This is a genomic window from Actinomadura rugatobispora, from assembly GCF_042656285.1.
In the GTDB taxonomy this organism is placed as follows: Bacteria; Actinomycetota; Actinomycetes; order Streptosporangiales; family Streptosporangiaceae; genus Spirillospora; species Spirillospora rugatobispora.
The window spans coordinates 1-57,671 of sequence record NZ_JBHSON010000066.1 but is presented as its reverse complement, the minus strand read 5'-3'; the positions used below and the strand labels follow the sequence as shown (position 1 = coordinate 57,671).

Annotated in this window: 40 protein-coding genes and 1 pseudogene; 22 read left to right on the top strand and 19 right to left on the bottom strand. The window is 71.6% G+C overall.

Going from position 1 to position 57,671, the window contains the following annotated elements; translation table 11 throughout:
• Positions 1–63: 63 nt before the first annotated feature.
• The 4 genes from ACFPZN_RS37115 (at position 64) to ACFPZN_RS37100 (ending at position 4,553) form a co-directional block, all read left to right on the top strand.
• The gene (locus ACFPZN_RS37115; protein ID WP_378287166.1) at positions 64–1,089 is read left to right on the top strand and encodes a branched-chain amino acid ABC transporter permease; all 1,026 of its coding nucleotides are present in this window, start codon (positions 64–66) and stop codon (positions 1,087–1,089) included.
• A gap of 9 nt (positions 1,090–1,098) precedes the next feature.
• Complete coding sequence (locus ACFPZN_RS37110; RefSeq protein ID WP_378287165.1) at positions 1,099–2,397, top strand: ABC transporter substrate-binding protein; 1,299 nt, start codon at positions 1,099–1,101, stop codon at positions 2,395–2,397.
• Positions 2,398–2,660: 263 nt separating this feature from the next.
• Entirely contained in the window at positions 2,661–2,975 is a 315-nt protein-coding gene (locus ACFPZN_RS37105) for a hypothetical protein (protein WP_378287164.1), read from the top strand.
• A gap of 552 nt (positions 2,976–3,527) precedes the next feature.
• Positions 3,528–4,553, top strand: coding sequence for a formylglycine-generating enzyme family protein (locus tag ACFPZN_RS37100; RefSeq protein ID WP_378287163.1), 1,026 nt, complete (start codon positions 3,528–3,530; stop codon positions 4,551–4,553).
• 83 nt (positions 4,554–4,636) lie between these two features.
• Here the strand turns inward: ACFPZN_RS37100 and ACFPZN_RS37095 are convergent, their stop codons facing one another.
• From ACFPZN_RS37095 to ACFPZN_RS37080, 4 genes are read right to left on the bottom strand one after another with little or no spacing between them, the layout of a single operon-like run.
• Positions 4,637–5,086, bottom strand: a complete 450-nt coding sequence (locus ACFPZN_RS37095) for a pyridoxamine 5'-phosphate oxidase family protein (protein WP_378287162.1) — start codon at positions 5,084–5,086, stop codon at positions 4,637–4,639.
• Positions 5,087–5,116: 30 nt separating this feature from the next.
• The gene (locus tag ACFPZN_RS37090) at positions 5,117–6,496 is read right to left on the bottom strand and encodes a lipase family alpha/beta hydrolase (RefSeq protein WP_378287161.1); all 1,380 of its coding nucleotides are present in this window, start codon (positions 6,494–6,496) and stop codon (positions 5,117–5,119) included.
• A gap of 29 nt (positions 6,497–6,525) precedes the next feature.
• Positions 6,526–8,730 (bottom strand): WD40 repeat domain-containing protein, encoded by a 2,205-nt coding sequence (locus tag ACFPZN_RS37085; protein WP_378287160.1) that lies wholly within the window; start codon positions 8,728–8,730, stop codon positions 6,526–6,528.
• Positions 8,693–10,573 carry a hypothetical protein gene (locus tag ACFPZN_RS37080; protein ID WP_378287159.1) on the bottom strand — a complete coding sequence of 627 codons (1,881 nt, stop codon included), beginning with the start codon at positions 10,571–10,573 and terminating at the stop codon, positions 8,693–8,695. The genes ACFPZN_RS37085 and ACFPZN_RS37080 overlap by 38 nt, the downstream gene beginning before the upstream one ends.
• A gap of 209 nt (positions 10,574–10,782) precedes the next feature.
• On the opposite strand from ACFPZN_RS37080, the gene ACFPZN_RS37075 reads away from it, so the two are divergent.
• Positions 10,783–11,031: an acyl carrier protein gene (locus ACFPZN_RS37075; protein ID WP_378287158.1), complete on the top strand. Its 249-nt coding sequence runs from the start codon at positions 10,783–10,785 to the stop codon at positions 11,029–11,031.
• 4 nt (positions 11,032–11,035) lie between these two features.
• On the opposite strand, the gene ACFPZN_RS37070 is transcribed toward ACFPZN_RS37075, so the two are convergent.
• Positions 11,036–11,956: an L-histidine N(alpha)-methyltransferase gene (locus tag ACFPZN_RS37070; RefSeq protein ID WP_378287157.1), complete on the bottom strand. Its 921-nt coding sequence runs from the start codon at positions 11,954–11,956 to the stop codon at positions 11,036–11,038.
• A 105-nt stretch (positions 11,957–12,061) separates the two neighbouring features.
• A complete protein-coding gene (locus tag ACFPZN_RS37065; RefSeq protein WP_378287156.1) occupies positions 12,062–13,198 on the bottom strand; it encodes an FAD-dependent oxidoreductase in 1,137 nt (378 codons plus the stop codon).
• A 191-nt stretch (positions 13,199–13,389) separates the two neighbouring features.
• Between ACFPZN_RS37065 and ACFPZN_RS37060 the strand changes: the two genes are divergently transcribed.
• Entirely contained in the window at positions 13,390–14,976 is a 1,587-nt protein-coding gene (locus ACFPZN_RS37060; protein WP_378287155.1) for a carboxylesterase/lipase family protein, read from the top strand.
• 7 nt (positions 14,977–14,983) lie between these two features.
• On the opposite strand, the gene ACFPZN_RS37055 is transcribed toward ACFPZN_RS37060, so the two are convergent.
• Genes ACFPZN_RS37055 through ACFPZN_RS37045 form a run of 3 tightly spaced genes read right to left on the bottom strand, consistent with a single transcriptional unit; the run spans position 14,984 to position 17,791 of the window.
• Entirely contained in the window at positions 14,984–15,631 is a 648-nt protein-coding gene (locus ACFPZN_RS37055) for a response regulator (RefSeq protein WP_378287154.1), read from the bottom strand.
• Positions 15,616–16,725 (bottom strand): hypothetical protein, encoded by a 1,110-nt coding sequence (locus tag ACFPZN_RS37050; protein WP_378287153.1) that lies wholly within the window; start codon positions 16,723–16,725, stop codon positions 15,616–15,618. The genes ACFPZN_RS37055 and ACFPZN_RS37050 overlap by 16 nt, the downstream gene beginning before the upstream one ends.
• Positions 16,718–17,791, bottom strand: coding sequence for a sensor histidine kinase (locus tag ACFPZN_RS37045; RefSeq protein ID WP_378287152.1), 1,074 nt, complete (start codon positions 17,789–17,791; stop codon positions 16,718–16,720). The genes ACFPZN_RS37050 and ACFPZN_RS37045 overlap by 8 nt, the downstream gene beginning before the upstream one ends.
• Positions 17,792–18,594: 803 nt before the next feature.
• On the opposite strand from ACFPZN_RS37045, the gene ACFPZN_RS37040 reads away from it, so the two are divergent.
• On the top strand, positions 18,595–19,536 hold the full coding sequence (locus ACFPZN_RS37040; RefSeq protein WP_378287151.1) for a ParB/RepB/Spo0J family partition protein: 942 nt from the start codon (positions 18,595–18,597) through the stop codon (positions 19,534–19,536).
• Positions 19,537–19,668: 132 nt separating this feature from the next.
• Here the strand turns inward: ACFPZN_RS37040 and ACFPZN_RS37035 are convergent, their stop codons facing one another.
• Positions 19,669–20,244: a hypothetical protein gene (locus ACFPZN_RS37035; protein WP_378287150.1), complete on the bottom strand. Its 576-nt coding sequence runs from the start codon at positions 20,242–20,244 to the stop codon at positions 19,669–19,671.
• 392 nt (positions 20,245–20,636) lie between these two features.
• Between ACFPZN_RS37035 and ACFPZN_RS37030 the strand changes: the two genes are divergently transcribed.
• The 6 genes from ACFPZN_RS37030 (at position 20,637) to ACFPZN_RS37005 (ending at position 26,764) form a co-directional block, all read left to right on the top strand.
• A complete protein-coding gene (locus tag ACFPZN_RS37030) occupies positions 20,637–21,908 on the top strand; it encodes a Glu/Leu/Phe/Val dehydrogenase dimerization domain-containing protein (protein WP_378287149.1) in 1,272 nt (423 codons plus the stop codon).
• 411 nt (positions 21,909–22,319) lie between these two features.
• Positions 22,320–23,327 carry a hypothetical protein gene (locus tag ACFPZN_RS37025; protein WP_378287148.1) on the top strand — a complete coding sequence of 336 codons (1,008 nt, stop codon included), beginning with the start codon at positions 22,320–22,322 and terminating at the stop codon, positions 23,325–23,327.
• 92 nt (positions 23,328–23,419) lie between these two features.
• Complete coding sequence (locus tag ACFPZN_RS37020; protein WP_378287147.1) at positions 23,420–23,566, top strand: hypothetical protein; 147 nt, start codon at positions 23,420–23,422, stop codon at positions 23,564–23,566.
• A gap of 77 nt (positions 23,567–23,643) precedes the next feature.
• Positions 23,644–24,960 (top strand): amidohydrolase family protein, encoded by a 1,317-nt coding sequence (locus ACFPZN_RS37015; protein ID WP_378287146.1) that lies wholly within the window; start codon positions 23,644–23,646, stop codon positions 24,958–24,960.
• On the top strand, positions 24,957–25,949 hold the full coding sequence (locus ACFPZN_RS37010; RefSeq protein WP_378287145.1) for an ATP-binding cassette domain-containing protein: 993 nt from the start codon (positions 24,957–24,959) through the stop codon (positions 25,947–25,949). The genes ACFPZN_RS37015 and ACFPZN_RS37010 overlap by 4 nt, the downstream gene beginning before the upstream one ends.
• Positions 25,946–26,764, top strand: a complete 819-nt coding sequence (locus tag ACFPZN_RS37005) for an ABC transporter permease (RefSeq protein ID WP_378287144.1) — start codon at positions 25,946–25,948, stop codon at positions 26,762–26,764. The genes ACFPZN_RS37010 and ACFPZN_RS37005 overlap by 4 nt, the downstream gene beginning before the upstream one ends.
• Before the next feature lie 74 nt (positions 26,765–26,838).
• On the opposite strand, the gene ACFPZN_RS37000 is transcribed toward ACFPZN_RS37005, so the two are convergent.
• Positions 26,839–27,492, bottom strand: coding sequence for a response regulator (locus tag ACFPZN_RS37000; protein ID WP_378287143.1), 654 nt, complete (start codon positions 27,490–27,492; stop codon positions 26,839–26,841).
• Positions 27,489–28,712, bottom strand: a complete 1,224-nt coding sequence (locus ACFPZN_RS36995) for a sensor histidine kinase (protein ID WP_378287142.1) — start codon at positions 28,710–28,712, stop codon at positions 27,489–27,491. Before ACFPZN_RS36995 ends, ACFPZN_RS37000 begins: the two co-directional genes overlap by 4 nt.
• 816 nt (positions 28,713–29,528) lie before the next feature.
• Here ACFPZN_RS36995 and ACFPZN_RS36990 point away from each other — a divergent pair.
• Positions 29,529–31,427 (top strand): AfsR/SARP family transcriptional regulator, encoded by a 1,899-nt coding sequence (locus ACFPZN_RS36990; RefSeq protein ID WP_378287140.1) that lies wholly within the window; start codon positions 29,529–29,531, stop codon positions 31,425–31,427.
• A 23-nt stretch (positions 31,428–31,450) separates the two neighbouring features.
• Here ACFPZN_RS36990 and ACFPZN_RS36985 read toward each other — a convergent pair whose 3' ends face one another.
• The 3 genes from ACFPZN_RS36985 to ccrA form a co-directional block, all read right to left on the bottom strand.
• Entirely contained in the window at positions 31,451–33,220 is a 1,770-nt protein-coding gene (locus ACFPZN_RS36985) for an AMP-binding protein (RefSeq protein WP_378287139.1), read from the bottom strand.
• Positions 33,221–33,612: 392 nt separating this feature from the next.
• Positions 33,613–34,341 (bottom strand): response regulator, encoded by a 729-nt coding sequence (locus ACFPZN_RS36980; protein WP_378287138.1) that lies wholly within the window; start codon positions 34,339–34,341, stop codon positions 33,613–33,615.
• Positions 34,342–34,554: 213 nt separating this feature from the next.
• Positions 34,555–35,901: a crotonyl-CoA carboxylase/reductase gene (ccrA, locus tag ACFPZN_RS36975; protein WP_378287137.1), complete on the bottom strand. Its 1,347-nt coding sequence runs from the start codon at positions 35,899–35,901 to the stop codon at positions 34,555–34,557.
• Positions 35,902–36,155: 254 nt separating this feature from the next.
• Between ccrA and ACFPZN_RS36970 the strand changes: the two genes are divergently transcribed.
• The 3 genes from ACFPZN_RS36970 to ACFPZN_RS36960 are packed head-to-tail and all read left to right on the top strand — an operon-like array spanning position 36,156 to position 39,645.
• Positions 36,156–37,907 (top strand): fatty acyl-AMP ligase, encoded by a 1,752-nt coding sequence (locus tag ACFPZN_RS36970; protein WP_378287136.1) that lies wholly within the window; start codon positions 36,156–36,158, stop codon positions 37,905–37,907.
• Complete coding sequence (gene fabG / locus ACFPZN_RS36965; RefSeq protein ID WP_378287135.1) at positions 37,904–38,722, top strand: 3-oxoacyl-ACP reductase FabG; 819 nt, start codon at positions 37,904–37,906, stop codon at positions 38,720–38,722. The genes ACFPZN_RS36970 and fabG overlap by 4 nt, the downstream gene beginning before the upstream one ends.
• 20 nt (positions 38,723–38,742) lie before the next feature.
• A complete protein-coding gene (locus ACFPZN_RS36960; protein ID WP_378287133.1) occupies positions 38,743–39,645 on the top strand; it encodes a phytanoyl-CoA dioxygenase family protein in 903 nt (300 codons plus the stop codon).
• Here ACFPZN_RS36960 and fabI read toward each other — a convergent pair.
• The gene (gene fabI / locus ACFPZN_RS36955; RefSeq protein ID WP_378287132.1) at positions 39,642–40,406 is read right to left on the bottom strand and encodes an enoyl-ACP reductase FabI; all 765 of its coding nucleotides are present in this window, start codon (positions 40,404–40,406) and stop codon (positions 39,642–39,644) included. The two genes, ACFPZN_RS36960 and fabI, sit on opposite strands and share 4 nt — an antisense overlap.
• Positions 40,407–40,540: 134 nt before the next feature.
• Here fabI and ACFPZN_RS36950 point away from each other — a divergent pair, with 134 nt between their 5' ends.
• The 3 genes from ACFPZN_RS36950 (at position 40,541) to ACFPZN_RS36940 (ending at position 52,035) form a co-directional block, all read left to right on the top strand.
• The gene (locus ACFPZN_RS36950; RefSeq protein WP_378287131.1) at positions 40,541–46,204 is read left to right on the top strand and encodes a type I polyketide synthase; all 5,664 of its coding nucleotides are present in this window, start codon (positions 40,541–40,543) and stop codon (positions 46,202–46,204) included.
• Between the two features lie 3 nt (positions 46,205–46,207).
• Complete coding sequence (locus tag ACFPZN_RS36945; protein ID WP_378287130.1) at positions 46,208–51,475, top strand: type I polyketide synthase; 5,268 nt, start codon at positions 46,208–46,210, stop codon at positions 51,473–51,475.
• Positions 51,476–51,543: 68 nt separating this feature from the next.
• Positions 51,544–52,035, top strand: coding sequence for an SET domain-containing protein (locus ACFPZN_RS36940; protein WP_378287129.1), 492 nt, complete (start codon positions 51,544–51,546; stop codon positions 52,033–52,035).
• 152 nt (positions 52,036–52,187) lie between these two features.
• Here the strand turns inward: ACFPZN_RS36940 and ACFPZN_RS36935 are convergent, their stop codons facing one another.
• The 3 genes from ACFPZN_RS36935 to ACFPZN_RS36925 are packed head-to-tail and all read right to left on the bottom strand — an operon-like array spanning position 52,188 to position 55,605.
• On the bottom strand, positions 52,188–52,817 hold the full coding sequence (locus ACFPZN_RS36935) for a GNAT family N-acetyltransferase (protein ID WP_378287128.1): 630 nt from the start codon (positions 52,815–52,817) through the stop codon (positions 52,188–52,190).
• Complete coding sequence (gene fabF / locus ACFPZN_RS36930; protein ID WP_378287127.1) at positions 52,807–54,123, bottom strand: beta-ketoacyl-ACP synthase II; 1,317 nt, start codon at positions 54,121–54,123, stop codon at positions 52,807–52,809. The genes ACFPZN_RS36935 and fabF overlap by 11 nt, the downstream gene beginning before the upstream one ends.
• A gap of 45 nt (positions 54,124–54,168) precedes the next feature.
• Positions 54,169–55,605, bottom strand: coding sequence for a class I adenylate-forming enzyme family protein (locus ACFPZN_RS36925; protein WP_378287176.1), 1,437 nt, complete (start codon positions 55,603–55,605; stop codon positions 54,169–54,171).
• 253 nt (positions 55,606–55,858) lie between these two features.
• Here ACFPZN_RS36925 and ACFPZN_RS36920 point away from each other — a divergent pair, with 253 nt between their 5' ends.
• Both ACFPZN_RS36920 and ACFPZN_RS36915 read left to right on the top strand, forming a co-directional pair.
• A complete protein-coding gene (locus ACFPZN_RS36920) occupies positions 55,859–56,119 on the top strand; it encodes an acyl carrier protein (RefSeq protein WP_378287126.1) in 261 nt (86 codons plus the stop codon).
• Between the two features lie 13 nt (positions 56,120–56,132).
• A pseudogene (locus tag ACFPZN_RS36915) lies at positions 56,133–57,671 on the top strand (serine/threonine-protein kinase); the annotation flags it as partial.

Below are 57,671 nucleotides of genomic sequence, written 5' to 3'. Positions count from 1 at the left end.
CTGCTTCGCAGGGGTCCGATTCCGCCCCGGCCTCAAGGCCGGGGTTTCCTCGGAGGTCCTCTGATGAACAGCAAAGCCGTGCGGGCGGCCTGGGGGCTGCTGGGCGCCGTCCTGGTCTTCGCGCCCTTCTTCGTCGGCGTGTCCCAGGTGACGGGACTCCAGCGGGTGCTCTACCTGGCCGTCGCGGTCATGAGCCTGAACGTCCTGACCGGCTTCAACGGGCAGGCGTCCATCGGGCACAGCGCCTTCATGGGCATGGCCGCCTACGTGACCGCCCTGGCCGTCCAGAACTCCGGCTGGTCGTACTGGGCGGCGCTCCCGGTGTCGGTGCTGGTGGCCGCCGCGGTCGGCGCGCTGGCCGGCATCCCGGCACTGCGGATCAAGGGCATGAACCTCGCACTGGTCACCCTGGGCCTGGCGATGGTGTTCCCGCAGATCCCCATCCGGTTCACCGAGCAGACCGGTGGGACGCAGGGCCTGACGGTCGACGCCGGCCTGGCGGCGCCCGCGGCGCTGGGGATCTCCGACGTGGCCTGGCGGTACTGGGTGCTGCTCGCCCTCGCCGCGGGCGCCTTCTGGCTGGTGCGCAACGTCCGCGCCAGCCGCCTCGGCCGCGCGGTCGTCGCGATCCGCGACCAGCCGCTGGCCGCGCACACCGCGGGCGTCAACGTGCCGTTCACCAAGATCGCGGTGTTCGCGGCGAGCGCGGGCATGGCCGGCCTGGCCGGCTGGATGTTCACCGTCAGCAACCAGTTCGTCAGCCCCGGCGACTTCTCCGTGCTGGTGTCGATCAACCTGCTGCTCGGCATGGCCGTCGGCGGCTCGGGGACGCTCGCCGGCCCGATCCTGGGCGCCGCGTTCCTGTACTACGTCCCCGACCTGACCGCCGGGACGGGCCTCGACCCGCTGCTCACCCCCGCGGTGTACGGCCTCGTCCTCATCCTCGTCACCTACTTCCTGCCCGGGGGCGCCGCGGGGGCGCTCTCCTCCCTGACGTCCCGGCTGACCCGCCCGCCGGAGCCGCCGCCCGCCCCACCCACCGCCGGCGACGGGGGCACTCCCCTGGTCTCCTCCACCCGCACGCCTTAGGAGCACCCCATGACCGTCCACCCCAGAGCCCTGCTCGTCCTCGGGCTCGCCGGCCTGCTGTCGACCGCGTGCGGGGGAGCGGTGAGCGACACCGCCGACGCCGGGTCCGGCGGCAGCGCGCTCGCGAAGAACTGCCCGGACAACGCCACGACCGGCGTCACCGACACGACCCTCAAACTGGGCGTCAGCCAGCCGCTGTCCGGGCCGCTCGTCGCGGTCGGCGCGCAGCTGTACGGCATGCAGGCCTACTTCCGCTACGCCAACGCCCAGGGCGGGATCAAGGGCCCCGACGGCAAGGCCCGCAAGGTCGAGCTGATCGCCAAGGACGACGCGTACACCGCCACCAAGGCCAAGGCCAACGTCGAGCAGCTGATCGGCGACGACAAGGTCTTCGCCCTGATCGGCCAGTTCGGCACCGCGGGCAACCTGGCGGCGCGGCCGGTCATCGCCAAGGAGTGCGTGCCGTCGCTGTTCGCCACGACCGGCGCGCCCGAACTGGCCAACCCCCGCTACCCGTGGCAGGTCGCCGGCTCGATCAGCTACTCCGTCGAGGCCCGCATCCTGGGCCAGTACCTCAAGCAGACGAAACCGGACGCCACCGTCGCGGTCCTGGAGCAGGACGACGACCTCGGCCGCGCCTACCTGCAGGGCTTCGAGCAGGGCATCAAGGGCTCCAACATCAAGATCGTCAAGAAGGTGACGTTCGAGTCCACCGACCCCGACGTCAACAACCAGATCACCACGCTCGCCGCGACCAAGGCCGACGTCTTCTTCAACGTCGCCATCGGCCTCAGCGCCCTGCAGTCGATCAACCACGTCGCCTCCTCGGGCTGGAAGCCCCAGATCATCCAGGCCGCCCAGGTCGGCAGCGCGCTGCTGGCCAAGCTCCAGCCGGGCGCCGGGGACGGCCTGATCATCGGCAGCCCCAGCCTCGACCTCGCCAACCCCGCCAATCAGAAGGGCGAGGAGTACCAGCTCTTCCTCAAGTGGTTCCGCTCGACCCCGGCCACCGCGAAGATCGACCCCACCACGGCCTCGCAGGGCTGGTGGCAGGGCCGCATGTTCGAGTGGGTCGTCCGCCACGCGGCCAAGATGGACCGGCCGTCGGTCATGGAGGCGACCCGCAACCTCACCTACACCGGCCCTTCGTTCACCCTCCCCGGCGTCAAGATGACCATCACCCCGCAGGACACCAACCTCATCGAGGGCATGCGGCTGCAGCGCTTCAACCGCGCCAAGGGCCTCCTGGAGCCCTTCGGCGACGTCATCGACATCGACGGCACCGTCCCCTACGAGCCCGTCCGCTGACCCGACCCGCACTCACCAACGGGCCGCCCCGAAAGGGGCGGCCCGTTGCGGGCGTCCCGGTAGGACTCCCCGGTCCCGCGAAGGGCGTCTCGCCCACGTTCCGGAGCGGGCTGATCAATCATCAACGTGTCACTCGACACATATACGAGTCGCCCCGGTTGATAGAAGGTGGAAACCCGGGCCCCGACATCCGGAATCACCTCATCCGGGTTCGGACGGCCGGATCACCTGGCCCGAAGTGGACAATGGTGGCGGAGGTAGCCATGCGGGATTTCTATGGGACCATGGCCCAGGTGCTTCCTGTGGTGCTGCTGGCCCTCGTATGGGAGTCGAAGTATTTCGACGAGCTGGCGAGCCGCCCGCGCGCCGCCCGGTTCTGGACGTTGCAGAGGGTGCGGGTGTACGCCCTGATGGTCGTGACCGCCATCCTCGCCGATCTCTCTGTGTGCGCCCTGGTGCTCGCCGGAGCGATTCCGGACTCGGTCGGCCTGCGCGCCGGCGTGGTCGCCGGTCTTCTCCTCGGCATAGCCAGCCTTCTCTTCCGGATCTTTGTCCACGTCATCAACGCCACCCGCTGACACGCCCCCGGTATTCCACCGCATGGCGCCGCAGACGTGAATTGTTGACGTCATGCTTGCCCGAAACATATGATGCGAGTTGATTCCACGGTCAAGGTCCAGGTGGAGAGCGAGGCCCCGGTGCCAGAGTACTCACGTACCGAAGAAGCCGAGACTCAGACGTTCACTCCCGACTCCCGCGACGCGGTCGAGGTAACCGAGATGATGAGGCTACTGGAGAACCGCGAGCGGGAACCGTCCATCAGCAAATGGTGACCACCCGGAATCGTGAACATCCGGAAGCCATTCGACCATTCTTCTGACGCTGCCTTCTGGGCCGACGTCGACGCATGCGTGCGATCACTCGCCGACGCGGACCTCGAAGTCCTGGTGCAGGTCGTCAGAGAGCATCCGGAATGGCCGGTTCGCGCCGCCGGGGCACGGCTGCTCGCGGAGCGTCACCTGCCCGCCCCCGGCGCCGCGAGCGCGATCGTCGCAGCCGTCCACGACCCGGTCGACCAGGTCGCGTTCACCGGGATCACGCTGGTGGAGCGGTACGCCATCAGATCCGCCGTGCCGGACCTCATCCGGATCTCGGGATGGCCGAGCGTCTTCACCAGGCACGACTTCGCCGGCAAGCCGGTCGGCTGCGGTGCCGCCTTCACCAGGAGAGCACTTCTCTCCATATTCGGATCACGCGACCCCGAGGCGCTCCGAAAGGTCGAGGACGCGTACTTCTCTCCCCTGCGCGATGCTCACAAGACACGGCCGATACGCGCTGACGACGTCGTCCTGGTTCCCGAGGGACCATTCACCATGGGAGTGGCCGAACCCCTGCCAAACTCCTTCGGCCTCGATGGGGACGACGGGCCGGCCCGCGTGGTCGAACTCCCCGCCTTTCGCATGGACCGGTGCGTGGTGAGCAACGAGCGATACCGGCTTTTCCTGGAAGACATCGGGGACGACAGATCATTCGATCATCCGGACCAGTCACCGGAGCGAGACCACCGCCCCTCCCATTGGCACGACCCGCGTTTCAACCGTCCGGAACTTCCCGTGGTCGGCATCGACTGGTATGACGCCTGGGCGTTCGCCAACTGGTCCGGAGGCTTCCTGCCGACCGAAGAGCAGTGGGAGAAGGCCGCTCGCGGCACGGACGGCCGCAGATATCCCTGGGGCGGCATTTTCGACCCCGAGCGGGTGAACGACGCGGAGCGCTCGTTCGGCCGTCCCATTCGGGACATCGACGAACTCGAACGGCTTCTCACCAGTGTGACCGGCACCCATCCCGGCGAGCCGGTCCTGCCCGTCGACGCGCTGCCGGCGGGCGCGAGTCCCTTCGGCGCCATACAGATGTCCGGAAACGTCTGGGAGATGACCCGGACGAATTTCTTCACCCGAAAGGAGATGGACCCCTTCTTCAAGGGCCGGAAACCGGTCGAGTTCATGAACCGCAAGGACGCCTTCCACGTCCTGCGCGGTGGCACGTGGACCTCGCCGCCGGACTGCCTGGCCACGTCGTTCCGTGGAAAGGACCTGCTGACCGACCGGCACAACGAGGTCGGTTTCCGGTGCGCCTACCCGGCCGCGGCCCCGTGACCCCCGAGGACTGCGGCACCGTCGTGCTCGCTGAGCGTGCTTCACGACGCGTGGCGCACCACCGGCGCCCCACCGAGGGCGGGTTAGACGAGCCACCTTCCCTCGAGCATGAGGTCGCGGTCGGCGTGCTCGTTCAGTTCGCGCCAGGACTGGATGCGCACCGGCACCAGTTCGAAGAAGCGGTACCCCTTCGACGTGCGCGGATCCCAGCCGCATTTGGCCGCGTAGGCGTCGCCCGCCTCGGCCGGGAGCTCGTCCGGGTCGAGCGGCCTCGCCTCCGCCTCGATGAGCACCACGTCCCTGGTGTGGCCGAGGCCGACCGTCGCCCGGCCCGAGGCCACGATGTTGCGTGCGGTGGGGTTGCTCTCGACCGTGGCGACGAAAAGGCGCGCACCTTCCCAGTAGAACGACAGTGGCACCAGAGTGGGAATGCCGGAAATATCGCCGGACGATATCCAGAGATCCTTGTCATCCGTCAGATGACGAAGAGCGTCGGACTTGCGGACATCCAGCGGGCGCGGATCTTCAGCCATGCGCTACTCCACTCGAGTCGGTAAAACCTGTCAAAGGATAGCAGTATCCGCGGCGGCGCAGAGGAGAACATCGGACACCGGTTCGACCGGTGATGCTCCGGTCAATTCGGCATGGACGTTCCAGTAATACACGCCCGGCCTTTCGATCGGCACGCGGGCGGAGTATGCGCCGCCGCCGCGTGACACCAGCGGCGTCACGGTCGTTCCGGAATCCGGGCCCGCCGGTCCCGTGATCCGCACGGCCAGAACGAGATTCTCGGCTCCTTCGACCGAGCGGCACCGAAGCTCCCACAAAGCCCCCGGTTCGACGAACATCTCCGCGTCCATGGCCAGTTCATCGCCCGCGGCCTGCGGAATCCGGGGGTGGGCGCTGAGGATGCCGCGGATCTGCCGCAGGGTCCCGTCCTCCTGCTGCAGCCCGCTGTGCCGCCCCGCAACGAAGATCGCGCCGGAGTCGTCCGGCCATTCGGGAGGCGCGGCGGAGCACCGCGGCACCGTCCCGTCTCCGCCGTTGTGGAATCCCTCGGAGCGGCGGAGCGAGAGTTCGCCCCCGTCATCAGGGTAGGCCCACAGATCGGTGCGGTTCCGGCCGCTCAGCACCGCGTGGTAGCGGGGCCGGCCGGCGCCGTTCTCGCTGATCGCGTCGTTGATCCGCTGATGGAAGTCCCTGCTCCGCCGCAACGCACTGTCCGGTATCCCGGGCAGTGCACCGAACCGGCGCAGCTCGTCCGCGGAAGGCCCGACGCAGGGATAGGTGGGCAGCAGTTCCGCCACGGACGGGAACGATCGGGCCAGCTCGCCGAGACGCAGCTTCGCCGGCCCAACGCGGACGAATCCGTTGGCCAGGAGTCCCAGCGCCTTGACCGAGCCCTGGTAAGGGGTACCGATCGTCACCACTCTGCGCACGAGTCTCTCGTCGTCGAGGCATTCAGCGTAGTAGCGGGCGACCAAGCCGCCCATCGAATGGGCCACCAGGACCGCCTTCGCCCCGGGTGCGCGAGAGCGGCGCTCACGGAGCGTCGACTCCACGAAGGATCGCAGCCGGCGTGCGGTGTATTCGTTGGACCGCCGCCAGTCGTAAGGAAATTCATGCACCGCACCCGGATCGGCGGCGAACCATCTGCGCAGACCGGCCACCAGCGCGTCATAACCCTGGATGGCGAAAAAGCCGGGGATGATGCCGAGAGTGCGCATGACCCCGACCGGCTCGATTCCGTCGTCATCAGCCGTCTCGATCTGCTCGAAAAGGTCTCCGCCGGGGGCGAGGTCCGCCGAGATCCGATCCGCCAGCCGATGCACGTTCGTGAAGATCTGCCGATACCCCCAGGCGGTTCTGTTCCCCCGCCGCAGAACGGAGCCGAGTATGCCAGGTATCACGACGACGACGTCACCGCCCGCGATCCCGTCCAATGCCGTTCGACCTCCCGCCGTCCCCCGGATCACTTCAGGTCGATGACGCTGACACCCAAATGCGTGCCCGCGACCACGGTCGAATCACGGAGGGCGAGTCCATAGCATCCGGCGAGCGGGATACTCCATTGCTCGCCGTTCTCCAGGTTCCAGACCCTGACGGTTCCGTCGTCGCCCGCCGTCACGGCGGTGGGCCGCCCTCCGAGCATTCCGCCGGCCGCCGCGTACACGGCCGCGGTGTGGCCGGTGAACACACCCGCGGGCTCCTTGGTCACCAGATTCCAGATCCGGACCGTCATGTCGTCGCTCACCGACAGGGCGAGATCGCACTCGGGGATGACGACCGTCTCCCTGACCCACCCGGTGTGGCCGTAGAGCGTCGCGGTCTCGGTTCCGGTCCCGAGGTCCCATACCCTGACGGTCGCGTCCGAGCCTCCCGAGACCGCGACCGGTCCATCGGCCACCTCCCCGGCCGCGACCGCCCGGACACCCCCCTCGTGCCCCGCCATCACATGACGCCCGGCTCCGTCGTCGAGCCCGGAGACCCGCACCGTGCCGTCGTTCCCGGCCGTCACCGCGACCGGACGCCCGTCGACCACCGCCGCGGCACAGGCCAGGACCGATGACAGATGCCCGGGGATCCTGCGGATCTCCGTCCCGCGCCGCAGGTCCCAGACCCGGACCTCGCCGTGGGCCCCCGTGGTGACCACGCCCGCCCGACCCCCCACGACCGTGGGGACGATCCTGCCGATCCAGCCCGTGTGCCCCCTCATCTCCCGGACGAGGGTGCCGTCGGCGAGGTCCCACACCCTGACGACACGGTCGGTGCCGGCGGTCAACGCGTACAGGCGATCGCCGTCCGCCGCCATGGCGGCCCCCAGGACCCAGTCGGCACCGTGGTCGTCCCGTGCGGCCAGCGAAGCACTGAGGTCCCAGACGCGGACGGAGCGGTCGTCCGCCACGCTGACCGCGACGGGACGCTCGTTCACCTCGGCGACGGCGACGGACCGGACGCCCGTGGAATGACCGGACATGGTCTGCGTCTCCGCTCCCGTGCAAAGGTCCCAGACGCGGACGGAACGGTCCGCGCCTCCGGTCACCGCAACGGGACCGTCCGGCTGGACCGCGACGGAACGCACCCAGTGGCCGTGCCCCTCGAACGTTCGCAGAACCGTTCCGCGTTCGAGGTCCCACACCCTGAGGACCCTGTCGTCACCGGCGCTCAAGCCCACGGGCGTCCCGTCGAGCCGCGCGAGGGCCACCCCCAGGACCCATCCGGTGCGGTGGCTCATCACCAGCAGCGGCCGGCCGTCGACCAGATCCCACGTCCGCACCGTCCGATCGGCCCCGCCGGTCACCGCGACCAACCGGTCGTGCACCACCCCGGCCGCGGCGGCACGCACTCCCCGCGTGTGCCCTTCCATCTCATGCACCACGGACCCGGTCTCGAGGTCCCACGTCCGCACCGTCCGGTCAGCGCCGCCCGTCACCGCGACAGGGCCGTCGCCGACGGTCGTGACCGCCACCGCCCGGACCGGTCCGGAATGCCCTTCGAGGACGCCGACCGCCCCACCGGACCGCAGATCCCACACACGCAGGGTCGCGTCGTCGCCGGCGGACACGGCGAACGGCCGGTCGTCACGGGTGAAGACGGCCACGGCCTGGACACCGCCGTCATGCCCTTCGAGGAGGCGGATCGCCGCTCCGGTCTCCAGATCCCAGATCCGGACGGTGCCGTCCTCCGCACCGGTGACAGCGACCGTGCGACCGTCCAGGGACGTGCACGCCACGGCGCGCACCTCCCCAAGGTGCCCCTCCAGAACACGGTGATAGGGAGTCGGCGTGTAACGCGTCCATCGCGGCCACCACCGGACGTGATCCGGCTCGTCGACGCCGAGCCCGCTCAGCCCCTGCTGCTGCGCGGTCAGTTCGAAGAGCGCCTTCCGTTCGGGCACGTCGAGCCGGCGCATGAGATGGGCGCAGCGCAGGTACAACCGCGCCGAATCGGGCATCCCTCGCTCGAGTCCCGTGCCGAGCGCGGCTGAGAGGACCTCCGGCTCGGCCACGGCCAGGTAGCCGAAGTCGGACGCCAGCTCCGCGAGCCTTCCCGCGGCGCTGGCATGAGACGCCAGGTAGCGCGTGATGTACGGGCTGGTGTTCTCCCAGCCTTCGGACCGCGCGAGCGCCAGCAGGCGCTCAACGATCACCGCCTCCGTCTCCGGCTCGCCGTCCACGTCTCATCTCCTCCCGGAAGTAGTCGGCGATGGCCTGGTGGTACAGGCGGAACACGGCCTCACCGTCTTCGGTCCCCTCGGTCAGGTACCAGCCCGCCTCCCTGATCGTCCTGGAAATATCGGTCGCCGAGTAGGCGCGCCCCACGCTGCTCAACGCGCTGGCCAGCTCAGGCCAGACGCGCCGCCGCGGCAGCCCTTTCCCCCGCGCGAACGCCAGCGGGGCGAGCACTTCCTTGATCAGGACCGGGTCGGGGAAGCGGCGCAGGTCCTCCGCGAAGACACCGTTCATTCCCTCGTCGCCGACCGCCGCGGACAGGCGGTCGCGCCACCGCGGATCCTCGACGACGCGCTCGCCGAAGCCCTGGAGAACCCGAACCGCGAAGCGGGCGTAGAGGAAGACGCCCTGGGCCTGGCGGGCGACCTCGACCGCGGCGGCCCTGCGCCTCTCGGGGCGCCCCCAGCGCGCCGCGGACGAGGGATCGGCGAGACGCTCGTCGACGTAACGGGCGATGTCGGCGTTGGTGCCGGCCTCATCGTCGAGGTCCAGGATCTCGAAGGGGACGCTGCGCGGGCGCAAGGTCTCCAGGAGCGGACCGGCGTCGTCCGCCGGGACCGCATGGCGGCCGTCGGTGTCGCGCCGCGTGCCCACCACGACCCTGCAGCCGGGCAGCGTCCCCAGCGAGCGCAGGACGTCCCGCGCGACGAAGACCTCCTCGCCGTGCTCCGACTCGTCCAGCGCGTCCGCCAGGACGGTGACCCGCCGTCCCGAGTCGCTCACATCGGCGACGAGATCGCGCGCCGGGCTCGACGAGTCGGTCAGGTCGATCCCGAGCTGCAGAGCGATATCCCGCGCCACGTCGTCGGAGCGCCGGTTCTTGATGTGCACGAAGGCGTCGAACGTGCCGACCGGAGGCCCCGGAGGGGCTCCCGCGTCGAGGAGGCCCAGCGCACGGCAGGCGGCCTGCGACCCGGGATCGGTGATCACGGCCATGCGTCCGAGGAAGGCCGACTTGCCGCACCCGGGAGCGCCCGTGACCGCGAAGACACCGCCATCGTTTCGCTCGAGCCAGTCGGTGAGCGTGCGGGCGGCGTCCTTCCGGCCGGTGTAGAACCAGCCGACGTCGCCGGCGTCGGTGCTCGACGCCTTCCGCAGGAAGTGTTCACGCTCCGTGGCCGGGAGATTCCGCAGCAGGACTCCCAACTCCACCGCACGATCAGCCGCGTCCACGCGATAGCGCGGATTTGGAATGATCTTAAGACCGTCCCTGCCGGCCACATATGCGCACTGGTCATCGGCCAACCGGAGCCTCAATTCCTCGCGCATCTCAAACAATGTAACATATCTATCACCGTCCTTCCAATGACCTCCCCGCGACCCGCTTTTGAGCGAATCGAGCACACATTCAACAAACAACCCTCCATATGACCGCTGATGGTGCAAAGAGGGCACCAGGACGGCGAGATCCATCCCTGGCACCCCCTGGACCGCGGCGGCCCTGTCCAGCGCCTGCTGTATCTCCTGGGCGGCGAACCCGGAGTAGCAGGTGTCGAGCAGGATGAGTCCCGCGGCGGCCCCGCTGTTGAGGATCGACTGCACGATCTCTTCCACGCCGATCGCCTTGCTGCCGAAATACGGCGGCCGCGGCGGGCTGCTCACGGAGAGGAGGTAGTGGCGTCCATTGTGCAACCGGCCGTGCGCCGCGAGATAGAGGATCACGCCGGCCCCGGGCCCGCGTTCGCGGATGCCGTCCGACCACGCCTCGATCCGATCCGTGATCTCTCGCGCCGACGCCTGGGCCAGATTCAGGCACTCGGCCGAGAGCGCGAACCCGCTCTCGGCCATGAACGCGCCCAGGTCCGCCGCGTCCCGGACGGCATACGGAAGATGGTCGTGGGCACTATCGTGATAATCGATTCCGACCGAGAATATCGACCTGTGATCCTTGGGCCCCACGAACATGGATCGTACCCAGCACCACGGGTCCGACGAGTCCGGACAAACACTCTTCAATGCGCTAAATACCATTTTCATCCTGACCGGAAGGGGCATCCGTGGCTCTGAGCGAGCAGGAGATCCTGGACGGCATCGCCGACATCCTCCATGAGGAGATCGGGGTGCCCCTGCGCGAGGTCGGTCTCGGCAAAAGGCTCGGGGAGGACCTCGGCCTCGCCGGCAGCGACCTGCTCGAGATCTTCGCGACGGTGCGGGAGCGCTTCGCGGTCGAGCTTCCGGAGGACGAGATCACGACGTTCGCCACCATCGGCGACGTCGTGGCCCATCTTCAGGGCACCGTCGGCTGAGCGCTCACGCCCGGCCCGAGCCGACCGCCCGGGCGAGCGACACCAGGTGATCGATCGCGCCTTCGCGCGTCCATCGCTCCAGTTCCCACCCGGACCGCCGCAGGAGGTCCGCCACGAGCCCGGCATCGAACCGCCGCGAAGTGAAGCAATGGATCTCCTCGCCCGCCTCGAATCGGATTCCTTTGACGACGATGGACTCCCGCAGACGGATCCGAGCATGGATCGCACCTGGTTCATGGACCACGGACAAGTCAAAGAGTTCATCCGTCACCCCCACCCATGTCAGGGGCTCTTTGATCATCTGGCGCACCGCGGGATGCGTGTACGTCCGCATCGCATCGCCGGCCGATTCCGCGACCGGCGTGGCATAGACCCCCAGCAGCAGACGGTCTCCCTCCCGGACGCTCGAACGCAGATTCCGCAGCACCCCGACCGGGTCATCGACATTCCCCAGAGTGTTTCCAAGAAAGCAGATGAGCACGACATCGTCGGTGCGCCACGACTCGATACGTTCGGAGGGCAGCAGTTCGGCATCCCACTGCCCGAAGGCGTGCTCGGCCGGGAGAACGTATTCGAGACGCCGCCGAGCCACCCGGAGCAACGGTTCACTGAAATCAAGTCCGAGATAGCGGGTGACCTGACCGCCCATCTCACCATAGCGCCGTAAGAACTGCAGAGTGTGCGCCCCGTTGCTCGGCCCGATATCGCAGATCTGCCGAGGCGGTCCGGCAGCACCCTGTGCCGCCAGCAGGGTCGCGATCTCGTGATCGACCCGCCCGTCGACATACTCCTCCGAATACTCGATCGCGAACCTGGCGTGCAAGGCGGCCGCGCTGCCGGCGTACAGATATTTCGCCGGAATACGGCGCTCCCGCAGATGCGCGATGAACCGGCGGAACTCGGCGTCGTTCACATCGACCTGCATACCCTGCATGGCCCCGACGGATGTCCTCCCAGGCCTCTAGCGGACACTGCGCCACCGACGCCCCCGGATGATGCCGGAGAGCAGTCCGCCACGATGTTGGAGAGGTCAGGCGCCCACGCGGAACCGCCGCGGGGCCGCACGCTCGCCCGATGCCGACTCGGCGATGATCCGGCCGAGGAGTGGCGCGAATTTGGCGCCGTGCCCCGAGCAGGGCGAGGCGACGGTGATCCCGTCAACGCCGTCGATCACGAAGTCCTCTGTGGGGGTGTTGGTGAACAGGCAGGTCGTCTCGGCGTACGGCTCGGGGACGAGACCGGGAAGGGTCCGCCGGACGTACGCGGTGATCCGCTCACGGTTGGCCGGGTCGATCTCACCGTTCTGCGCGGCCGCGCTCCGGATCGGTCTGCCGCCGTTGAACTCGGCCACCTTCTGCCCGGCCCCGCCGTCTGGAAGGGCGGCGTCGCGCCCGCCGGGCAGGCCGTAGACCAGCATGGCCGGGGTCTTGTGGATGAACGCCGGCCACGGCCCTTCCGGGACATCGCGGTACGGGAAGTGGTAGGCGTTCTCCTGCATTACCTGGAGCCGCGGAAACCCTGCCGAGAACGCCTTCGGCAGGGGGAGGTCACCGAGCAGCTCGGGCAGCCAGCCGCCGGCGGTGACGATGACCTTCTCGGCTTCCTCGGTGCGCCCGTCCAAGCCCACCACGCGGTGGCCGGCGCCCACCCGCTCGACCGAGGCCACCGGCCGGCCGGTCTCGACCCGGGCGCCGTCGGCCCGTGCCAGTCGCAGCATGGCCGACACCGCGGTCTCGGCGTCGATCACGCCCGCGGCCGGATGCCACAGGACGCCGGCGCCGTCGTCGAAACCGAACCGCGGCCAGCGTGCGCCCGCCTCGGCGCCGGTGAGCAGCTCGTGCTCGACACCGAGCTTCCCGAGAACAGCGGCCAGCGCCGCCGGGTCCCGCCCGGCCCCGAAGTCGAGCGAGCCCGTCGGGCTGATGAGCCGCTCGCCGGCCGAACGCTCCAGCTCATCCCACTCGACCCGCGCGTCGACGACCAGCCGGGTATAGAACGGGTCGAGGTAGGCGTACCGGAAGATCCGTGCGGATCCGTGCGAGCTGCCCTCGCCGTTGGCCGGCACCGAGCGCTCCAGGACGGTCACCTCGTGGCCCCTCCGGGCCAGTTGCCAGGCGGTCGCGGCACCGGCGAGACCGGCCCCGACGACGACATACGTGCCCATCATCCCTCGCTCTCCGGATCCCGGTCGCGGTCCGCCCGGAAACTCGCGGCCACGCCAGGAGAATTTACCCGCCTGCCCGAAATCCACGAGGTGCGGCCGCTCCGCGCCCGTGGGGACCAATGGGCGGCGCCAATCGACAGGCATATACCAATTGATATATTGATCTGGCTTTTCCGTCGGGATAGGCCGGGGACATGCCATTGAACGTGTGCATTCGCCCCCTCCCGCGCGCCGTCCTGACCGTCCTGACCGCGCTCGCTCTGACGGCGACCGCGCTGACCCCGTCCGCCGCCGCGGCACCGCGTCCTGGCCGCACCGTCGTCCACACCGACAAGGGTGCCGTGCGCGGTGTCGACCACGGCGAGGTGATCGAGTACTCGGGCATTCCGTACGCGGCTCCGCCGGTCGGAGACCTGCGCTGGCGACCGCCGCGGCCCGCCGACCGCTGGCGGGGCGTCCGGGACGCCGGTACGGCCGGACCGGACTGCGCCCAGTCAACGGTCTACTTCCGGCCGGGCAAGCCCGCCTCCGAGGCCGAGGACTGCCTCTACCTGAATGTCTGGCGGCCGGCGGGCGTCCGTCGCCCGCTGCCCGTCATGGTCTGGATCCACGGCGGCTCGTACGCCTTCGGCGCCGGCGCCGACTTCGCTCCACGCGACATGGCCGTCCAGGGCGGCGCCGCCATCGTGACCATCAACTACCGGCTCGGCGCGCTGGGGTTCCTGGCCCACGAAGCGCTCGACTCCGGCGGCTCCTCGGGCGCGTACGGGATCCAGGACCAGCAGGCGGCGCTGCGCTGGGTGCGGCGGAACGCGAGGGCCTTCGGCGGCGACCCCGGGAACGTCACCATCGCGGGCTGGTCGGCCGGCGGGGCGTCGGTCTGCACGCACATGATCTCGCCCCCCGCGCGTGGGCTGTTCCACCGTGCGATCTCGCAGAGCGGCGTATACGGCGCCGGTGCCTGCGAGACCCGTCCAGCCGACGCCGCGGCCGGCCAGGGCCGGGCATTCGCGCAGGCACTGGGCTGCGCGGACACCACCGACGCCGCCGCCTGCCTGCGCGCCAAGCCGGTCGCCGCCCTGGCACGGGCACAGGCGAGCCAGACCTGGAGTCCGGCGCTGGGCGGGCGCACGCTCCCGCTCGACCCGGCCACCGCTTTCCGCAGCGGAAGGTTCGCCCGCGTGCCGGTGCTGACCGGGACCACCGCCAACGAATCGGCGATCTACGTGTACGAGGCCACCGACGCGATCGGGCAGCGGCTCACCGCGGAGGACTACGAGGCCGGAGTGCGCGGCGCCTTCGGCGCCCCCGCCGACGCGGTGCTCGGACGCTACCCCTCCGGCGCCCGTCCGCATCCGGCCTCGACGTTGTCGGCCCTGCTGACCGACCAGGGCTTCGCGTGCGGTCAGCGGCGCTGGAACCGGGCGATCGCACCACGGGTGCCCACCTATGTCTACGAGTTCGCCGACCCCGGGGTGCCCGTCGAACTGATCGTCCGGCCGTCGTTCCCGCTCGGCGCCTTCCACCAGACCGACCTGTTCTATCTCTGGGGGGTCTTCAACCCCGCGGGCCGGCGAACCCCGGCGCAGGACAGGCTGGCGGCGCGAATGATCGGCTACTGGTCGGCGTTCGCCCGCACCGGCTCCCCCGGCGCCCAAGGCGGTCCGCGGTTCCCCCGCTACAAGGCCGGCGACCCCGTCCTCCGGCTGCATCCGAACGGCGACACCGTCGACACCGCCTTCGGCACCGCCCACCAATGCGACTTCTGGGACACCCTCTGACGGGCTCTCAGCTGTCCACGATGCCGTCGCGCAGGGCCTCGCGGTAAAGGTCGATCCTGGTCGACGCCTCCCGGCCCGCCTTGGCGTACTTGTCCCGAGCGCGTTCGAGGTACTGCTTGACGGTGTGCTCGCTGATCCCCATCTGGCGCGCGACCCCGGCATGGGTGAGACCGCCCAGCCACAGCCGCATACTGCGCAGCTCCTGTTCGGAGAACCTGGGGCGATGCCGGCCGGTGGCGGCGAGCATCGCGCCCGCCTGCGACGGGGTGGTGTAGGTCTCGCCGGCCGCCACCGCCAGGATGGCCTCGATGAGGTGGCGCCGCCCCTCGTTGCTCTCCTTGGTGATGTAGGCGCGGGCCCCGGCCGTCACGGCGCGGTGGACGACGTGGTGCTCGGTGTGCTGGGAGAACACGACGATGCGGCGGCCCTGCCGGGCCAGCTCGGCGATCCGGTCGAAGACCAGCTCGCCGTTGATGCGGAGGTCGATGACCAGCACGTCGGCCGTCGCCGCGGGTCCGCCCAGCAGGTCGTCGGGATCCGTGCCGACGTGCACGATCTCGACCCGGCGGCCGGGGTCCTCGGCGATCCAGGTCCGGACGCCGGACAGCACGACGTCCTGGTCGTCGATGACGGCGACGGTCACGGCGCGTCCCATCGGGCCTCCACCCAGAGCATGTCCCTGTCGCGGTCGGTGGTGACGGTGATCCCCCGCGCCGCGGCGGTCTCGGGGACCGCGACGTCACCGTCGATGAGCACGGAGACGCTGACGTGCCCGGTCTCGGCGGACACCACGGTGACGCGGGCGTGCCCGCGGGCACCGGTCAGCACGGCCAGGGGGACCTCGGCCAGCGCCGCGGCGGCCTCTTCGCCGATCGGTGGCGCCTCGCCCACCTGGGCGAAATCGATGACGGCGCCGCGGCGCATGGCCTCGTCGATGCCCGTCCTCAGCAGACGCAGCAGCGGGTCGGGGACGTCGTCCTGCTCGGCCAGCAACTGCCGCAGCATGGCCTCGGCCGTGGCGCACCGGTGCCGGACGTCCGGGTCGTCGGTGTCCACGGTGCCGTCGGCCAGGCCGCGCAGGACATCGGCGATCAGCCTTCGCGCCTCCCGGTAGCGCTCCTGCCGGGCCGCCGCGACCTCGGCGATGACGGTCTCACGCGTCGCCATCTCCCAGCGCTCGGCCGCGGCCGCCGCCGCCATGCCGCCACTGAACCGGAACACCCTGGCGCCGGCCATAAGGGCCAGCTGGATGCTGGCCGAGGCGTAGAGCAGAGTGACGACCCCGGCGAAGGCGTGCCGGTCCATGCCGCCCTCCGCCGTCAACGTCACGACGACGATCCCCGCGTTCGCCGCCAGCAGGCCGACCACTTCGCGCACGGGCCGATGCAGCAGGAGCAGGACGCCGATCAGGCCGACCGAGGTCCACGCCCAGTTGGTCTGCAGCTGCAGCGGTGCGGGGCAGTTGGCGGCCATCGCCGCGCCGGTGGCGAGGTTCACCGCGACCAGGGTCCAGGTCGTCGCGGCGGCCGCCCTCCTGCGCAGCAGCGACCCCGCGCCGCACGCGATGATCAGGAGCTGGGCGCCCCACACCGCCACCGCCAGGCCCGGGGACCGGTACAGGTCGTGGTAGTCGAGGAGGGCCGCGCCGACGGCGACGACCTGCCACAGGGCGACCGCGATGACCGTGGCCACGTCGAACGCCCGGTGGAAACGCACGGCGAACGGGTCGGCCGACGAGGTCTCAGCCACAGGTCCACCGCAGCGTGACCACGGTTCCCTTGCGCGGGCGCGACTGGACGGTGGCGGTTCCGCCGGCCATGGCCATGCGTTCCACGATCGAGTGCCTGATGCCGTGCCGCGCGGCCGGGACGCGGGCCGGGTCGAACCCGCGGCCGTGGTCGACGACGTGCAGCCTGACGCTGTCACCGGACCGCTCCAGGCGCACCGATGCCCGGCGCGTCCCGGCGTGGGCCGCGACGTTGCGCAGCGCCTCGCGGGTCGCGTCGACGATCGCGCGGGCGACCGGCTCGGGAACCTCGAGGGCGGGCCGGTCGGATCCGCGCCACCCGGCGACCGCGAGATCGACCGACATCGCCGGGCGCATCCGGGCGACCAGCAGTTCCAGCCGCTCCACCACGTCGATCAGCGGCCCGTCGGCGAGGGGCGGGGGCGAGGCGTAGGTCTCCAGGATCTCCAGCGCCTGCCGGGCGACCTCGCGCAGGCCGGGCGAACCGGCGCGCACGGCCCCGGACGCGACCATCGTCAACGTGGCCAGCACCGAGTCGTGCATCTGCACCCGGTACTGCCGCTCGTCGGCCCTGCGGGCCGCCTCCGCCATGGCCCGATGCCGCTCGCGGTCCCGCTCCGCGACGATGGCGTCGGCGCGCCGCCCGCCGCGGCGCAGCAGCCACATCATCGCGCTGACCACCGCGGCCTGGACGAACAGGATGCGGATCTGGCTGGTCTCCGCCGGGACGCCGATCATGTAGGCGGCGATGACCAGGGCGGCGAGCGGCAGCCCCGCGACCGGGCGCAGGGCGAGTTGCGAGACGTAGATGGCGGTGCTGGCCAGCATGATGGCCCAGGTGGTCTCGTCGACCACCGTCGAGACCGAGACGAGCCGCGGCTGCAGCAGCATGACCGACGTCACCAGGGCGGCGTCGCAGACGATCAGCGGCGGCCCGATGCCGCGGCGGACGGCGACCGCGGTGAAGAACGCCGCCCAGGCCACCATCACGCCGAGCGCCGCGGCCTGCCATCCGCGGGAGACTCCGGTGGCGTCGTCCAGAAGGGCGGCGAGGCACGCCGCCGCCACTCCGCCGCAGCGCAGCGCGATCGCGAACCGGAGAACGGTGCGCGCCAGAGCGTAGTCGGAGGGGCCCAGCGCAGGCCGCGGTCCGTCCGTTGGGACTCGCCGGAGGCCTGGTACAGGCATTCATCACATCCGGAAGATCTTTCGCGCATGTGCGGATGACCGGTCGGAGCCGTACCGGAGCATGCCTGACCGGTTCCGGATGACCGACGCGTCTTCCAGAAACGGAGACCGTTGTCAAGACCCCCGTTCGGCTGACATCCGAATGGAGGTCATGACAGCCCGATATGACCTTGCAAAAATTAGACCGGCGCACTGCTTCCGATCAAGGTCGCACATCCGGGCGGAGCCCGTTCCGGTCAGGTCAAACAAAGAGTGGAAACTTTGCAATCCGTGGCTATATATGATAATGCCCTGACGGTGGTCGGCAGTTCGACGGTTCAGTGCAGGTCGGCGCCACGGGCCGACCGCACGAGGACGATTCATCGAACGCGAGGGGCCGCGGAAGCCGCCGGTTCCTCGACGCTTGCCGATGTCCCGAGACCTCCCCGCCGAGCCGGACGGCCAGAACCGCTCCCGACCCGAAGCCCCTGCTCCCGATTCGCCCTGATCCGCCGCTGAAGTGCGATCACGCGTCAGGCGCCGGCCGCCTTCACGCGCGATCGTCCTCGGAGGATGGGGCCGGCATGACGATGGCCCGCTGGCCTTAAGCGGTCACGACGAAGCGGGACCGGCACAGGGCATGCCCGCCGCGGCGATGGTGCGTTTGACGCCTTCATCCGGTACGGACCGACGTCGAGGACGAAATGACCACAGAAGCCGTTTCCCTCACACAACCTCTGACCGAGCTCATCCCCATCGACACACTGAGGCCCGGGGACTCCCCGCGGCTCGAGGGACTGGACGAAGAACACGTCAGGACGCTCGCCCAGATCGAGGGGCCGCTGCCGCCGATCCTGGTGCACCGGCCGACGATGACGGTGATCGACGGGCTGCATCGGCTGGAGGCGTGCCGGCTGCGCGGCGACCGGCGCATCGAAGCGCGGTTCCTTGACGGGAGGCCGGAGGCCGTGTTCGTGGCCGCGGTGAAGGCCAACATCGCGCACGGCATGCCCCTCACGCTGATCGAGCGCAAGGCCGCGGCCGAGCGCATCCTGCGAACGCACGCGCACTGGGCGGACCGTTTGATAGCGGCCTCCACCGGGCTCTCGACCGCCACGGTGGGCGCTCTGCGCGAGCGCGTGCCGGAACGGCAGCCGGCCACGCGGATCGGCCGGGACGGCAAGGCGCGACCGCTCGACCCGGCCGAAAGGCGTCGCCACGCCGGCGAGGTGATCCGGGCCCGCCCAGGTGCCTCGCTGCGGGAGATCGCCCAGGCCGCCGGGATCTCGCCCGCCACCGCGCACGACGTCCGCAAGAGGCTCGAGAAGGGCGAGGATCCGGTGCCCGCCGGGCAGCGCGCGGAGAGGGAGGAGAAGAAGCGGAACGGCGTGGCCGCCCCCCGGACCGTTCCGCTGCAACCCCACATCCTCATCACCAAGCTCCGGCAGGATCCCGCGCTGCGCTTCAGCGACTCGGGCCGGGAACTGCTGCGCTGGCTGGGTTCGCTGGTCGCCGGCGCGGAAAGGTGCACGGAGATCGCCGACCGCGTTCCGCCGCACGCCGCGATGATGGTGGCGGAGGTGGTGCGTTCGTCCGCGGCCTGCCTGAACTCGCTCGCCGCCGAGCTGGAACGACGCTCCGCCTGAACGCGCACCCGGCGTTCTAGTGCTCAGAGCGGTCAGTTGAACACCATCGCGACCGGGCCGGACGAGTCCGCACCCCGGTGCGCGGCCGCACCGACCGGCGTTGGCGTGGTCATCACGCCGCCGAGCGGCGCTTCACCGTGGCGGCCGTTCCCCGGCCTGCTCCTGCGCGGAATCGTCCTCGTCGCCGCCGGTCGTGAGCGACGCCACGATGGGCCAGATCACCCAGACCGACAGCATGACGGTCATGGACCTGATCCACGGCCAGAGGTCGGCGGTGCGGTCGGGGTCGTCGACGAACACGATGATCGCCAGCAGCAGCCCGCAGGTGACGATCCAGGTCAGGCACGCCTTGCCGAAATTGCGCCACTCGTAGCGCACCAGGGCCTGGCCCGACTCGGGCGGGCGGCGCGGAGGCGGGCCGCCGACGAACCGGTGCGCGAACCGCTCGTCCGCCCACCGGACGACGCTCGGGCCGAACACCACGGAGAAGCCGATGTAGACGGCGGCGAGCCCGTGCTCGGGTCCGGCCGTCGCCCCGTCGCGCAGATCGAGGTAGGAGGCGACGAGCAACACGAGGTCGAGGAGCGGAACACCCGCGAGCAGCACCGCGCCGAGCCGCCGCCGGCCGAGCAGATAGCGCACGGCCAGGCCGGCGCCGAGAATGATCCAGAAGCCGATCTCACTGGCCACGATGAAGCTGAAGACCACGTGCTGTGCCCACCTTCCGTGTGTGCGGCGGCGCCCCGGCGTGGGCCGCGCCCTCCGATGTGGCCTGCGACGTGGGAGCGGCGGATGATCAGTGTGTCCGTGCCGCAGAGAATCCTCATGGCGCGTTCCCCGCCCTCGGCTTCGCCGTGGATCGCGCCGCGCGCGATCAGCCTGGGCTTCGACATATTCCTGCCAATCATGCTGATATGCCCATGCTGGGACGTCAAGGACTTCGAGAGGGCCCCACAAGGACCAAGCCCGACGTACATCGAAAGTATGACGCCGCTCCTCGGTAATGATTACGGATCGACCGTCAGGGGGCGCCGAATGACGAGTCGCTTGCTCATTCCGGACCATTGCCGAATGGGGGACGAGCGACGATCATGCCGGGCATGGAACAGCGTCGCGCGCGCCCGCGCCGAACAGCCCGAAGCGGAACCGACGAGGTGAACGCGCCGCACCTGCGGATCACCTGGACCGACGAGGTCACAGGCGTGGTCGGTCACCTGGTCGTGGACCGGCTCCGGCGCGGGGTCGCCAGCGGCGGCGTGCGCATGCGCTCCGGGTGCACCCTGCAAGAGGTCACGGACCTGGCCCGGGTCATGTCGCTGAAGGAGATGGTCGTCTTCCGCCCCGGTGATCGGTACCACCCGTTCGGCGGTGCGAAGGGCGGCATCGACCTGGATCCGCGGCATCCGGAGGCGCGGAACGTTCTCAAGCGGTACTTCGCCGCGATGCGTCCGCTGCTGGAACACCATTGGGCCACCGGTGAGGATCTGGGCGTCCGGCAGGCCACCATCGACGGCCTGATGGCCGAGATCGGCCTGCGCAGCTCGGTCGAGGCCGCGCTCGCGCAGGTGCCCGACGGCGCCGACGCCGGGCTGCGCCGGCTGGCGGGCGCGTTCGCCGTCACCGTCGACGAGATCGGCCTCGGCGATCTGACCGGTGGCTACGGCGTGGCCCGGGCGGTGACGACGGCCTTGCGGCACCTCGGGGAACGCGTGGCGGACACCCGCGTGGTGATCCAGGGGTTCGGTTCCATGGGCGGTGCCACCGCGCGGTACCTGGCGCGCCATGGCCTGCGGGTGGTGGGGATCACCGACGCCGACGGCCTGGTGGTGAATCCGGACGGGCTCGACGTCGAGACCATGCTGCGGGCACGCACCGTGCACGGCGGCATCAACCGCGATCGGCTGTCGCCCGGGGACCGCGAGCTGCCCGGGGACGCGTGGGTCGACGTCGACGCCGACGTGCTGGTGACCGCGGCCGTGTCGTGGGCCGTCCACGAGCGCAACCACGAGCGGGTGCGCGCCCGGTACGTGGCCGAGGCGGCCAACGCCTCGGTCACACCCGGCGCCGAGGCGGCGCTGGCCGGGCGGAACGTCGTGGTGCTGCCCGACTTCGCGGTGAACTCCGCGGCCAACGCCTGGTGGTGGTGGACGCTGTTCGGCGACATCGCGCCCACCGCGGAGTCGGCGTTCGCGAAGATCGACGAGTCGATGGACGACCTCGTGGGCCGGATGATGCGCGCCGCGGCGGCCGGCGGGGTGGCTCCGCGGCAGGCCGCGACGGCCATCGCCGAGGCCAACGGCGAGGCGATGAGCGCCGAGCCGCCCGGCACCGAGCCGTGGCCGCACGGAGCCCGCTTGCCGGGATCCGGCTGATCCGAACCCGCGCATGCCTTGGTCGCCGGGTCCCTGCGGGTGCGGACCAGCACGTCGTCGTGCCCGCCCGCCGGCCGACGGCCGCGTGCGAGCCGCCCCCGGCCGCGGGGCCAGAAAATGGCCTACCCTCGGTCATTCCTTTTCCTGGACGGCCGACGCATCGCAGTACTGAAAACCGGTTACACGGCTCTACTTATTTTGCGGTAATTCATGTACTCATTCCGGCTCAGACAAGGCGCTGACCAGGGAGAACGCGTCGGATCAACCCGTGACGAAAGTCCCTCTCACGCCCCTTCGAGCGGTCCGGAAACTGGCCGAGAAATGTGTCTTGACAGTGCTCGGGGAGGTGCGCATTATTGCCTTGAGCATCCGGGCAAGAATCTCATCGAATTGCGAGACGAGTGGGGTGCAATGAAGGACCATCCTGCGTCCGGCGGCGGGCACGGCGACTCTGCGGCGGTCTCGACCGGGAAACTGCGCGACGTCTTCCCGGACGGAGAAATCCACGCGGTGAGCGACGACGAGGCGCTGCTCCGGGCCGCCTCCCGGTACGGGCTCTCGAGCATCCCGTTGGCCGAGGCCGGCGAGCTCCCCGCCGGGGCCAACGTCGTCCTCTTCCTCCGGCACGTCCTGCTGAGCAAGGAGCTGCGCAAGCGCTTCCGCGAAGCCAAGGTCCTGCTCGTCCCCATCGCCAGCTTCGACACCGGTCTCGACGCGGCCCTCTACACACTGCGGCTCACGCTGCTCACGGATTACGGGGCCGCCTGCGAGCGGTCCCGCCGGTGGATCGACGACCTCAGGAGCCGGCCCGACCCGATCACCTTCGTCTCGACGGGCCCCTGCCCGGCCGGGGAACCCGGAACACACCTGGTCTGCTCACTCTCGGACGACCTCAGCATCGACGCCTGGGCCTCGCCCGCCATCGCCACCGGGCAGTGGGTCGGCGTGGGGAGCTACTGCGAGATCGCCCTCACCGCCCGGCCCAGGCCGGACCGGCCGCGTCCCTTCACCATCGACGGCACGGCCGTGGCCTCGGGTGTCCTGGCCGCCCGCGATCCGCGGTTCGACGAGGCCGGCGACGCCCGGATCCGGGCCGCGCACGACCTCCGGCGTGAACTCAACCGGCGCGCGCCGATCGTGCTGCGGCTCAGGGGCGGTGTGCTCGCCGACGTGCGCGCCGGCGGCGACGACTTCACCGACGCGCTCCGCGAGGTGACCGACCCCGCGTACGGGCTGCACGCCCTCGAGCTGGGGCTCGGCACCAACCAGCACGTCCTGCCGCACGTGGACTGGACGTTCAATTCGCAGCTCAACGAAGGGGCGGGGCCGGTGCACATCGGATTCGGCGATGGGATCACCGGTGCCCATATGGACTTCGTGGTCGCGGCGGCGACCCATCATTTCGGCCCGTCGCTCTGACGGGCCGCCACCGGCGTCCATGAGATGTCTCCTCGAGATGTCCCATGGCGATGTCCCAAGACGTTCCGACAGGGAAAGGGGGTGAACGATCAATGCGCAACCTGAACATTCCGGACCAGTCGTGGACCATGCAGTCCGAGACGGCGGAAGCACAGCAGGCGGAGGTTACCGAGGTGCAGGAGCTGGACGAGTCGGCCGACCTCGAGTACGGGCTCACCTTCGTCTACGCGCGGGTCTGATGTGAGATCCGCCCGGTGGGGGCGGCGGCGGGCATGACCCCGCCGCCCCCGCCGTTCCCTTCGGAAAGGATGCGTTCATGGTCACAGCAGACGACCGCCACATCGTGATCTCGGTGGACTGCCATGGCGGTGCTCCGGTCCTCGGGTACAGGGATTATCTGGAGTCGTCCTATCACGAGGAGTTCGATCGCTGGGCGGCGGCCTATGAGGTTCCCTATGAGGACATGAAGGGTGAGGAGGGCTCCCGCAATTGGGATTCCGATCGCCGGCTGCGGGATCTCGAACAGGACGGAATCGTGGCGGAGGTCCTCTTCCCCAACACCGTTCCGCCGTTCTTCTCCACCGCCTCCCTGGCAAGCGGTCAGGCCGCCGTGCGGAACGCGGAGGAGCTGCGCCGCAGACGGGCGGGGCTGCAGGCACACAACCGCTGGCTGGCGGACTTCTGCGCCATGGCGAAGGGGCGCCGCTCGGGCGTGTTCCAGGTCATGCTGCACGACATCGACGCGGCGATCGAGGACATCCGCGCGGCCGTCGACTCGGGATTGCGCGGCGGGGTGGTGCTTCCGGGCGCGCCGCCGGGATCGGGCCTGCCACCGCTCTATTACCACGACCACTACGGCCCCCTGTGGGAGACCTGCGTCGAGCTGGGCATCCCGATCAACTGCCACAGCGGCGGCTCGGGGCCGAGGACGGGCGACCGCCGGGAGGACGACATGTTCTTCCTCATGGAGATGAAGTGGTGGGACCAGCGGACGCTGCGCCACCTCGTCCTGGGCGGCGTGCTCGAACGGTATCCCGGGCTCAAGGTCGTGTTCACCGAGGTGGGGGTCGGCTGGATCCCGGCCCTGCTCCAGTCCATGGACCGGTTCTTCGACTCGGCGCGCACCCCCTCCGGGCTGGCCGGTGAGGGGGTGACCTATCACGGGTCGCATGTGATCGATCAGCTGTCCCTGCGCCCCAGCGAGTACTGGAAGCGGCAGTGCTACGTGGGGGCGAGCTTCCTGCACCCGAGCGAGACCGCCAAGAGGGAGCTCGTGGGCGTCGACAAGATCATGTGGGGCAGCGACTACCCGCATGTCGAGGCGAGCTTCCCCTACTCGCGGGAGGCCATGCGGTTCGCCTTCGCCGGCGTGCCCGTCGACGAGACGGCGGCCATGCTCGCCGGGAACGCGGCCGGCCTGTACGGGTTCTCCCTGGACGGGCTCCGCTCGGCGGCCGGACGGGTCGGGCCGGGCCGGGGGGAGGTGGCGGCCGGGGTGGATCCGGCGACCCTGCCGCCCGCCGCGGCCAAGTGCCCCGCCTTCGCCGGCGCCATGCCCGGGGCGGCGACGACGCAGATGGGTGACAACCGGAAGGTCGTCGAGCAGTCCCGGAACGCGCCGAAGATCGCATGACCTACGCCATCCAGGTCGACGGCCTGGTGAAACGCTTCGGGGGGACCTTGGCGCTGGCAGGGGTGTCGTTCACGGCGGAGGCAGGAACGGTCCTGGGCGTGCTCGGCCCCAACGGCGCCGGGAAGACCACCGCGACCCGGGTCCTGGCCACGCTCATCGAGCCGACCGAGGGCAGCGCCCGGGTGGACGGCCGCGACGTGGTCCGCGAGGCCCACCAGGTGCGCCGGCTCATCGGGCTGACCGGGCAGTACGCGGCGGTCGACGAGATGCTGACCGGCACCGAGAACCTGGTCATGATCGGCCGGCTGCTGGGCCTGCCGCGCAGGGCGTCCAAGGCCCGCGCGGCCGAGCTGCTGGCGGGGTTCGGGCTCGCCGAGGCCGCCGAGCGCCCCGCCAGGACCTACTCCGGCGGGATGCGCCGCCGCCTCGATCTGGCGGCCGGTCTGGTCGGGCGCCCGCGGTTCCTCTTCCTGGACGAGCCGACCACCGGCCTGGACCCGCGCAGCCGCACCGGACTGTGGGACATCGTGCGCGGCCTGACCGGCGAGGGCGTCACGGTGCTGCTGACCACGCAGTACCTGGAGGAGGCCGACCGGCTGGCCGACGACATCATCGTGATGGACCGCGGCCGGATCATCGCGCACGGCACGTCCGACGACCTCAAGGCCCGGGTGGGCGGGCAGGTGCTGGAGATGCGCGCGCGGCACGAGGCCGAGGCCGGCACCGTGGCCCGGATCGCGGCGGAGCTCGCCGGCGCGGCCCCCGAGGTCCGCGACGGCCTGGTCGCGGTGGGGATCGGCGACCCAGCGATCATGCCGGCCCTGGTCCGCCGCCTCGACGAGGCCGGGGTCGTCCTCACCGAGCTTTCTATGCGCAAGTCGAGCCTGGACGAGGTCTTCTTCGCCCTCACCGGTCACCACGCCGGCCGCGTCGCCGCCGGACCCGGCCGGCCTGCCGGGGCCGCCGACGGGGAAGGGGCCGCGGCGTGAGGGAGCCGGAAGGGCGCGGCGGCGTCCGGACCGGTCTGCCGCGGCGGGTGTCCCCGGCCACCGCGGCGCGCAACATCGCGACGCTGGCCTGGCGCAGTCTGGTGCAGATCAAGCACAACCCGATGGAACTGCTGGATCTCAGCTTCCAGCCGATCATGTTCGTGCTGCTGTTCGCCTACGTGTTCGGACCGGCGATGGCGGGCAGCGTCGAGGCGTACCTGCCGGTGGTGGTCCCGGGGATCATCGCGCAGAACGCGCTGTTCGCCGGGTTGAACACGGGCTTCGGGCTCAACAGCGACATCGCCAAGGGCGTCTTCGACCGGTTCCGCAGCCTGCCGATCAGCCGCATCGCCCCCCTGGCCGGCCGGATCGTCGCCGACACGGCCAGGCAGGCCTGGTCGATGCTGGTCCTCCTGGCGGTGGGCTTCGCCATCGGCTTCCGGATCGAGACCTCGGTCGCGGCACTGCTGCCGGCGTTCGCGCTGCTGCTCGCCTTCGTCCTGCTGTTCTCCTGGACGCCGGTCTACATCGCGTTGAAGGTCGGCGAGCCGGAGAAGGTGCAGATCTTCGGCCTTGTGGTGATCTTTCCGCTGAGCCTCCTCAGCACCGCGTTCATCCCGACGACGCGGGGCGTGCCCGGGCCGGTCGCCTGGGTCATGGACAACAACCCGGTCAGCCATCTCGGCGAGGCCATGCGCGGCCTGCTGGTGGGCGGCCAGGTCATGGACCACGCGGTCATCGCCCTGGCCTGGGGCGTGGGCATCTCCCTGGTGTTCGCCCCGCTGTCCCTGCGCGCCTTCAAGAAGCGCGCATGAAGCTCGCCTGAGGCTCGTGCGCCGGCGCCGCCGAGCCCGTCGCGGATCCTCGCTCGGTGCGGCGCCCGTGGACGTCAGGTCAGGTCGAGCTCCTGCGCCAGGATGGCCGCCTGCACCCTGCTGTTCAGCCCGAGCTTGGCCAGCACACGGCTGACATGCGTCTTGGCGGTGTTCTCGGCGAGCTCCAGTGCGGTGGCGATCTGGCGGTTGGACAGGCCGCGGCCGATGCAGGCCAGCACCTCCTGTTCCCGTGCGGTGAGCGGTTCCAGCACCTTCGCCTGATGCTCCCGCGCCTCCGGCGGCGACAGCCGGGTCGCGTAGTCGGCGATCAGCCGCCGCGTCACGCTCGGCGACAGCGCGCCGTCCCCGTTCGCCACGGATCGCAACGCCGTGATCAGCGAGTCGGCGTCGGTGTCCTTCAGGATGAATCCGGCCGCCCCCGCGCGCAGTGCCCCGAACAGGTACTCCTCGCTGTCGAACGCCGTGGTCAGAAGGATGTTGGTGACGCCCAGCGCGCACATCCGCCGGGTGGTGGCGATCCCGTCCAGCAGGGGCATGCGGATGTCCATGAGCACCACGTCCGGCCGGAGCGTCTGCGCCAGTTTCAGGGCCTGCTCGCCGTTGACGGCCTCGCCGACCACCTCCACGTCCGCGACCGAATTGATGATCATGGTGAGCCCCACCCGGACGGCCGGATGGTCGTCGACGACGAGAACACGCATGGTCATGACAGCCAATCCCCCGACAGGGAAAGTTCCGAAGGGCCCCGGCCGGCCTCGTTCAGCGGCAGCACGGCGTGCACCCGCCACCGGTCCCCGCGCCGCCGCGCGGTGCACCTCCCGCCGACCCGCGCGGCCCGTTCGCCCATGCTGACCAGGCCGAACCCGGAGCCGCCGAGCGCCAGGTCCGGGTTCGCGGCGGCCAGGTCGTTCTCCACTATGATCTCCAGCCGGTTCGGCAGGTAGGCGATGATGATGTCGACGGCGGCCCCGCAGGCGTACCTGAGCACGTTGGTGAGCGATTCCCGGATGATCCGGCAGGCGGCCGTCTCGACCTCCTGGCACAGCTCGGCGGGCGTGCCCACCGTCCGCAGCCGCGCCGGTGACCCCAGGCGCCGCATGCGCTCCATGAGCGACCGTGCCAGGTCGAGTGACGCGGACGCGGGCTCCGGGCCCCGCCCGTCGGTGCGCAGCGCCGCGACCATGCGGCGGATCTCGTCGACCCCCTCCAGGCTGCTCCGGCGGATCTCCACCAGGGCCGTCAGATGCTTCTCGTTGTCGCGCGGGGCGGTGGCCATCGCGGCGGTGGACTGCAGCGCGATGGCGCTCAGGTGGTTGCCGACGATGTCGTGGAGGTCACCCGCCACCCGGGCCCTCTCCCGCATCACCGACCTGCGGCGTTCCGCCCCGGCCCTGCGCTGCGCCCGCTCGGCGCGTTCACGGTGCCTGCGGACCATCAGCGCGGTCGCGGACGGCCACACCAGCACCGGGTAGGTGACGATCGCGGTCAGCAGGGCGTCCCGGACGGACTCCGTGCGCACCAGGACGGCCAGCGCCGCCAGCCCGGACGCGGCGTAGCCTCCGCCGGTCAGCCAAGGCACCGCGCGCGCGGATCCGTACAGGGTCGCGTTGTAGATCAGGTCGCTCAGGATGAGCACGGGGAGGAGCGACGGCCCGGCCGCCATGTCGCCGGCGGCGGCGATCGCCGCCGGCACCAGCCCGAGCAGGGGCCTGGTCCGGCGCAGGAGCAACGACCCGCAGGCCAGGACCAAGGGCGGGACGAGCCACGCCGGGTCGACCGGTCCGGGCCCCAGAAAAAAGGCTTCGGCCCGCCACAGAAGGTAACCCAATGCGAGCGCGGCGACGGCGAGCAACGCGTCCCGCGTCGTGGTCGCCCTGTTCCGCCACCGCTGAGGATCCATGATCGCCGGCAGTCGATCAGTGCGCATAGGAATCATGAGAACCGACGGCCAATCACTTTGCAAGCCGGTCGGGCCATCGACTCTAGTCTCAATTGAGTACACCGCCGTCCACCTACCGGCAATGGCGGCGGTTGTATAGCTGGAGTATAGCCCGCCATCGGAGAATCCGAATGCCGACCGGGATACGGCAGGACGATAATCGACGCATGCCTTTGTTCGGCGTGTTCGGCCATGGTCCGCCGCCATCGGATCCGGCGCCTCGCGCGGCCTTCGGACCGCAGGGCGACCGTCCCGAGACGCCGGGCACGCGGGGAGCTCGGAGGCCGGCCGGTATCTGGTGCCGGTACGGCGATGACCTCCGCTTCGACCCGTCGCCCCAGGTAAGCGAGCCGGTGACCGCGCGCGGAGCGGCGACCCCCACGTGAGTCATTGCCGCCTCACTGCGAGTCATTCTCGGGAGCAGATCGAAATCATTGACGACCCTACGACTACGCCCTTCACGGCCTCGTCGACGCTTTCATCGATTGCGGGCGCGGTGTACTGTACGAACCACGGCGGCCCGCGGGAATGAAGGGGCATATGATGGACGGCCTTTCCGGGGAGTTCACGAAGGCGTGGCGCCGCTGACATGTGACCGATTGCGCACTGACAGTGCCGGTCATCGAGCTGAACGGCCCGGATGGCCGCACGAATCAAAGGGCTTGGCCGTCCTGCGGCCCCGAGAAAATCGATCGCTCCCTCGAGCATTGCCCGGCTCCGCCGGATCTCTTTCACCGTCCCGGTGGCTCATCAGACCACGAGCGTAAAAACGTACCTGCTTCGCCGCACTCGCCAGGGGAGGTCATGGAATTCCGGTTGCTGGGCCCGGTCGAGGCATGGACCGCCACCGGGCGGATCAAGCTGAGCGCCGCCAAGGTACGGACGGTCCTGGCGATGCTGGTGCTGGCCCGCGGGCACGTCGTCTCCGACGACAGGCTCACGGAGATGCTGTGGGGTGACCGGCCGCCGGCCACCTCCGAGGCGCAGATCCAGACCTATGTGTCCCGGCTGCGCCGGCAGCTCGGCCCGGCCGTCGAGATCCGCAGGCAGTCCCCCGGGTACGTCATGGTGACCGACGCCATCCGGGTGGACCTCGCCGAGTTCGAACGGCACGCCTCCCGTGGCCAGGCCGCGTGGTCGGCCGGTCGCGCCGCGGAGGCCGCCGAGGCTCTCCGGGACGCTCTGGCCGTCTGGCGCGGCCCCGCGTTGTCCGGTGTCACCGAGTTCCTCGGCGACGCCTGGCGCCCTCAGCTGGAGGAGTCCAGGCTCGCCACGCTGGACGACCGCATCGAGGCCGACCTGGCCCTCGGCAGGCACGACGAGTTGATAGCCGAGCTCATCGGACTGGTGGCCGCGCATCCGCTGCGGGAGCGGCTGCGCGGCCGGCTCATGCTCGCGCTGTACCGGTGCGGTCGCCTCGCGGATGCGCTCACCGCCTATCAGGAGTACCGCAGGGTCCTCGGCACGGAACTGGGCATCGACCCGGGACCGGAGCTGGAGGCGCTCCATCGGAAGATCCTGGCGTCCGACGATTCCCTGGCGGCTCCGGTGCGCCGCGGGGAACACCGCCCTGCCGTCGCCGAGGCCCGGGCCGAGCTTCGCGCCGAGGTCCGCGCCGAGGTCCGGCCCGCCCATCTGCCGCCGGACATCGCCGACTTCACCGGGCGGCGGCAGGAGCTCACCCGCATCGAGACGCTGCTGGCTTCAGGCACCCGGGAGGAGCCCAGGCCCCGCGTCGTCATCACCGGCACCGCCGGAGTGGGGAAGACGGCGACGGCCGTGCAGGCCGCGTATCGCGCACTCGGGGACTATCCCGAAGGGCAGTTCTTCGTGAACCTGCGGGGATCTCGGCCACGCCCGGCGGATCCCGCCGACGTGCTGGGCATGATGCTGCAGTGGCTGGGGGTCGGCGCCCGCGAGGCGCCCGACGGGCTCGACGCCCGCGTCCGCCTCTTCCGCAGCACGGCCCATGGCCGCAGGCTCCTCGTGGTGTTCGACGACGTCGCCGACGAGCGGCAGCTCAGGCCGCTGCTGCCGGCCGGGCCCGGAAGCACCGCCATCGTGACCACGCGGCCGCGGCTGACCGCGATCGACGGGGTCAGGCTGGTCGATCTGCCCATGTTCACCGATGCCGAGGCACTGGGGCTGCTGGGGAAGATCGTCGGTACGGCGCGGGTGGCGGCCGAGTCCGAGGCCGCGGGGCGGATCGTGGCCTTCTGCGACCGGTTGCCTCTCGCGGTGCGCATCGCCGGCGCCCGGCTGGCGGCCAAGCCGCACTGGTCCCTGGGCTCGTTCGCCGACTCGCTCGCCGACGGCCGGAGCCGCCTGGACGAACTGGCCCTCGCCGACCTGGAGGTCCGGGGCCGCATCGAGGAGAGCTACCACCTCCTCACCGAACCGGCCCGCCGGGCGTTCCGGCTCCTGGCGCTGCTGGACCTGCCCCGCTTCGGAATCTGGACCGTGGCGCTCGTGCTGGACGTGACGATCACGCGGGCGCGGAAACTCGCGGAGCAGCTCGTCGACGCGCGGCTGCTCGATGTGGTGAGCGAGGGCCGGTCGCCGAACCACGCCCGGTACGCCTTCCACGCCCTGATCCGCGCCGTGGCCCTCGACCTCGCGGTTCGGGACGAGACCACGGAGGAACGCTGGGCCTCGCTGAACCGGCTCTTCGGCCCCGCCGACCTGACGTTGGAGACCGGCTGAGAGCGCGAGCCCCCCCAAGGGCGCTACCGGCGCAGGTCCAGCAGGCGGCCGGTGGAGACCTGGTACCGGGCGGGGGCATCGGCACGGCCCGGCTCCTCGAGCACCGGCCCCAGCGCGTCGGCCGCGAACAGGTGGCACATCAGCTCGTGGCTCAGCCCGCCCTCGGAAAGGCCGCAGAGCGTGCCGCAGGGCACGATGACCACATCGGCGACCGGCAGCCCGAGGTAGCCCACCAGCCGTGCCCGCACGGCGCTCGTCAACCGGGTCGCGTCCTCCGGATCGGCGGCGTCGCCGTCCAGCTCCAGGACCACCGCGATCTCCCCGTCCGGCAGCGGGATCGTGAACACTTTGTGGATCCGCCGGGCCGGCGGGCCGCCCAGCCGGCGGACCTGCTGCTCGATCGCCTCCGGATGGATCACGCGACCGCCGATGACGAGGCGCTCGTCCAGCTTCCCGACGATGTAGAGCTCGCCGGCGTGGACGGCGCCGAGATCACCGGTCCGCAAGAAGCCGCGCTCGCCCCTGGCCGTGGTCGCCTGGAAGACCGGCCTCCTCCCCGGGTCCGAGCTCCAGTAGCCCCCGGCCACGCCGGCGCCGCGAATCCACACCTCGCCGAGGACCCCCGCCGGCTGCGCCCTCCGGGAGGCGGGGTCGACGATCCGGACGGCGTCCTCGTCCACGGTCCCGTGCGCGACCAGCTCCAGCCCGCCCGCCTCGCCGCCGACCTCGACCACGCGCCCGCGCTGCAGGCTCTCCACGCAGACGGGCAGCACCCGCGGCCGCCTGCCGGCGGGACCGCCGGTCACGAGCATGGTGGCCTCGGCCAGGCTGTACCCGGCCACGAACGCCTCCGGACGAAACCCGGCCGCCGCGAAGCGTTCGGAAAACTCACCGATGGTCTTCGCGCGCACCGGCCGTCCGATGTCGACCGCCTGCCGCCAGCGGGACAGGTCGAGCCGGGCCAGTTCCTCGTCGTCCACCTGGCCGGTGCACAGCTCGTAGCCGGCGTCGGGCGCGATGGCGACGTCGGCGCCGTAACGGTCGATGACCTCCAGCCAGGTGTACGGCCGCCGGGCGAACCCGGTGGACTCCGGGTGCACCGTGGTGGCCCCGAGGAAGAGCGCCTCAAGGAAGGCGATCAAGCCGGCGGCGTGATGGAGCGGGAACCAGTTGCACAACCGGGTGCCAGGCGCCCAGCCCAGGAGGCGCGCCGCCGTCGCCGCGTTGTCGGCCAGGTTCAAGTGCGAGACCGCCACGCCTCGGTGATCGCCGCCTGCCATGGACGTGTACTGCAGCAACGCGGTGTCCCGTGCGGTGCGCCGGGGCGGCCTCCACTGCGCTGAGGTCAGGTCCGCCGTGCCGTCGCTCGACAGGCAGCCGATCCGGCCGAGCCCGTCCTGGTCGGCCCACGCGTGAACGATCGGAAGGTGCGCCGGATCGGTGAGCGCCACACGAGGACCGGCGTCCAGCGCGATCCCGGTCGCCCGCGCCAGGTGGTGCCCCGAACCGTCCGGCATGGGGCAGGCGATCGGCACCGCGCCCGCGTACAGGCAGCCGACGAAGCTCTTGGCGAATTCGATCCCCGGCCGGTGCAGGACCAGGACGCGGTCACCCGGGTCGATCCGGCTTTGCAGGTACGCGGCCACCGCGCGGGCGGCGCGGTCGAGTTCCGCGTACGAGAGGGCTTCGGCCGGACGGGGGTCGTCCGGTCCGGAGACGAACACCGCCGCCTGCCGCTCGGGGGTCAGGACCGCGTGGCCGATGACGCGATCCACCACTGTTCCGCCAGCCAAGATCATTACCATGTCCTCACTGGGCACCCTCGCCCCGCGTGGTGCGCCGGACACAGATCTCCATTCCCGTCCGGCGTCCGTTCTTGACCGCCCGGCTCCATTGTCGGTGATCTGGCTTACCGTTCGCTTACAGCTTCTCGGTAGTTCCGCGGGTTATACGCGGGCGCAGTCGGAAGAGCACGCGAGGAGATATGGAGAATCACGTCGACGCGCTGGATTCCGCGGTAATGGGGCCGACGCGGATGAAATCCAACGGGCGGAGTCCCCCGGGAACACGGGAAGGCGTGAACGCGCGAACGCGGACAGCGCGGTCGTGAACCTGACCGCACTGCCCGGTGAGCCTTAACCGAACCGGCGAACGCCTCGGGTGACGCGTGCCGCGCCCGCCACGGTCACCACCCGGCCGCGCGGGGAAAGCTCTCGGTCCGGGTGACGGCGCGGCCGGGACGGCCGTCACCGTCGCGGCCGGCCCCGGGGCCCCGGCGCGGGAGAATGACACCGTGCTCGATCGCGTAGATGGCCGCCTGCACCCGCGAGTCCAGATTCAGTTTGGCGAGCACCCGGTTGACGTGGATTTTGACCGTCCCCTCGCCGATCTTCAAGAGGCCCGCTATCGCGCGGTTACTGTGCCCCTGCGCGAGCAGGGTGAGCACATCGCGTTCCCGTGCGGTGAGACTGCGGAGCTCGGGAGACGGCGGCAGCGGCGAAAGGACGGCCAGCCGTTCGATGACGCGCCGCGTCACCAGCGGGTCGAGCAACCCGTGCCCGCGGTGGGTCCTTCTGATCGCCTCGATGAGGACCGCGGGGTCGCCGTCCTTCAGCAGGAAGCCGGACACACCCGCCTGCAGGGCGTCGAACAGGTGCTCGTCATTGGTGTCCGTGCTCAGCGCGATCACCGTGTGCGGCGTGTCCGGTGCGGCCAGAATCCGCCGTATGGCGGTCATCCCGCCCATCCGCGGCATGCGCAGGTCCATCAGGACGACATCGGGCCCGAGTCGTGCGGCCGCTTCGACGGCCTGGCCACCGTCGGCGGCCTCGCCGACGACCTCGATGTCCTCCGGGACCATGAGAAAACGCCTCAGCGTTCGCCGGACGGCCGGTTCGCCATCGGCGATGAGCACTCTGATCGCGGGGCCGGGCCTTCCGGCGCCCGCCTGTCGATGACCGTGCGATGAGTTCTGTCGTGGCAGTTCGCGGGCATGCATCCGCTGGTTCCCCTCCACGGATACCGATTGCTTCCACCTTCACTATTCGCCGGCCCTCTATATCCGCCCTATATAGGCGCGACCGGACCGGGAGGTGAACAGGATCGGACGTGGCTTCGGCCGGGGTCGTCAGCCGACCGGCACGGGAGTGTCGAGAAGGGGGTTCAGCCTGCCGGGACCGATGCGTTCGCGCAGCCGGTCATCGGTGACGCCCAGGCCGGTCGTGGGGGCCATGCAGAGCACGCCCACCTTGCCGATATGCCCGTTGTTCTGGACGAGGCGGGCGGCCTCCGCGGCCTTGGTGAGCGGGTAGACCCGCGACAGTGTCGGCACCAGGTGGCCGCGCTCGAACAGCCTCAGGCATTCCCACTGTTCCCGCGCGTTCGCCCCGTGGCTGCCGATGACCCTCTTGAGGTTCATCCACAGGTAGCGGTTGTCGAACCGGTGCTGGTACCCGGTGCTGGACCCGCAGGTGACCACCGTGCCGCCGCGTGCGGCCAGGAAGACCGACAGACCGAACGTCGCCTGGCCGACGTAGTCGAAGACGATGTCCGGATCGCAGCCGGTCTCGGCACGGATGGCCCTGCCGAGGCTCTTGCCGAGCCGGATGCTCTGGTCCGGGCCCGGCTCGCCGCCGTCGTCGAGGCCGAACTCGCTGCGGTCGAGGATCACGTCGCAGCCCAGCGTCCGCAGGTGCTCGGCCTTGCGGGCCGAGCCGACCACACCGATGGCGACCCCTCCCCCGTTGCGCACCATCTGGACCGCGTACGCGCCGAGCCCGCCGGTGGCTCCCCAGATCAGGACGGTGTCGCCCTGCTTCATGGCCGCGCCCTGCCGGCTGACCAGCATCCGGTACGCGGTGCCCGCGCACAGCGAGACGCACGCGGACTCCTCCCACGTCAGATGGGCGGGCTTGGGGATGAGCTGGCTCGCGCGCACGACGCTGTAGCACGCCAGCCCGCCGAAGTTGGTCTCGAAGCCCCAGGCCCGCTGCTCGGCGCCGAGCATGCCGTCGCCGTGCGTGGCGGCCTCCTGGTCGTCGACGTAGGCCGGGCTGATCACCACCCGGTCGCCCACCCGCCAGCGCCTGACCCCCGTCCCGACCCGCACGATGATCCCCGCCCCGTCCGATCCCACGACGTGGTAGGGCCGGTCATGGCGGATCGCATGGCCTCCGGTCCGCGCGAAGCGCTCGAGGAACGCGAAGGTGGGCACCGGCTCGAAAATGGCCGACCACACGGTGTTGTAGTTGATCGAGCTGGCCATCACCGCGACCAGCACCTCATCCGGCGCGAGCTCGGGCATGGGCACCGGGCCGACGCGCAGCGACGCGCGCACGTCCTTGTCCGTGACGCCGGTGAACATGTCGACGTCCTCGGCGCGCAGATGCAGGGCCGAATACTCGTCCGGCACGGGAGTCCGTGCCAGCACTTCCGCCGGGGCGTCGTCCAGCAGGGCCTCGGTCATCGGATCCATGGCATTCCCTTGCGAATCGTGGTCATCCTTCTGCGCCGGACACGGTGATTCCGTGCCATATTCCGGAGAGGTGGCGGCCGTGTCCAGATTCGCCATGGCAAGTCGCCGTGTCAACCCTTTTCAGGCTGTTCAGGGGGAGGCATCCGGACTCTATAACAATGGATATATAGACAAGGATAGATGGCATATACCTGATCGCGCTGGAAGGATCGTGCGCATGGCTTGAGCGACCTGCGGATTCGAGGGAGTTGGGAATGGCGATTTCGCTGGCGGCCGCCGACGTCCACACGAACGAGTCCATGAGGGACGTGCTGCGGCGGCACGCACGGCACAGATCGGCGGCGCCGGCCCTCACCTTCGTCGACTTCGGCTCCGACCGCCGGGGGGTGCCGGTCACGCTGACCTTCGGCGACCTGGATCTGCGGGCGCGGGCGGTCGCCGCCGAACTGCAGTCGCTGACCGCGCCCGGTGACCGGGTCGCGCTTCTGCTGCCCCAGGGCCTTTCCTACGCCGTCGCGTTCTTCGGGTGCCTCTACGCCGGCGTCCTGGCGGTGCCGCTCTTCGCTCCGGAGGGACGCGGCGGCGACCGCCTTCGCTCGGTGCTCGCCGACTGCGGCCCGCGGCACGTCCTGAGCACGGTGGCGGGCAGAGGGGCGGTCGACGCGTTCCTGGAGGAATGCCCGGACCACTCCGTCCGGCAGGTGATCCCCGTGGACGAGATCCCGGCCGGGATCGCCGGGGAGTGGCGTCCGGTCGACGTGGATCTCGACGAGGTCGCCTACCTGCAGTACACCTCCGGCTCCACCAGCCGCCCGGCCGGCGTGCGCGTCACGCACCGGAACATGGTCGCGTCGTGCTGGCAGATGCGCACGCAGGGCGCGTTCTCCGAGGACGGCGTTCTGATCTCCTGGCTGCCGTACTTCCACGACATGGGGCTCGTCCTGGGGCTGCTGATGCCGACCGGCGCGGGCGCCCACTCCGTGCACTTCACCGCCTCGGCGTTCATCCAGGATCCGCGCCGCTGGCTCGAACTGATCACCCGGTACCGGGGGACGTACACGGCCGCGCCGGACTTCGCCCTCGAACTGTGCGTGCGCCGGGTGACCGGGGGCCGCAAGATCGGGCTCGACCTGAGCACGGTGACCGACCTCGTCAACGCCAGCGAGCACGTGCGCCCCACCAGCGTGGCGGAGTTCACCGCGGCCTTCGCCGACCGCGGGTACTCCGAGCGCGCCAACTCGGCGGGATACGGCCTCGCCGAGGCGACCCTGGCGGTCACCTCCACGCCGCTGGCCGCCAAGGGGCTCGTCCACCACTTCGACCGGGCGGCGCTCGGCCGCGGGCACGCGCGCACCGCCGACCCGGCCGCCGCCGGCTCCTGGCCGCTGGCCAGCTGCGGCACCACGCTCCCCGAGGTCGATCTGCGGATCGTCGATCCGGAGGACCGCCGGCCGCTGCCCCCCGGCCGGGTGGGGGAGATCTGGGTGCGAGGTCCCAACGTCGCCGACGGATACTGGACCCGGTCCGAACGCGACACCGAGGTCTTCGGCGCGCGCCTGGCGGACGGGTCCGCGCCCTGGCTCCGCACCGGAGACCTCGGCTTCCTGAGCGGCGGGGAGCTGTTCATCACCGGCCGCCTCAAGGACCTGATCATCGTGGACGGCCGGAACCACTACCCGGACGACATCGAGGCCACCCTCGCGGAATCGCCGGCCGCCGGCGCCGTCGTCAGGACGGCGGCCTTCTCCGTCGACCCGGGCGACGGTGAGAGCGTGGTGGTCGTCGCGGAGGTGCGTCCGGCCAGGGCGCGGGCCGCGGCGCTGACCGCCGAGCGGATCGCGATGGCGATCAAGGAGTGCGTGGCCGCGGAGCACGGCCTGGCGACCGGCACGGTCGTCCTCACCCGGCCCGGGGCGATACCGCGGACCAGCAGCGGCAAGGTGCGGCGGAGCGCCTGCCGCGACCTGTTCCTGTCCGGCCGGCTGCCGACCCCGGACTGGTCATGACCGCGCCCACCGGCCCGGGGCCGGTTCCCCCGCTCCCGACCGCGCCGGAGACCGCGCCGGAGACCGCGCCGGCGCCGGGACCGCGCGAGCAGGGCCCGCGACCGGCCGCGGCGTCCCGTTCCTGCCTGATCACCGGCGGCAACCGCGGCATCGGGCTGGCCATCGCCGGCGAGCTGGCCCGCCAGGGTGACGCGGTCGCCGTCACCTACCGGACCGGGGAACCGCCGGCCGGGTTCCTGGGGGTCCGCTGCGACGTGACCGACGGGGCGCAGGTCGACGCGGCCTTCACGACCGTGGAGGAGCGGCACGGCGACGTGGAGGTGCTCGTCGCCAACGCCGGCATCGCCCGCGACAACCTGCTCGCGGTGATGACCGACGAGGAGTTCGTCTCGGTCATCGACACCAACCTGATCGGCGTCTACCGCGTGGTGCGCCGCGCCATGCGCGGGATCCTGCGCAGGCGGCGCGGGCGCATCATCCTGATCTCCTCCTCGCTGGGCCTGCTCGGCGCGGCGGGCGAGACCAACTACGCCGCCTCCAAGGCGGGCCTGATCGGGTTCGCGAGGTCGCTGGTGCGCGAGGTCGCCGCGCGGGACATCACCGTCAACGTCGTCGCCCCCGGCTACGTCCTGACCGACATGACCGCCGACCTGCCCGACCGCGTCCTCGCCACGTACATCGAGCAGACGCCGCTCGGACGGGCCGCGACGCCCGCCGAGATCGCCACCGTGGTGCGCTTCCTGGCCAGCGACGAGGCCGCCTACCTCACCGGGGCCGTGATCCCGGTGGACGGCGGCGCCTCCATGGGCCACTGACGACCCCGAAGGAGAATGCCGTGTCCTCCCATGCCGACCCCGAGCAGCCCGTCCCCGAAGAGGTGCCGCGTTTCGGGCCGCCGTACGACTGGCAGGCCATTGACGCGGCGGTGAAGGAGTGGGGGGCCGCCGTCGTCGGCGGGCTGGCCGGGCGCGACCTGTGCGCCCGCGTCAACGGCGAGATCGACCGCTGGCTGGCGCGGGACCGGGACTCCCGCCGACCCCGCACCGGGACGCCGGTCTACGACACCTTCCTGGGATTCCGCACGGTCCGGCTGCAGCGGCTGGTCACCAGGATCCCCGTCGTCCGCGAGCTGGTCACGCACGAGGAGATCCTGGCCTGGGCGCACCGGATGCTCACCCCGGTGTGCCGGCGGATCCTGCTCAGCACCGCCGAGATGATCCAGATCGGCCCGCAGGAGACCGCACAGTTCGTGCACCGGGACTCCGACGCGTGGTGGCCGGAGCTGCTGCGCCAGGAGCACGCGGTGAGCGTGACCGCCATGGTGGGGCTCACGCCCTTCACCGCCGAGAACGGGGGGACGCGCATCGCGCTGGGCAGCCACCGCTGGCCGGCGGGCCGGCGGCCCAAGGTGGGGACGCTCCGGCAGGCGATCATGGACCAGGGCGACGTGCTGCTCTTCCGCGCCGACGTCTTCCACGGCGGCGGGCGCAACGGCACCCCGGACCAGTACCGGCGCGGGTGCGCGGTGAGCTACTGCGCCGGCTGGCTGCGCCCGCAGGAGACCGGCACCCTGGTCGCCCCGCCCGACGTGGCCGCCGGCCTGCCCCCCGAGATCGCCGAGCTGCTCGGCTATGCCGTGCACGACTCCACGTCGGTGGGCGGCGGCATCGTCGGGATGCTCGACAACGGCGATCCGCGCGGCACGTTCCCGCCCGAGCGGCTCGGCCGGCGGCGCTAGGCGCCCATCGCATGCGCTCCTCCGTCGACATGGATGATCTCGCCGGTCGTCGCCGGGAACCATCCGGAAAGCAGCGCCACGCACGCCCGCGCCACCGGGCCGTGATCGCGGGTGTCCCAGCCGAGCGGCGCCCGCCGGTCCCAGGACTCGTCGGACTCGTCGAAACCGGGAATGTTCCGCGCCGCCGTGGTGCGCAGCGGCCCGGCGGCGACCAGGTTGACCCGCACGTCCCGGGGCCCGAGGTCGCGGGCCAGGTAGCGGGTGCAGGACTCGAGGCCGGCCTTGGCGACGCCCATCCAGTCGTAACCGTCCCAGGCCACCCGCGCGTCGAAATCCAGTCCGACGATGGAGGAGCCCTCGCGCAACATTGGCAGCACGGCGCCGGCGAGCGCCTTGAGCGAATATGTCGAAACGTGCAGCGTCGTCGCGACGTCGGGCCAGCCGGTGTTCATGAAATTGCCGCCCATGGCCGTCTGCGGAGCGAAGGCGATCGCATGCAGAACGCCGTCGAGACCATCCAGATGAGCGCCGGCGCGGGCGCTGAGCGTCGCCAGCTGGCGGTCGTCGGTCACGTCCAGCTCGATGACCGGGCAGGGCTCGGGAAGCCGCTGCGCGATGCGCTTCACCAGGCTCAACCGGCCGAACCCGGTCAGCACGACCCGGCCGCCCTCGGCCTGCGCGAGGCGGGCCGCGTGAAAGGCGATCGAAGAGTCGGTGAGAACTCCGGTAATCAGAATGTTCTTACCGTCCAGAATGCCCATGGATTCCTCCGGTCAACCCGAATGCCTAGGGCACATGATAGACATTTATCCGGCGCCGGTGTCAACGTGTGCAGAGGAATTCCAATCCAGATTTCGTCAATCGCCCGGCGCATATTCCGGGCTGTCTTTCCGAGGTGAGATCTGCGGTGGTGCGCGGTGGGCAGGTACGCGACTGGCTGATCCGCTGGCTGGGCGAGCGGGTGAACGAACCCGCGGGCGCCATCGATCCCGACCGGACGTTCGACGCGTACGGGCTGCGATCGCGAGACCTGGTGGAACTCACGGGCGAGCTGGGCGAGATCCTGGACCGGCCCGTCGACCCGCAGATCATCTACCGTCATCCGACCATCACCCTGCTGGCCGGATACTGCGCGGAGCCGGCCGCGGGCGCCCCGCCCCGGACCCCGGAGGCCACCGGCGCGGACGCCGCGCGTACCGGCGACGACGCCGCACGTGCCGGCGAGGCGATCGCCGTCGTCGGGCTGGGCTGCCGGTTCCCGGGACGGGCGCACAGCCCCGCCGAGTTCGGCGCGTTGCTGCTGTCCGGCCGTTCCGGCACCAGGGAGGTCCCGGCCGAGCGCTGGGGGGAGCCGGCCGCCGGCCCCGCCGCGCCGCCCGCGGCCCGGCCCGGTGGCCGAGGAGGCTACCTCGACTGCGACATCGCGGAGTTCGACGCGGGCTTCTTCGGGATCGCGCCGCGGGAGGCGGCGGCGATGGACCCGCAGCAGCGGCTCGTGCTGGAGGTGACCCAGGAGGCGCTCGAGCACGCCGGCATGGCCACCCGCTCGCTCGCGGGGTCCCGGACGGGCGTGTTCATCGGCGCGTCCACCTCCGACTACGGCCTGCTGCAGCTCCAGGACCAGGCCACGATCGACGCCTGGACCGGCACCGGCTCCTCCCCCAGCATCCTGGCGAACCGGGTCTCCTACCTGTTCGGGCTGCGCGGGCCCAGCATGACGGTCGACACCGCCTGCTCGTCGTCGCTGGTCGCCGTGCACCTGGCCGTGCGGAGCCTGCGCTCCGGTGAGAGCGACCTCGCGCTGGCCGGCGGGGTGAACCTGATCGTCTCCCCGGCCATAACGATCGGTTTCGACCGCGCCGGCGTCATGGCGCGCGACGGCAGGTGCAAGACCTTCGACGCCGCGGCCGACGGGTACGGCCGCGGCGAAGGCTGCGGCATGGTGGTCCTGAAGCGCCTGAGCGACGCCGTGCGCGACGACGACCGCGTGCTGGCGGTCGTCCGGGGAAGCGCGGTCAACTCCGACGGCGCCACCAACGGGCTGATGGCGCCCAGTCCGGCGGCGCAGGAGGCCCTGCTGCGGGAGGTCTACGCCGCGGCCGGCCTCGACCCGCGCGAGGTCGACTACGTGGAGGCGCACGGCACCGGGACGCTGCTCGGCGACCCCATCGAGGCGAACGCGCTCGGCGCCGTCCTGGGGAAGGGCCGCCTGGCCAGCCGGCCGCTGCTGATCGGCTCGGTCAAATCCAACCTCGGGCATCTGGAGGCCGCGGCCGGCGTCGCCGGGCTGATCAAGGTGGTGCTCGCGCTGTCCGGCCGGCGGCTGCCGGCCAGCCTGCACTTCCACGCGCCCAACCCGCACATCCGCTTCGACGAACTGCGGTTGCGCGTCGTCACGGCTCCGCTCTCGTGGCCGCGCTACCGGGGCGCGGACCTCCCGGTCGCGGGAGTGTCGTCCTTCGGATTCGGCGGCACCAACGCCCATGTCGTCCTGGAGGCGGCCGCCGAACCGGCGGCGGACGCGGACGCGGGTGCCGGTACGGGTGCGGACTCGCCGACCGCGCCGGGCATCTTCCTGATCGGAGGCGGCGGGCCGGAGCGTCTCGTCGGCACGGCGGCGGCGCTGCGGCGCCGGCTGGACGCCGAGGACGCCCACCCCTCGCTGGCCGACATCGGCTACTCCCTGGCCCGGCGGGATCGCAGGGCCCACGCGGCGGTCCTGGCGCGGACGACCGGCGAACTGCGCGAAGGGCTGGATCTTCTGGCCGAGGGCGGAGACGGTCCCGCCGTCGTGCGCGCTCCGGACGGCGGCCCTCTGAAGGGACCGGTCTGGGTCTTCTCCGGGCAGGGATCGCAGTGGCCGGGAATGGGGCGGCGGCTGCTAAAGGAGGATCGCGCGTTCGCGGCGGCGGTGGCCGCCCTGGATCCGCTGTTCGTCGCGGAGGCCGGCTTCTCCCTGCGCGGGCTCCTGGAATCCGGGGCGGATCCGGGCTCGATGGACCGGATCCAGCCGGTGCTGTTCGGGATGCAGGTGGCCCTCGCCCGCGCCTGGGAGGCGATGGGACTGCGGCCCGCGGCGGTCATCGGGCATTCGATGGGCGAGGTCGCGGCCGCGGTGGCGGCGGGAGCGCTGTCCTGCGAGGACGGGCTCGCGGTGATGGTCCGCAGGTCGCGCCTGCTGGCCGAGCTGGCCGGGCGCGGCGCGCTGGCCTCGCTCGACCTCGCCGAGGACGAGGTGCTGGAGCTCATCGCCCTCGTCCCGGGGGTCGAGGTGGCGGTGCGCTCCGCGCCCCGCCAGACGGTGATCGCCGGGGGTGCGCGGCAGGTGCGGGCGCTCGTCGAGCGGGTGGTGCGCGACGGCGGCCGCGCCAGGCTCGTGGCGGTCGAGGTCGCGAGCCACTCGGCGCACATGGACCCGATCCTGGAGCGGCTGGCGGCCGCGCTCGCCGAGGTCCGCGGCCACCGGCCCGAGGTGCCGTTCTACGGCACGGTGCTGGAGGACCCGCGGGAGGTCCCCGGCTTCGACGCCGCCTATTGGGTGGCCAATCTCCGGCGTACGGTCCGGTTCAGCGCGGCGGTCGCGGCCGCCGCGGACGACGGTTTCGACTGCTTCGTCGAGGTGTCTCCGCATCCGCTGCTGCTGCAGGCGGTCAGCGAGACCTTGGAGGACCGTCCGCGCCGCCCGGTCGTCCTGCCCACGCTGGTCCGGGACGGCGACGAGGCCCGGACCATGCGCGCGCAGGCGGCGACGGTACTGCTCGGCGGCGAGCCGGCCGCCGCGGACCGGCTGTTCCCCGGAGGCCGTGTCATCGACCTGCCCACCACCGCCTGGCGGCGCGGCAGGCACTGGATCGACATGACCCGGATGCGGGCGGGCGGTGGTGGTGCCGCCCCGGGGGCCGGGACGCTGCTCGGCGAACGTGTGGACGTCCCGGGCGCCGACGGGCTGACGCTGTGGCAGGCGCGTCTCGGCCCCGGCGCGCTCCCCTACCCCGGGCGGCACTCGGTGGAAGGGGTGCCGCTGGTGCCGGCCTCCGTCCTGGTGCACACCGCGCTGCGCGCGGCTCCTCACGCCGAGGCGACGGCGATCCGGTTGATCCACCCCGTCCTGCCGGACCAGGACCAGGACGTCCAGGTGACGGTCCGGGACCAGGCGCTGGAGGTCCACGTGCGACCGGCCGGGCAGGACCGCGCCTGGGTGCTCAGCATGACCGCCGGCGTGCCGCAGGCGGCTCCCGCCGACGCCGCCGGTGAGCCGCCCGGCCTCGCGCCGGCCGGGAACGAGACCGTCACCGATCTGGCGGCGGTCCAGTCGGCACTGGCTTCGGCCGGGGTCGAAGGCACCGCGTATCCATGGCAGGTCAAGGCCCTGTCCACAGGGAAGACCAGCCTGACGGCCGACATCGTGTTCGCGGACGAGGGCGTGACGTGGGCGGGCGTCCTCGACGCCGCGCTGACCATCGCGCCGATGGCGGACGCGGACGAGACCGCCCGCGTGCCGGCGAGCATCGAACGGGCGGCGGCGTACACCGACGCGGAGTCCCCCGCCGTCGTACGCGCGGTCCGGCGTCCGGGCCAGTCGGGAACGGGCGAACTGGTCGTCGACATCAGCGTCGAAGGACCGGCGGGGCATCGCATCCTGAGCCTGGCCGGGGTCCGCTACGCGCCCCTCCAGAGTGACGGCGCGGAGGCCGCGCTGGACGTCCGGCGGCTGGTCCACGCCGTCGGGTGGCGGCCGCTCGGCCAGGGCTCCGGCGCGCGTGCCGCCGCCCCCGCGGACGTCACCCTGCTCGGGCCTACCTCGGAGCTGGCCGGCCTTCTCGGCGGCCGCGTGCGGGACGCCGGCGTGGCCGTACGGCACATCGCGGATCTCGAGGATCCCGCGCTGCGGGACGCGCCCGCCGGGACGTTCGTGCTGCTGCCGCCCGCCCCCTCAGGGGACGACATCGCGGCGGCCGTGCTCGACGGCTGCCGCCGCGCCCTCCAAGTGATCAACACGCTCGCCGAACGCCACCGCTCCGGCGGCGCCGCCCTCTGGCTCGTCACGGAGGGGGTGCAGGAGGCCGCGGACGAGAACGCGCCGGCCGCGGCGACGCTGTGGGGCCTGGCGAAGGTCGCGGCGGCCGAATACCCGCACCTGCGGTGCGCCGTGGCCGACCTGTCCCCCGGAACCGCCGCCGAGCGGGCCGCCCGGCTGGCGCGGCTGCTGCTCGATCCGCCCGACGAGAGCATCGTGGTGGCCCGCGAACAGCCGCTGGTCCCGGAGATACGGCCGGCCGAGGCCGGGCAGGGCCCGGGCGCGGGCTCGGGGCCGCTCGCCTGCGCACCGGACGCCGGATACCTCATCACCGGCGGGCTGGGCGCCCTCGGCCTCCGCACGGCGCGATGGCTGGCCGACCGCGGCGCCCGCAGGCTCGTGCTCGCGGGCCGCACCGGGCTGCCGCCCCGGCGCACCTGGGACGAGGCCGGCGGCCGGGAGCGGTGGCGGGAGCCGGTCGCCGCCGTCCGGCGGCTGGAGCGCCGCGGCGTCGCGGTACGGGTCGCCCCGCTGGACGTGGCCGACCCCGCGGCCCTCGCCCGGCTGCTGAGCGATCTCGACCGGGAAGGCCATCCGCCGATCCGCGGGGTCGTCCACGCCGCCGGGGTGCTCGCCGACCGGATGCTCGCCGACACCGGCGCCGCGGATCTGGAGGCGGTGCTGCGTGCGAAGGCGGTGGGCGCGTCCGTGCTCCACCGCGCCTTCCCGCCCGGGACCCTGGACTTCTTCGTGCTGTTCTCGTCCGCGGCCGCCCTGGCCGGGGTGCCCGGCCAGGGCACGTACGCGGCCGCCAACGCCTATCTGGACGCCCTCGCCCACCTGCGGCGGAATCGGGGATGCACCGCGACGAGCATCGACTGGGGCGTGTGGGAAGGGCTCGGTTTCGCCCGTCCCAAGGCGGCCAGGCTGGTCGTCGACGAACTGCGGTCGGCGGGGCTGCGGCCGCTCCGGCCCGAGGAGGCGTTCGCCGGCTGGGACCACCTGCATCGCGTCGGCGCCGCACAGGCGATCGTGGTCCCGGTCACCCGGACCGGGCCGTCGGCCCAGGCGCCCGGCCTGCTGGGCCAGGCCGTCGCCCTGGCGAACGCGGCGGACCAGGGCGGTGACGGCCACGCGGCGGACGCCCGGGCCTGGGCCGGTCTCGCCCCCGCCGAGCGCCGCTCGCGCGTCGAGACGACGGTCACCGCCATCGTGGCCGGGGTCATCGGCATGCGCCCCGGCGACGTGGAGACCCGGCGCCCGCTCGCCGAGCTGGGCCTGGACTCGATCATGGCCCTGATGATCCGCAACCGGGCCGAGCGGGCACTGGGCCTGCGCATTCCGGCGACCGCGTTGTGGAACCACCCGACGATCGACGCCTTCGCCGACCTCCTGGACCGGCGGCTGGCGGAGGCGGACGGCGCGCCGGCGACCGCCTCCCGCAAGGCGGAGCCCGGCCCGTCCCGCGAAGCGGCACCGGGCCCCGCGGCCCGCGGCTGGAACGACCTTCTCACCCGCATCGAGAGCGACGATGGGAGATGAGCCATGACGAGCATCACCGAGCGGCTCGCCGAACTGTCCGAGGACCAACTGGACGTGCTGGCCGACCGGCTGGCGGGCGCGGCGGGCACGATCGCCGCCGAACCGATCGCCGTCGTCGGCATGGCGTGCCGCTTCCCCGGCGGCGCGAACAGCCCCGAGGCGTTCTGGCGGCTGCTCGTCGAAGGACGCGACGCCGTGACCGACATCCCGGCCACCCGCTGGGGCGCCGCGGAACTCTACGATCCCGACCCGTACGCCCCGGACAGCGCCAACTCCCGGTGGGGCGGGTTCCTGGACGACGTCAGCGGCTTCGACGCCGCGTTCTTCAACATCTCGCCCCGTGAGGCCGAGGCCATGGACCCGCAGCAGCGGCTGCTCCTGGAGACCGCGTGGGAGGCGCTGGAGCGGGCGGCCATCGGACCCGGGTCACTGGCGGGCAGCCGGACCGGGGTCTTCGGCGGCCTCGTGTACAGCGACTACCAGCAGCTCGCTGCCGAGGTCGGCCCCTACAGCGGCACCGGCAACGCGCACAGCGTGGCCGTGGGACGGATCTCCTACCTCCTCGATCTGCACGGTCCCTGCACGGCGCTGGACACGGGCTGCTCCTCCTCGCTGGTCGCGGTGCACCTGGCGGCGCAGAGCCTGCGCCTGCGGGAGAGCGACATGGCCTTGGCGGGCGGGGTCAACGTGATCCTGGACCCGGACACGCACATCGCCCTCGGGCAGTGGGGGGCGTTCGCCCCGGACGGCCGCTGCAAGACCTTCGACGCCGCCGCGGACGGCATGGTGCGCGGGGAGGGGTGCGGCGTCGTGGTGCTGAAGCGCCTCGGGGACGCGCTGCGTGACGGGGACCGCGTCCTGGCGGTCATCCGCGGCTCGGCGGTCAACTCCGACGGGCGTTCGCAGGGGGTGACGGCGCCGAACACGAACGCGCAGGCGGCGGTGCTCAGAGACGCGCTCAGGTTCGCGGACGCGTCACCGGCTTCGGTGGGCCTGATCGAGGCGCACGGCACGGGCACGCAGCTGGGGGACCCGATCGAGTTCGAGGCGCTCGACCAGGTCTACGGAACCGGCGACCTGCCGTGCGCGCTCGGCGCGGTCAAGACCAACATCGGCCATCCGGAGGCGGCGTCCGGGATCGCCGGCCTGATCAAGGCCGTCCTGGCGCTCCAGCACGACGTCATCCCGCCCAACCTGCACTTCACCAAGTGGAACCCGGCCATCGACGCCGAGGGCGGCCGCTTCTTCGTGCCGACCGGACCGGTCTCGTGGCCCGCCACGGACGAGCCCCGCCGGGCCGCGGTCTCCTCGTTCGGGTTCGGCGGCACCAACGCGCACGTCGTGCTGGAGGCCGCGCCCGCGAACGGGCCGGGCTCCGGCTCCGCGTCCGGTCCCGGGGTGTACGTGGTCTCCGGATGGGACCGTGAACGGTGCGCCGAGACGGCCGGTCTCCTCGCGGACTGGCTGGAGGGCCCCGGTGCCGGCGTCCCGATGCCGGACATCGGCACGACGCTGGCCCGGCGGGCGGGCGTCCGGCAGCGCGGGGCGGTCGTCGCGGCGGACCGGGAGGAGCTCCTCGCGGGACTGCGCGGCCTGGCGGCGGGCCGGGCCGTACCGGGCGTCGTGGCGCAACGGTGGCGGGAACGCCGCCGGGGGCCGGTGTGGGTGTTCTCCGGGTACGGGTCGCAGTGGCCGGAGATGGGCCGTGAGCTTCTGGAGTCGGAGCCGGCGTTCGCGGCGGCGATCGCGGAGCTGGAACCGGTGATCCAGGAGGAGGCGGGCCTGGCGCTGGCCGAGACCTTGGCGCGCGGCGGGCTTCCCGCCCGGGGCACCGACGTCCAGCCGCTCATCTTCGCCATGCAGGTGGCCCTCGCCGCCGTGTGGCGCTCCTACCGGGTGGAGCCGGCCGCGGTGATCGGTCACTCGATGGGCGAGGTGGCCGCGGCCGTCGTCGCCGGCGTCCTCAGCCCCGAGGACGGCGCCAGGATCCTGTGCCGGCGCTCCCAGGCGATCGCGGGCGTGGAGGGCGAGGGCGCCATGGGGTCGATCGAGGCGCCGCCCGACGAGGTCGCGGCCCGGCTGACCGAGCTGGGCGTCGGCGACACGGTCTGGGTGGCCGTCCTGGCCGGGCCGGCGACCACGGGCATCGCCGGGAGCCCCGAGGATGTGGAGCGGGTCGTCGCCGACTTCGCCGCGCGGGACGTCACGGCCAGGTCCGTGCCGGGGAAGGCCGCCTCGCACACCCCGCTGATGGACCCGCTCGCCGAGCCGCTGCTCGCCGCGCTGGCCGATCTCGGCCCGCGGCCCGCCGAGCCGGATCGGCGGGGCGGCCCGGTCTTCTACTCGACGGTGACCGAGGATCCGCGCGAGGCGCCGTCCTTCGACGGGCCGTACTGGGTGGACAACCTCCGCAGGCCGGTCCGGCTGGCCGCCGCGATCAAGGCGGCCGCCGACGACGGGCACGAGGTCTTCGTCGAGGTGAGCCCGCATCCCCTGCTGAGATGGGCGGTCGAGTCGACGCTGGCGGCGGCCGAGGTTCGCGACCCGCTCGTCGTGCCGACCCTGCGGCGCGACCAGCCGGCGCGGGCCACGATGCTCACCCAACTTGCCGCGCTGTGCTGCGACCACCTGCCCGTCCCGGGGGAGCGGCTGTTCCCCGGCGGCGGTGTCGCGCCGCTGCCCACCACCGCCTGGCATCACCGCGACTACTGGACGTCGCCGTCGCCGGACGGCGGCGCACCGGCCACCGCCGCGGGCGACGCGCTCGCGACCGCCGTTCCGGCTCCGGCGCCGGGCCTCATGGCGGGCCATCCGCTCCTCGGCATGCACACCAGGCCGGCGAACAGCCCCGGAACCCATCTCTGGCACGGGCGGCTCGACCCGTCGTGGACGGCCGAGTGCTCCGACCTGCCGGAGGAGCCGGTCTCGCTGGCCCTGTACGGGGAGATGGCGCTGGCCGCCGCGCGGTGCGCCGGCCTGCGGCCCTCGGTGGTCCGGGACCTGTGCGTCCACGAGCCGCTGCGGCCGGGCGAGCGGGCGGAGGTCCAGACGGCGCTGGTTCCGGAGGACCACGACGGCGGGGTCCTGTCCAGCGTGAAGATCTACACCGCCGACGGCGACGCGGACGGCTGGCGGCTGCGCGCCTCCGCCAGGATCCACCGGGCGACCGCGGATTCCGCCGCCGGCACCGGCACGGGCGTCACCGGCACGGGCGGCGCCGGCACGGGCGGCGCCGGCACGGACGGCACCGGCACGGGCGTCACCGGCACGGACGGCGCCGGCACGGGCGGCGCGGGGCGGGTCGCGGTACTCGCCAGATGCATCGACACCCTGACGGCGCAGGCGATCGGGAAGGCGCAGGCGTCCGGGGCGCTGGTGCCGAAGGGCGCCGACGGCCTGTTCTGGGAACCGGCCGCGGGCGCGTTGAGCGCGCGGCTGCTGTCGGCCGAACCCGCCGGTGCGGGGCTGGCGGTGTCGGCCGCCCTGGAAGGGCCAGGCGGGGACGCGGGATCGCTGCGTGGGCTCCGGCTCGAGCCCGCCCCGGCGCCGGTGCCGGGCTCATGGGTGCACACGGTGGGCTGGCGGGAGCTTCCCCTTCCGGCGGGCGATGCGCGCGACGGCCTGGCCGGTGAAGGCGGCTGGGTCGTCGTGAGCGACGGGTCGGATGTGGCCGGCGCCCTGGTGCACGCGTTGGCCGAGGCGAGCGTCGAGCACCGCGTCGTCCCGATCACGGAACTGACGGCACCGGCGGCCGCGGACAGGATCGCCCGCCTCGGCCCGCCGGCCGGGGTCGCCCAGGTCGTGCTGCCGGTCGGCCTGGACGCCGGCGACGGGGCCGAGGCCGATCCCGCCACCGCCCATCGCCTGACCCTCCAGGCGTGGCGGCTCGTCCACGACCTCGCGGCCGCCGGCGCCGACCGGCCCCCTCGGCTCTGGCTGGTGACCCGGTACGCGCAGGCGGCGCGACCGGGGGATCCGGTGCACGCCGCGCGGGCGGCCGTCTGGGGCGCGGCGCGGAGCCTCCTGCCCGCCCATCCCGACCTGCACGGCGGTCTGATCGACCTGGACGACCGTCCGGCGGAGCGGGCCGCCGAGCTGATCCGCCGGGAGATCACCGCCGGCTCGCCCGAGGACCAGGTCTGCCACCGGGGCGAGGCCCGGCTGGTGCCGCGGCTCGTGCCGGGCACGCTGCCCGCGGGCGCCCCGCTGGCGATCGACCCCGACGGCTGCGAGCTGGTGGTGGGCGCGAGCGGGCGAGTCGGCCCGCTGGTGCTGCGGCAGCTGGCCGACCTCGGCGCCCGCCACCTGGTGGCCCTCTCCCGCCGCGGCCTGCCGGACACGGCCCCCATCGTCCAGGAGCTGCGCGGCCGCGGCGTCACCGTGACCGCGGTCGCCGCGGACGTCGGAGACGAGGCCGCCATGCAGGCCCTGAGCGACCGCTTCGGGGCCGATCTGCCTCCGCTGCGCGGCGTCTACCAGGCCGCCGTCACCGGCGCGACGACACCGCTCGACCAGATGGACGAGGACCACCTCGCCGCGATGTTCGGCTCCAAGGTCACCGGTACGCACCTGCTGCACCGGCTCGCCGAGTCCCACAAGGTGACGCGGTTCGTGTGCTTCTCCGCACTGGCCGCGCTCCTGGGCGGATGGGACGCCGCGTACGCGGCCGCCAACTGCTTCCAGGACGCGCTCGTCCTCCACCGCCGGACCCGCGGCCTTCCCGGGCACACGGTGAACTGGGGAGGCTGGCGCGAGGGAATGGCCGGAACCCCGCAGCAGGAACTGTTCGAAGGGGGCGGGATCCGGCTGATGCCGGGCCGCCGGCTCAGCGCCGTCCTCGGGCGGCTGGACGAGCGGGAGGCTCCGGCCCAGCTGGTCATCGCCGACGCCGAATGGTCCCGGATCGGGATCGCGGACGGGAGCCGCCCGTCCAGCCTGCTCGCCGGCTACCTGGACGAGCCGGCGCGGCCGGGCGCCCGAGTGCCCGCGGACGGCGCGACCGGCCTGCGGGAGCAGGTCAGGGCCGTGGTGGCCGAAATCCTCAAGCTCCCGTCCCCCGAGGCGCTCGACCCCGACCAGAACATCTACGACCTGGGCATGGACTCGCTGATGAGCATCTTGATCCTGCGCAAGCTGCGGTCCCTGCTCGGGCACCGGCTGCCGGCGGTGGTGCTGCGCGAGCACCCGACCGTCTCCGCCCTGACCGGGCACATCGAGGAAATCCTCCGCGAGGCCGCCTCCGGGCCCGACGCGTCCCCGGCCTCTCCCTGATCCCCGTCCCCTCCTCCCAGGCGCCGAGCCCTCCGGCGTCGATGCGCCGTAACCGACTGGAGCCGTCAATGAGCACGAGCACCTTCTACGAGGTCGCCGACGACCGCCCGGCGGGCGCCGGGCTGGTCGCCGCGGCGCCCATCGCCGCGGGCACCGCGGTGGCCGACTTCGCCGACCGCCCGGTCCACACCGTGCCGTCGGTCTACACGATCCAGGTGGGCGTCGCCGAGCACGTCGACTCGCCCACCGTGCGCTATCTGAATCACTCGTGCGCGGCGAACGTCTTCGTCGACACGGTCGCCCGCATCGTCATCACGATGCGGGCGATCGGCCAAGGGGAGGAACTGACCTTCTTCTACCCCTCGACGGAATGGGCGATGGTCCGGCCGTTCGCCTGCCTCTGCGCCGCCCCGGACTGCATCGGAATGGTGCAGGGGGCCTACTTCCTGCCGAGCGACGTCCTCGCCCGGTACCCGTTGAGCCCTCACATCAGGAAGCTGGACGCCGACCGCGGCGGACCGTCGCGGGACCGGCCGCCGGTGCCGGGCAGCGGCTCCTGACCGAGACCGCCGCCTCCCGGTGGCCCAAGGGCCGCCGGGAGGCGAACGCCGTACCGGCACGACCATCGGCGCCGCCGGCACCAACGCCAGGGCCGTGGACGATCCGACCAGATCGTCCACGGCCCTGGAGATTTCCCGGCCCTCGCCGGGCGTCAGCCCTCGACCACCCGGTTCGCCAGCTGGGAAAGGTAGCTCTGCGGCTTGTTCGTCACGTACTCCTGGAACACCTTGCGCGCTTCCAGCTTCTCCGCCTCCGGGACGGTATCCGGTGTCAGCTCCAGTTCCTGGACGAGCTTGTAGTAATCCTCGCGCAGCATGGAGAACATCGCCGCGTCGTGATACTCGCCATCGAGGAAGAAGTAGTCGCGGAGGACGCCCTCCAGGACCATGATCCCCTGGGTGACCATCCTCATCGGCTGCCGGTTGTACAGTCCCGCCACCATCTCCACCCGGTGCGCGTTGCGCGCGTGGAAGATGTACTGCAGGAGCAGCAGCACGGCCTCGACGCCGTACCCGTCGGTCCAGGCCTCCTCGTCACCGATCGCCACGCCCAGCTCGTAGCTTCCCTCGTAGGCCAGCTGCCGCCACGACACGACGCCGATCCGCTCCCCGTCGTTCCTGACGACCATCAGGAACGTGACGAACCCGTGGCGCAGCTGCTCAGGGGTGACGAAGGTGGGAGAGCCGGCGCCGTAGCTCCCCACGCGCCCCCCGATCCAGTCGGCGAGCAGGTCGAAGTCGTCGTCCTTCATGCGCCTCAGCGAGACGTAGTCACCCTTCATGTGGCCGCTCTCCGTTCTGGTCGTTTCCGCTTCCGGCCGGCGGCGCGTCCGGCCACCGCCTGGCCACCAGCACGGCGTTGTGCCCGCCGAAGCCGAACGAGTCGCTCATCACCACCTCCGGGTCGTGCCGCCGCGGCACGTGCGGGACGAAGTCGATCTCCGGGTCCTCCGGGTCGTCGCAGTTGACGGTCGGCGGCAGCATCCCGGTCACCAGCGACTGGACCGCCGCGACGAGCTCCACCGCGCCGGCCGCGCCGATCATGTGGCCGAGCATCGACTTGATCGAACTGATCGGCGTCCGGGCGGCGCGCTCGCCGAAGACCGCGCGGATCGCCGCGAGCTCGACCCGGTCGTTCAGCACGGTGCTGGTGCCGTGCGCGTTGATGTAGTCCACCTCGTCGGGGCGCACGCCCGCGTCCGCGAGGGCCAGCCGCATCGCCCTCTGGGCGCCCAGCCCTTCGGGATGCGGCGCCGTCAGGTGGTAGGCGTCGGTGGTGGCGCCGTATCCCGCGAGCTCGGCGAGGATGGTCGCGCCCCTGCGGCGCGCGTGCTCGCTCTCCTCCAGCACGACCACGCCGGCGCCGGCGCCCATCACGAAGCCGCTCCGCTCCCGGTCGAAGGGGCGGCTGGCACGCTCGGGCTCGTCGTTGCGGCGGGTCAGCGCGCCCGCGATGGCCGCGCTGGCGACGTTGAGCGGGCCGATGGAGTCCTCGCAGCCGCCGGCGATGACGACGTCGGCGACGCCGTACCGGATCAGCCGCATCCCCTCGCCGATGCTGGTCGCGCCCGTGGCGCACGCCGTGTTGATCGCGGCGGAGGGACCGCCGGCGCCCAGCCACAGGGCGATCTGGTTGGTCGCGATGCCCTGGCCGCTGGTCGCCGCGTAGTAGGGCGGGATCTTGCGGTACCCGTGGTCGTGCAGCCGCCGCTGGGACTCGGTGATGAACCTGTCCGGGCCGTCGCAGCTGCCGACCAGTACAGCGGTGCGCTCGGCCAGGCCGGGACCGATCTCCAGGCCGGCCTGGGCGACCGCCTCCTCGGTGGCGGCCAGGGCGAACAGCACCGACCGGTCCAGCCGGCGGCTCACCTCGCGCGGCCAGTGCTCGGCCGGGGCGAACCCGTGGACCTCCGCGGCGATCCGGACCGGCAGGCCGGTGGCGTCGAAACCGGTGATCGGGCCGACCCCGCTGCGTCCCGCGAGCAGCGCCGCCCACCACCGCTCGACCGACAGTCCCACCGGAGTGATCACACCGGTGCCGGTGATCGCGACCCGGCGCCGCGGCGGCCGGTCCTCCTGGTCGGTCATAGCGATCTCGGCCCCCTTCCGGTGCCACGGCACCGCTGAGCGAGGTCAGGCATCGGCGTCCCCCTCGGCGAGGGTGGCCGCCGCGGCGGGCGCGGGCGGCCGGAACACCGCCTCCCGGCAGAGGCGGCGCAGTTCGGCGCGGTCGGTCTTGCCGTTGCGGTTGACGGGGAACCGCTCGAAGACCACCACATGATTCGGTTGTTCGTAGGGCGCCAGGTGGGCGCGGATCCGCCGCCGCCACGTCCAGGCGTCCACATCCGCGTCCTCCACGGCGAACACCAGCGTGCAGCCGCGCCGCTCGTCCTCGAGGGCCACCACCGCGACCGGCCGGCCGATCGCCTCGGCCTTGCGCTCCAGCACCTCGGGGTACAGCGTGTGGCCGAGCCGGTGCACCGCCTGCTTGCGGCCCAGGACGAAGAGATGCCCCCGCTCGTCCAGGTAGCCGAGATCACCTGTGCGGTGAGGGGGAGGCCACGTCGGGTCGACGGTGTTGTCCTCGGTGAGGTACCCCTCCATGACGTCGGGGGACCGCACGACGACCTCTCCGACCTCGCCGGCGGGCGCGGCGCTTCCGTCCTCGCGCAGGATCCCGACCTCGATGCCGTCGAGGACGCGGCCGCACCCCACCGGCGCCTCCAAGGTCGCGAAGGCGACGTTGCCCAGTTCCGTGCTCCCGTACCCGTCGAGCAGGGGGCGCCCGAGTGCGGCGCGGAACCGCTCCGAGAAGTGCGCGTCCAGCGGAGCTCCCCCGGTGCAGAACAACCGCACCGACCGCAGCCCCTCCCCGAGTTCGGGCCTGCGCTCCAGCAGCGACACCAGGCTCCGGTACGTCGCGGGCGTGGCGTCCAGAACGGTCGCGCGGTTCGCGGAGCGCAGCGTGGCGTCCAGCCGCCGGTACGGACCGATCAGCACTCCGGCGCCCGAAAGAAACGCCAGGAACAGCATGGAAAGCCCGTACTGATGAGAGAACGGGAGCAACGGCAGGAACATATCGGTGGACCGGTAGCCCATCATCTCCCGCGTGCGTTCGAGGTTGTCCAGAAAAGCCCGGCCGGATCGCACGACGGCCTTGGGCTGCCCGGTCGACCCGGAAGACCAGGCGATCAACGCATCGGACCGGCGCCGCCATTCCCCGAGCTCCAGGCGCTCGGCGCCGACGCTGCCGCCCGGGACTCGCTCGAAACGAATGGCACGCGCCCCCTCGGGCGCCTGAACACCTTCGCCGAGCAGCGCCCAGCCGGCCCGTGTGAGCCCGGCGACGCGCTGGCTCTCCTCCGCGGTCTGCTGGTGGTCGACCAGGACCAATGAGACATCGAGATGCAGCAGCGCGAACAGCGTCGCGACGAAGGCCATCGAGTTATCGGCCTTGAGCATCACCCGATCACCTGCGGAGACACCGACCTCCCGCAGGTGCCGGACCATCCGGAGAGCGGCCTGCGGATCGGCGAACGAGTACTCCCCCACTCCACCGGGAGACAGCATGGTGCTCACGTGGCCATCTCCTCCCGCCGAATACCGTACGACAAAGCTAACCACCGCGAACAATTCCCGACAAGAGTCGCACACCCCGGAAATCAACCCCGTTATACATTTCGATATAGCACATCTATCGATAGATATAACCGATCCCCGAAATAACCACCGACACTCTTGTCCGGCGAAGCCGGCCCGTTGCATAGTTGCTTGCAAAGACGGAAATCCCCGCCTGACTTCGATCGACTCCGGAGGTGTCGTGATGGACGTGTCCCAGACACAGGTTGTTCAGGCGATCGGTGAAATCGTGGAGGACATCGTCGGCATCCCCGCCGGCAACGTCACGCCGGACAAGCACTTCATGGACGACCTCGACCTCGACTCGCTGGCCCTGGTCGAACTCGGATTCGCCCTGGAGGACAAGTTCGGCGTGGAGATCGCCGAAGAGGACATCAAGGACCTCGTCACGGTCCGCGACGTCGTCGCCTACGTAGTCGGCCGGGCGGCACGCGTGGCGACCTGACCCCCGCGATGTCGTGACGCCGATCGGCACCGACCTGGCCGGACCAGACGCGACCTCGCATGAGCAAACCCGTACGCCCCGGCGCCCGGGGAGCGTCCACGGCCGATGCGGCCATCGCGGTGCGGAAAGAGCAGGTGTGGACGCAAGCGGGACCACTGCGGCAACCCTGGGCGCCGCGGCCCGGCTGGCGCACCCGGCCATCGCCGCGGTCTTCGATGTCGGCGAGGACCGCGGGTGCTCCTACCTGGTGCTGGAACTGCTGGACGGGCAGGACCTGCGTGCCCTGCTGTCCCGGCACCCTTACGGCCTGCCCGTCGAGGATGTGCTGGACTACGGAATCCAGGTGGCCGAGGGGCTTGCGGCCGCGCACGCCGCCGGGGTGGTCCACCGCGACATCAAGCCCGCCAACCTGATGCTGCTGCCCAGCGGGCAGGTCAAGATCTGCGACTTCGGTATCGCCAGGCTCCAGGGCGCGACGGCCGGTCTGTCGGCGGCGGGCGTGCGGATGGGGACCATCGCCTATATGCCGCCCGAGCAGATCACCGGCAGGCCCCTGGACGAGCGAGCCGATCTGTACGGCCTGGGCTGCACCCTGTTCCACCTGCTCACCGGCCGGTACGTCTTCCCCGGTGAGGACATGCAGGCCGTCGTCGCCCAGCACCTCGCCAGACCCGCTCCGTCTCCGCGTGAATTGCGCTCTGAGATTCCTTTCGCCTTGGACGCGCTCATCGTGGCCCTGCTCGCCAAAGCACCTGAGGAGCGGCCTGGGGACGCCGCCGCCGTGGCAGGTGAACTGGGCCGGATCAGTGCGGCCTGGGACGACCCGGGCCTCTGGTACGAGTTGCCCGATGTGTCCTTGCTGCGTCCGGGCAGCGTGGCCAAGCCGCGGACCAAGGCCAATGACACGGTGGTGAAAGCGATCGGGGTGGAGATTCCCAACGTCGACAAGGACATCGTCAGTCTGAGCACCATCCGATGGTCGTGGGGCTGGGCAAGGACGTCGAGGGCCGCACGGTGGTGGCGAATCTGGCCAAGATGCCGCACATCCTGATCGCGGGTGCGACCGGGGCGGGCAAGTCGACGTGCATCAACGGGCTGATCACCTCGATCCTGATGCGGGCGACGCCGGACGAGGTGCGGATGATCCTGGTCGATCCCAAGCGGGTCGAGCTGACGATGTACCAGGGGATTCCGCATCTGATCACGCCGATCATCACCAGTCCCAAGAAGGCGGCCGAGGCGCTGGACTGGGTGGTGGGTGAGATGGACCGGCGCTATGACGATCTGGCGGCGTCGGGGTTCCGGCACATCGACGATTTCAACAAGGCGGTGCGCGCGAACAAGCTGAAGGCGCCGCCCGGCAGTGAGCGGGTGTACCAGCCCTATCCGTACATGCTGGTGATCGTGGACGAGCTGGCCGACCTGATGATGGTGGCGCCGCGCGACGTGGAGGACTCGGTGGTGCGGATCACCCAGCTGGCGCGCGCGGCGGGGATCCATCTGGTGCTGGCCACGCAGCGGCCGAGCGTGGACGTGGTGACCGGGCTGATCA

Excerpts from the sequence above, each read along its gene's own strand:
- ACFPZN_RS37115 (WP_378287166.1), top strand. The coding sequence starts at position 64 with ATGAACAGCAAAGCCGTGCGGGCGGCCTGGGGGCTGCTGGGCGCCGTC.
- ACFPZN_RS37110 (WP_378287165.1), top strand. The coding sequence starts at position 1,099 with ATGACCGTCCACCCCAGAGCCCTGCTCGTCCTCGGGCTCGCCGGCCTG.
- ACFPZN_RS37105 (WP_378287164.1), top strand. The coding sequence starts at position 2,661 with ATGCGGGATTTCTATGGGACCATGGCCCAGGTGCTTCCTGTGGTGCTG.
- ACFPZN_RS37095 (WP_378287162.1), bottom strand. The coding sequence starts at position 5,086 with ATGGCTGAAGATCCGCGCCCGCTGGATGTCCGCAAGTCCGACGCTCTT.
- ACFPZN_RS37080 (WP_378287159.1), bottom strand. The coding sequence starts at position 10,573 with ATGGCCGAGAGCGGGTTCGCGCTCTCGGCCGAGTGCCTGAATCTGGCC.
- ACFPZN_RS37070 (WP_378287157.1), bottom strand. The coding sequence starts at position 11,956 with ATGCAGGTCGATGTGAACGACGCCGAGTTCCGCCGGTTCATCGCGCAT.
- ACFPZN_RS37065 (WP_378287156.1), bottom strand. The coding sequence starts at position 13,198 with ATGATGGGCACGTATGTCGTCGTCGGGGCCGGTCTCGCCGGTGCCGCG.
- ACFPZN_RS37060 (WP_378287155.1), top strand. The coding sequence starts at position 13,390 with ATGCCATTGAACGTGTGCATTCGCCCCCTCCCGCGCGCCGTCCTGACC.
- ACFPZN_RS37055 (WP_378287154.1), bottom strand. The coding sequence starts at position 15,631 with ATGGGACGCGCCGTGACCGTCGCCGTCATCGACGACCAGGACGTCGTG.
- ACFPZN_RS37040 (WP_378287151.1), top strand. The coding sequence starts at position 18,595 with ATGACCACAGAAGCCGTTTCCCTCACACAACCTCTGACCGAGCTCATC.
- ACFPZN_RS37030 (WP_378287149.1), top strand. The coding sequence starts at position 20,637 with ATGGAACAGCGTCGCGCGCGCCCGCGCCGAACAGCCCGAAGCGGAACC.
- ACFPZN_RS37025 (WP_378287148.1), top strand. The coding sequence starts at position 22,320 with ATGAAGGACCATCCTGCGTCCGGCGGCGGGCACGGCGACTCTGCGGCG.
- ACFPZN_RS37020 (WP_378287147.1), top strand. The coding sequence starts at position 23,420 with ATGCGCAACCTGAACATTCCGGACCAGTCGTGGACCATGCAGTCCGAG.
- ACFPZN_RS37015 (WP_378287146.1), top strand. The coding sequence starts at position 23,644 with ATGGTCACAGCAGACGACCGCCACATCGTGATCTCGGTGGACTGCCAT.
- ACFPZN_RS37010 (WP_378287145.1), top strand. The coding sequence starts at position 24,957 with ATGACCTACGCCATCCAGGTCGACGGCCTGGTGAAACGCTTCGGGGGG.
- ACFPZN_RS37000 (WP_378287143.1), bottom strand. The coding sequence starts at position 27,492 with ATGACCATGCGTGTTCTCGTCGTCGACGACCATCCGGCCGTCCGGGTG.
- ACFPZN_RS36995 (WP_378287142.1), bottom strand. The coding sequence starts at position 28,712 with ATGCGCACTGATCGACTGCCGGCGATCATGGATCCTCAGCGGTGGCGG.
- ACFPZN_RS36990 (WP_378287140.1), top strand. The coding sequence starts at position 29,529 with ATGGAATTCCGGTTGCTGGGCCCGGTCGAGGCATGGACCGCCACCGGG.
- ccrA (WP_378287137.1), bottom strand. The coding sequence starts at position 35,901 with ATGGATCCGATGACCGAGGCCCTGCTGGACGACGCCCCGGCGGAAGTG.
- ACFPZN_RS36970 (WP_378287136.1), top strand. The coding sequence starts at position 36,156 with ATGGCGATTTCGCTGGCGGCCGCCGACGTCCACACGAACGAGTCCATG.
- fabG (WP_378287135.1), top strand. The coding sequence starts at position 37,904 with ATGACCGCGCCCACCGGCCCGGGGCCGGTTCCCCCGCTCCCGACCGCG.
- fabI (WP_378287132.1), bottom strand. The coding sequence starts at position 40,406 with ATGGGCATTCTGGACGGTAAGAACATTCTGATTACCGGAGTTCTCACC.
- ACFPZN_RS36945 (WP_378287130.1), top strand. The coding sequence starts at position 46,208 with ATGACGAGCATCACCGAGCGGCTCGCCGAACTGTCCGAGGACCAACTG.
- ACFPZN_RS36940 (WP_378287129.1), top strand. The coding sequence starts at position 51,544 with ATGAGCACGAGCACCTTCTACGAGGTCGCCGACGACCGCCCGGCGGGC.
- ACFPZN_RS36935 (WP_378287128.1), bottom strand. The coding sequence starts at position 52,817 with ATGAAGGGTGACTACGTCTCGCTGAGGCGCATGAAGGACGACGACTTC.
- fabF (WP_378287127.1), bottom strand. The coding sequence starts at position 54,123 with ATGACCGACCAGGAGGACCGGCCGCCGCGGCGCCGGGTCGCGATCACC.
- ACFPZN_RS36925 (WP_378287176.1), bottom strand. The coding sequence starts at position 55,605 with ATGCTGTCTCCCGGTGGAGTGGGGGAGTACTCGTTCGCCGATCCGCAG.
- ACFPZN_RS36920 (WP_378287126.1), top strand. The coding sequence starts at position 55,859 with ATGGACGTGTCCCAGACACAGGTTGTTCAGGCGATCGGTGAAATCGTG.